The organism is Streptomyces carpinensis (assembly GCF_002154505.1).
GTDB classification, from domain to species: domain Bacteria; phylum Actinomycetota; class Actinomycetes; order Streptomycetales; family Streptomycetaceae; genus Streptomyces; species Streptomyces carpinensis.
The window spans coordinates 496-54,064 of sequence record NZ_MUBM01000099.1 but is presented as its reverse complement, the minus strand read 5'-3'; the positions used below and the strand labels follow the sequence as shown (position 1 = coordinate 54,064).

The window sequence follows — 53,569 nt, the reverse complement described above, 5'->3', positions numbered from 1 at the left end:
CCTTCCCCCGGAAGTTCCGCCCGGCGGCTCGCCAGGCGGAACTTCCGGGGGAAGGAGCGGCTGTTCCTCGCCGAGGGCCCGCAGGCCGTGCGGGAGGCCGCCGCGCACCGGACGGCCGGTGCCGGGAGCGGCGGAGCCACCCTCGTCGAGCTGTTCGCGACCCTCGACGCCGCCGAGCGGTACGCCGACATCGTGGGCGAGGCCCGCGACGCCGGCGCCCGGATCCACCTCGCCGCCGACGAGGTCATCGCCGACATCTCCACCACCGTCACCCCGCAGGGTCTCGTCGGGGTCTGCCGGTTCCTCGACACGCCGTTCGAGGAGATCCTCACCGCCCGCCCCCGCCTCGTCGCCGTCCTCGCCCACGTGCGCGACCCCGGCAACGCGGGCACCGTCCTGCGCTGCGCCGACGCCGCCGGAGCCGACGCGGTGGTCCTCACCGACGCCTCCGTGGACCTGTACAACCCCAAGGCCGTGCGAGCCTCCGTCGGCTCGCTCTTCCACCTGCCGGTCGCCGTGGGCGTCCCCGTCGAGCAGGCGGTCGCCGGGCTCAAGGACGCCGGGGTGCGCATCCTCGCCGCCGACGGCGCGGGCGAGCAGGACCTCGACGACGAGCTCGACAAGGGCACCATGGGCGGGCCCACCGCCTGGGTGTTCGGCAACGAGGCATGGGGGCTGCCGGAGGAGACCCGGGCCCTCGCCGACGCCGTCGTCCGCGTCCCGATCCACGGAAAGGCCGAGAGCCTGAACCTCGCGACCGCCGCCGCCGTCTGTCTCTACGCCTCGGCCCGTGCACAGCGCGCCCCCGGGGGATGCCGCTCCGTCACCCGGAGCCAGTAGGCTGACCAGCTCGGGGGCCCACAGTGGGAAGGGTGGGATGACGGGGATGAGTGTCGGCACGAGCGGCGCACCGGGCAGGCGCGAGGCGCCACGGCTGCCCGCGCCCCGGACCGCCGGGGATCCCACCGGACTCGGCATCGACCCCGACGACCTGCCGGACGGGCTGGTCGTCGCCGACGAACACGGCCGGGTGATCTGCTTCAACGTCGCCGCCGCCCGCATCACCGCCGTCCCCGCCGAGGAAGCCCTCGGGCAGCGCCTGGAGAAGGCCCTGCCCCTGGAGGACCTGGAAGGGCGCCGCTGGTGGCAGCTGACCGACCCCTACGGCGGTCTCGCCACCCGCGTGGGCCAGCCCGAGCGCAACCTCCTGCTGCACGGGGGCCGGGAAGTCCTCGTGTCGGCCAGGTACGTCCGGGCCCGCCCCACCGGTCCCGTCCGCCGCGTGGTCGTCTCCCTGCGGGACACCGAGGCCCGCCGCCGCACGGAGCGCAGCCACGCCGAGCTGATCGCCACCGTGGCGCACGAGCTGCGCTCCCCGCTGACCTCCGTCAAGGGCTTCACCGCCACGCTGCTCGCCAAGTGGGAGAGGTTCACCGACGACCAGAAGCGGCTGATGCTGGAGACCGTCGACGCCGACGCCGACCGCGTCACCCGGCTCATCGCCGAGCTGCTCGACATCTCCCGCATCGACTCCGGCCGTCTGGAGGTGCGCCGTCAACTCGTCGACATGGGAGCCGCGGTCGGCCGGCACGTCCAGGCCTACGTCGCCGCCGGCCAGCCCGCCGACCGCTTCCTGGTCCGTACGGAGCAGCCGCTGCCCGAGCTGTGGGCCGACCCGGACAAGATCGACCAGGTGCTGAGCAACCTCATCGAAAATGCGGTGCGGCACGGCGAGGGAACCGTCACCATCGACATCACAGCCGCGTCGTCCCCGCGCGAGGGGGACGAAGCCGAGAACATCGAGAACACCGCCACGTCGGTCACGGTGAGCGACGAGGGGCCCGGCATTCCGGAGGAGTCCATGAACCGCGTCTTCACCCGCTTCTGGCGGGGCAGCAAGCGCGGCGGCACCGGCCTCGGGCTCTACATCGTCAAGGGCATCGTCGAGGCCCACGGCGGGACCATCACGGTCGGCCGCGCCGTCGGCGGCGGCGCCCGGTTCCGATTTACCCTGCCCGTGGGCACCCCGGCACACCTGCTCTAGGCGTGCCGCCCGGCACCGGCCGAGGACCCACGGGCGCATCCGCTTTCCCCAGCCCCGTTAGACTCGGCTTTTGGCACCTTTGTGTCCCACCACTGGAGACGGAATGTCCACGAGTCGGTGACGGGGACCGTCAGCCAGCCAATCGGAAGCACGGGAAGAGATGTCGGCACCCAATAAGTCGTACGACCCTGTCGAGGTCGAGACGTTGAAACCGGAAGAGATCGAGCGCATGCGGGACGAGGCGCTCGCCGCCTTCGCAGCCGCGGACTCCCTCGACGCGCTCCACGAGGCCAAGGTCGCCCACACCGGCCCCGCCTCCCCGCTGGCCCTCGCCAACCGCGAGATCGGCGCCCTGCCCCCGCATGCCAAGGCCGACGCAGGCAAGCGCGTCGGCATGGCCCGCGGTGCGGTGAACAAGGCGCTCGCCGCCCGCCAGACCGAGCTGGAGGCCGAGCGGGACGCCCGCGTGCTCGTCGAGGAGGCCGTCGACGTCACGCTGCCCTACGACCGCGTACCGGCCGGCGCCCGGCACCCGCTGACCACCATGATGGAGCGGGTCGCGGACGTCTTCGTGTCCATGGGGTACGAGGTCGCCGAGGGCCCCGAGGTCGAGGCCGAGTGGTTCAACTTCGACGCGCTCAACATCGCGCCCGACCACCCGGCCCGCACCATGCAGGACACGTTCTTCATCGAGGCGGGCAAGGGCGAGGACAGCGGTGTCGTGCTGCGCACCCACACCTCGCCGGTGCAGATCCGCTCCCTGCTCCACCGCGAGCCGCCGGTCTACGTGGTCTGCCCCGGCCGCGTCTACCGCACGGACGAGCTCGACGCGACGCACACCCCGGTCTTCCACCAGATCGAGCTGCTCGCCGTCGACGAGGGCCTGACCATGGCGGACCTCAAGGGCACCCTGGACCACATGGTCCAGTCGCTCTTCGGCGCCGACATGAAGACCCGGCTGCGCCCGAACTACTTCCCGTTCACCGAGCCGTCCGCCGAGATGGACATGCTCTGCTACGTCTGCAAGGGCGCGTCCGTCGGCGACCCCGACCGGCCCTGCCGCACCTGCTCCAGCGAAGGCTGGATCGAGCTGGGCGGCTGCGGCATGGTCAACCCGCGGGTGCTCACCGCCTGCGGCGTCGACCCGGAGAAGTACAGCGGATTCGCCTTCGGGTTCGGCATCGAGCGGATGCTGATGTTCCGCCACAACGTCGAAGACATGCGAGACATGGTCGAGGGTGACGTCCGGTTCACCCGGCCGTTCGGGATGGAGATCTGATGCGGGTCCCGCTTTCTTGGCTGCGGGAGTACGTCGACCTGCCGGCGACGGAGACCGGGCGCGACGTCCAGGCCAAGCTCATTTCGGCCGGCCTCGAGGTCGAGACCGTCGAACAGCTCGGCGCCGACCTCAAGGGGCCGCTCGTCGTCGGCCAGGTGCTCACCATCGAGGAGCTGGAGGGCTTCAAGAAGCCGATCCGCTTCTGCACCGTCGACGTCGGCCAGGCCAACGGCACCGGCGAGCCGCAGGAGATCGTCTGCGGCGCCCGCAACTTCTCCGTCGGGGACAAGGTCGTCGTGGTCCTGCCCGGCGCCGTGCTGCCCGGCGGCTTCTCGATCTCCGCGCGCAAGACCTACGGCAAGGTCTCGCACGGCATGATCTGCTCCGCCGACGAGCTGGGCATGGGCGACGACGGCAGCCACGGCATCATCGTGCTGCCGCCCGAGCACGAGGTCGGCACCGACGCCATCGAGCTGCTCCAGCTCGTCGACGAGGTCCTCGACATCGCCGTCACGCCCGACCGCGGCTACTGCCTGTCCCTGCGCGGCGTCGCCCGCGAGGCCGCCATCGCCTACGGCCGCCCGCTGCTCGACCCGGCGCTGCTGGACGTTCCGGCGCCCAACGCCTTCGGGCACCCGGTGCAGATCTCCGACCCGTTCGGCTGCGACCGCTTCACCGCCCGCACCGTGACCGGCCTCGACCCCGAGGCCCGCTCCCCGATCTGGCTGCAACGCCGGCTGCAGAAGGCGGGCATGCGCCCGATCTCGCTCGCCGTGGACATCACCAACTACGTGATGCTGGAGCTGGGCCAGCCGCTGCACGCCTACGACCGCTCCCGGATCGAGGGCGCCATCGGCGTCCGCCGGGCCGAGCGGGGCGAGAAGATCACCACCCTCGACGGCGTCACCCGCACGCTGTCCACCGAGGACCTGGTCATCACCGACGACCGCGGCCCCGTCGGGCTGGCGGGCGTCATGGGCGGCGCCCACACGGAGATCGACGACACCGAGGGCACCACCACCGAGGTCGTCATCGAGGCCGCTCACTTCGACCCGGTCGCCGTCGCGCGCACCGCCCGCCGGCACAAGCTGTCCTCGGAGGCCTCCCGCCGCTTCGAGCGGGGCGTCGACCCGCAGGCCGCCTCCGCCGCCGCCCAGCGCACCGTCGACCTGCTGGTCCTCCTCGCCGGCGGCACCGCCGACGCGGGCGTCACCGAGATCGTCGCGCCCTCCGCACCGCGCACCATCACCATCCCGGCCGACCACCCGGACAAGGTCGCGGGCGTCACCTACGGCCGCGAGACGGTCGTACGGCGACTGCAGCAGATCGGCTGCGACGTCGTGGGAAACACCGCCGCGTGGAACACGTCGTTGCGGGGCGGTGGCCGGGAGACGGGCGGGCAGGACGAGCTGATCGTCACCGCGCCGTCCTGGCGGCCGGACCTGACCGACCCGAACGACCTGGCCGAGGAGGTCATCCGCCTGGAGGGCTACGAGAACCTGCCCTCCACGCTGCCCAGGCCCCTGCCCGGGCACGGCCTGACCGACCGGCAGCGGCTGCACAGCCGCGTCGGCCGCGCGCTGGCCGGCGCGGGATACGTCGAGGCGCTGAACTACCCGTTCATCGGCGAGGCCGCGCTGGACCAGCTCGACCTGGACGCCGACGACCCGCGCCGCACCGTGGTCACCCTCGTCAACCCGCTCTCCGACGAGGAGCCCTCGCTGCGTACGACGCTGCTGCCGGGCCTGCTCGGCGCGCTGCGCCGCAACGACGGACGGGGCAGCCACGACCTGGCGCTGTTCGAGACCGGCCTGGTCTTCCGGCCCACCGGGCAGGAGGAGATCCCGGCCCGGCTGCCCGCCGACCGCCGGCCCACCGACGAGGAGCTGGCCTCCCTCGACAGCGCGCTGCCGCACCAGCCCCGCCGGGTCGCCGTGGTGCTCGCGGGCGCCCGTGAGCAGGCCGGCTGGTGGGGCAAGGGCCGTCCGAGCGACTGGGCCGACGCCGTCGAGGCGGCGCGCCTGGTGGCCCGTGAGGCGGGCACGGAACTGACCGTGCAGGCCGACCAGCACGCCCCGTGGCACCCCGGCCGGTGCGCCGCGCTGTATGCCGAGGTGGACGGCGTGCGGACCCTCGTCGGCCATGCCGGTGAGCTGCACCCGCGCGTGGTGAAGGCGATGCACCTGCCCGAGCGCACCTGCGCCATGGAGGTCGACCTCGACCTGATCCAGCGGGCCGGGGACGGCATCGTGCGCGCGCCGCGGATCTCCTCGTTCCCCGTGGCCACGCAGGACGTCGCCCTCGTCGTCGACAAGCCGGTCCCGGCCGCCGAGGTCGAGGCCGCGCTGCGCGAGGGCGCCGGTGAACTCCTGGAGGCCATCCGCCTGTTCGACGTATACGAGAACGCCGAACAGCTCGGCGAGGGCCGCAAGTCGCTGGCGTACGCACTGCGCTTCCGCGCCCCCGACCGCACGCTGACGGTCGACGAGGCGTCGGCTGCCCGGGATGCCGCGGTGGCGCTGGCCGCCGAGCGGACCGGGGCGGTGCTGCGCAGCTGAGGCTGTTCCGCCGAGGGGCGGGTCCGGTGCGCCGGGCCCGCCCCTCGGCTGTGACCTGCATAAATGCAGAGTCGGAGAGTGCTCACTCGTTCGGGTGAGAACTCCGGGCGAGCCTGTCCCCGCGGTGCGTGCGGTCGACAGAATCGGACCGGCCTTTCGGGGCCGGTCCGCGCTGTCGGCGCCGTTTGGGGGTCATCGTCGTGATCCGCATCAGGGCTGGGGCTCCGCGCCGGATGCGGCCGGGCGCCGCGTTCCTCGCGGTGGGCACCGGCCTCGTCCTCCATGCCCGGCGCGCGCTCCTGCGCGAGCTGCGGCAGGCCCGCGCCGTCGCGGGGGCCGCGCGGAGCGTGCTGCTGCGGCCGCTGCCGCCGCGTGTCGCCGGGCTGCACCTGGCGGCGGCCCAGCTGCCCGCCGACCGGGGCGCGGCCGTCGGCGGCGACCTGTACGAGGTGATCGCCACCGAGCACGGCGTACGCGTCGTGATCGGCGACGTGCGAGGACACGGCCTCGCCGCCCGCGGGACCGTCGCCGCCGTACTCGACGACTTCCGCGAGGCCGTGCACGACGAGGCGGATCTCACGGGCGTGCTGCGCCGCCTGGACTGGGTGCTGGCCCGCCATGTGCGCGAGCGGGAGCCGGACCCCCAGGCGGCCGAGCACTTCGTCACCGTGCTGCTCCTGGAGATCGCCGCCGACGGCGCCCTGCACGCCCTCAACTGCGGCCACCCCTGGCCGTACCGGCTGAACACCCGGGGCGCCCGGCCCCTGACGGAGGCCGACCCGCTGCCTCCACTGGGCCCGTTCCCGCTGCCGTCCGACGTGCCCGGCGAACACCTCGGCCGTCTGCTGCCGGGAGAGACCCTGGTCCTCTACACGGACGGCGTGGAGGACGCCCGGGACACCGGTGGCCGCTTCTTCCCGCTGGCAGCGGTACTGACCGAGGCGACCCGAGCGGGTCCCCCCTCCCCACAGGCCGTCCTGCGCGCCGTGTTCACGCGGCTCCTGCAGCACACGGAACAGCGCCCCGCGGACGACGTTGCGGTCCTGGTGCTCCACAACGACCGGCGCGTCTCGGGCCAGGTGAGTACGGAAAGGGGCGCGGGGCTCTGCCGATAGCGGCTCCGCCGCGGACCGCGCCCAGCCCTCGGCCGGCCGGCAGCCGACCGAGAACCGAAGGCGCCGAGCCCGTAGTCGCCGGGCGAACCGGCGGAGCCCGGCGCAGCCGTCCGCTCCACCACGGAGTGTCGGGCAGGCGGCGGAGCGGACGGTGCGGATGCGGGCCGCCGCACTGTACGAGGGGGAGCCGGCGGCCCGGCCGGCCTCTTGACGAGGCATCTCAGTCAACCGGCCGCCCACGCTGCGCAACAGTGCGCGCACGGTACGAATGCGCGCACTCCGTTCGCACCCCGTGTGAACCCGAAGGCACTACGCTGTCGGCACCGAGCCACCGGGGGGCAGGACATGCAGCCCAACACTCTGCTCGACGCGATCCTGGACGAGGCGGGCATCTCCCACGCGGGCCTGGCCGCGCACGTCAACCAGGCGGGACGGGCGCGCGGTCTCGCACTCCGGTACGAACACACGGCGGTGGCCCGGTGGTTGAAGGGCCAGCGGCCACGCGGCCAGGTGCCCGACCTGATCTGCGAGGTGCTGGCCGCCCGGCTGCGCCGGCCCGTCACGCTCGACGACATCGGTCTGGGCGTGCCCGGCGAGCCGTCCGCGCCGCACGGCACCTCGCTGTCCGGCTTCGTCGAACGGGCCACCGCCCTGTGGCGCTCCGACGAGCAGCAGCGCCCGCACGTGCTGGGCGCGCCCGCCGTGACGGGGACGCCCGCGGTGATGCCGGTGTGGGAGTGGGAGAACCCGCCGGAGGATGTGGACGTCTCCCGGGGCGGCCGGCACCGGGTCACCCCGGCCGACATCGAGATGCTGCGCGCGGCCCGCACGCACTACGAGCAGATGTACCGCAAGACCGGCGGCGTCGCGACGCGCAGTCGCATCGTGGGTTTTCTCAACACTCAGGCGGCGCCGCTGCTGCGCGGCAGCTACACCGATGCAACCGGCCGACAACTGCACCGGGCGACCGGCGGGTTGGTGGCGATCGCGGGCATCTGCGCCTACGACTCGGACGCGCACGGCCTCGCCCAGCGCTACTTCCACCAGGCGCTCAGGCTCGCCAAGGCCAGCGGGGACCGCGGACTCGGGGCCTACGTCATAGCGCTGCTCGTCAACCAGTCGCTGTTCATGAGGGAGTACCGCCAGGCCGTCGCCTTCGCCGAGGCGGCACTGCGCGCCGCCGGCAAGCACATCACACCCGCGCTCGCCTCCGACCTGTACGCGATGCAGGCCAAGGCGTACGCCCACCTCGGCGACGGCACGGGCGCGCTGTCCTGCATCCGTCGTGCCGAGGCCGCCGCCGAACGCATCCGGCGCGGATACGAGCCCGACGAGACCGGCTATGTCCAGCCGGGCCTGGTCAACGTCCAGGTGGCGGAGGCGCTGCTCAGCCTCGGTGAGCTGGCCGCCGCCGAGGAGCACGCCACGGCCGCCGTGGACAACCCCGCGCACGACCGCGGCCGGGTGCACCGGCTGGCCATGCTCAGCACCATCGAGCTGCGCCGGGGCAACGCCGAGAAGGCGGTGGTCACCGCCGTGCAGATGGCCGAGCAGGCCCGCGGGATGGAGTCGCAGCGGCTGCGGGACAGACTGCGGGCGGTGCGCGAGCACCTGGTGCGCAGCGGCTGTGCCGGCACCGCCGAGGCGGCCGAACTCATCGACGGGGCACTGCGCGTGCCCCTGTGACGGTCCGTGCGCCGTAAGTGGCGCACCATGCGCCTGCTGCCCGGCCGCTCCGGCTGCGATATTGCCACTGACCCGACGGAAGGTGGCAGAACCGTGCAGTGGACGAAACAGCACGAACAAACTGTGTACGCAAACCGCTGGTTCACCGTCAACCTCGCGGATGTCGAGCTGCCGGACGGCCGGCACCTCGACCACTTCCTGATACGGCTGCGGCCCGTCGCCGTGGCCACGGTGGTCAACGAGGCCAACGAGGTCCTCCTGCTGTGGCGCCACCGCTTCATCACCGACAGCTGGGGCTGGGAACTGGCCGCCGGCGTCATCGAGGACGGCGAGGACGTCGCCCGCGCCGCGGCCAGGGAACTGGAGGAGGAGACCGGCTGGCGGCCGGGTCCCCTGCACCACCTCATGAGCGTGGAGCCGTCCAACGGCCTCACCGACGCCCGGCACCACATCTACTGGTCGGACGAGGGCGAGTACGTCGGACACCCCGTGGACGACTTCGAGTCGGACCGCCGCGAGTGGGTCCCGCTCAAGCTCGTCCCCGACATGGTCGCCCGCGGCGAGGTCCCGGCCGCCAACATGGCCGCCGCGTTACTCCTCCTGCACCACCTCAGGCTCCAGTAGCGCCGCACCGACAACGACCCGGGCCCGGCACCGCAGTACGTGGTGCCGGGCCCGGGTCGCGGCCGGAGACCGACGCGGTGCCGGTCAGCCGTAGGTGTAGAAGCCGGAGCCGCTCTTGCGGCCGAGCCGGCCGGCGTCGACCATGCGCTGCAGCAGCGGGGGAGCGGCGTACAGCGGTTCCTTGTACTCGTCGTACATGCTCTGCGCCACCGAGGCGACCGTGTCCAGACCGATCAGGTCCGACAGCTTCAGCGGGCCCATCGGGTGGGCGCAGCCGAGCTCCATGCCGTTGTCGATGTCCTCGCGGCTGGCGATGCCCGACTCGAACATCCGGATCGCGGAGAGCAGGTAGGGGATCAGCAGGGCGTTGACCACGAAGCCGGAGCGGTCCTGGGCGCGGATCGCGTGCTTGCCGAGCACCTTCTCGGTGAACAGCTGCGCCCGGCTCAGCGTGCCCTCGGAGGTGGTGAGCGCGGGGATCAGCTCGACCAGCTTCTGCACCGGGGCGGGGTTGAAGAAGTGGATGCCGATGACCTGGTCCGGCCGTGCGGTGGCGACCGCCAGCTTCACCAGCGGGATGGAGGAGGTGTTGGAGGCCAGGATCGCGTCCGGCCGGGTCACCACCTGGTCCAGGACCTGGAAGATCTCGGTCTTGACCTGCTCGTTCTCCACCACGGCCTCGATGACCAGGTCGCGGTCCGCGAACTCGCCGAGGTCCGTGGTGAAGCTCAGCCGCGCCTGCGTCGCGTCCCGCTCCTCCTCGGACATCTTGCCGCGCTCGGCCGCCTTGGCCAGGGAGTTGAACAACCGGGTACGGCCGATCTCCAGGGCCTCGCCGGTGGTCTCGGCGACCTTCACGTCCAGGCCGGCCCGGGCGCACACCTCGGCGATCCCCGCGCCCATCTGGCCGCAGCCCACCACTCCGACGCGTTCGATGTCGGTCACATCGTCCCTTTCCGTTTTGTTCGCGGCTTGCCTCCGGAGCGCTTGAGCCGGTACGGCGCGCTCGCCGGCGCTGATCTACGGCGTGGGTCAGGCGGACCATGTGTGCGGCGCCTGCTCCGATCGTGCACGTTACCCCTGTCGCAGCGATGATCGACCGGCCGGGTCGTGCATGCTGGGCCGGTACACGATCCGTGACGGCGCGGATCCACGGCGTACGGGGAACCCGGATGGGCCGAGTGACACGACGGGCGTTCACCGTTGCCGCCCTGTCGACCCTGACCATCACGCAGGCGGCCGCCGCGGCACCGGCCGCGCCCCAGCCGCCGGGCGCCCTGCGGACCGGCCGCTCGCGCAGGGCCGCCGCCGAGATGCGGGGCATGTGGCTGGCGACCGTGGACAACCGCGACTGGCCCTCGCGCACCGGGCTCGGTGCGGCCCGGCAGCGCGCGGAGCTGACCGCCCTGCTCGACGCGGCGGTGCGCCGGCGGCTCAACACGGTGTTCCTTCAGGTGCGTCCCACCGCCGACGCGCTGTGGCCCTCGCCGTACGAACCGTGGTCGCAGTGGCTGACCGGCACCCAGGGCAGGAACCCCGGCTGGGACCCGCTCGGCACGGCCGTCGGGGAGGCGCACGCGCGCGGCCTGAAGCTGCACGCCTGGTTCAACCCCTACCGGGTCGCCCTGCACGACGATCCGTCCCGGCTCGTGGCCTCCCATCCGGCCCGCAGGCACCCCGACTGGGTCGTGCGGTACGGCGGCAAGCTCTACTACAACCCGGGGCTGCCCGAGGTCCGGGCCTTCGTACGGAAGGCGATGCTCGACGCCGTGCGGAGGTATCCCGTGGACGGCGTCCACTTCGACGACTACTTCTACCCCTACCCGGTGGCCGGCCAGTCCTTCGACGACGCCGCGGCCTACGACCGCCACGGCGGGGCTTTCGCGAGCCGGGCCGCGTGGCGGCGCGACAACATCGACCGCCTCGTCCGCGAGACGGCGGAGGGCATCCGGCGGCTGCGGCCCGGCACAGAGTTCGGGATCAGCCCCTTCGGGGTGTGGCGCAACGCCTCGTCCGACCCGCGCGGCTCGGACACGCGCGCGGGCGTCGAGACGTACGACGACCTGTACGCGGACACGCGCACATGGGTCAGGAAGGGCTGGATCGACTACATCGTCCCGCAGCTGTACTGGGCGATCGGCACGGCCGCCGCCGACTACGCCACGCTGGTGCCGTGGTGGGCTCGGGTGGCGCGGGGCAGTAGGACCAGGCTGTACGTGGGGGAGGCGCTGTACAAGGCGGGCGACGCGGCACAGGGCAAGGCCTGGCGGGACCCTGACGAGCTGTCCCGCCATCTCGCCCTGGCCGAGAAGTACCCGGAGGTGCGCGGTCACGTGTTCTTCGCGGCGAAGGACGTCGCCGCGGACCCGTCCGGGGCGATGGCACGGGTGGTCGCCGACCACTACCGGCAGCCGGCGAGCCCTCCGCGCTGAGCTGCTACGACTTCCGTTCCTTCTCCTTGTGCCGGACCTGGCAGTCGGGGCCCGGTGACATCACGGCCTCGTGCCCGTCCGGGAAGCGGACGCGGTAGGGCGGGTTGCCCTCCGAGCCCATGACTTCGACGACTTCGCTGACCTGGTCGTGCTGACCGACCACTCGGCCGTGCTGGACGAGCTTGTCGCCCACGGTTGCTCGCATCTGCAGGGCCTCCTCACCATGTGCGGGAGCAGCGTCCTCGGCTTTCGAGTCTACGGCGCGGAGCGCGGCCGGAACCGGTGAAGCGGCCGGGGCCGGTGTGCGGTCGGAACCGGTGGCGTCGGTCAGCCGCGCGCCCGCTGGGTGACGGCGATGCAGACGAGCACGGCGGCGGCCGTCAGCGGGGCGGCCGGCGTCAGATGCTCGCCGAGCAGCAGCACCGACCACACCAGTGTGAGCAGGGGTTGGGCCAACTGCAACTGGCTGGCCTTGGGGATGCCCACGGCGGCCATGCCCCGGTACCAGACGACCATCCCGAGGAACTGCGATCCGGCCGCGACCCACAGCAGACCGGCCACGGCGTGCGCACCCAGGTGCACGGGCTCGTGGGCCAGCGCGAGCGCGGCACCGGGCACGGTCAGGGGCAGGCACAGCACCAGAGCCCAGCCGATCACCTGCCAGCCGGGCATGACCCGGGCCAGCCGGCCGCCCTCGGTGTAGCCGGCGGCGCACACCAGCAGGGCGCCGAAGAGGTACCCGTCGGCGGTGGTCAGGGCGCCGCCGCTCTGCTGCACGGTGAAGGCGACCACGGCCGCCGCCCCCGCCAGCGCCGCCGCCCAGAAGGTCCGCGACGGCCGGGCCCCGACCCGCAGGGCGGACAGCAGCGCCGTGGTGAGCGGGAGCAGGCCGACGACGACCGCGGCGTGCGCGGTGGTCGAGGTCTCCAGGGCCAGCGTGGTGAGCAGCGGGAAGCCGAGGACCACACCCGCGGCCACCACAGCGAGCCCGGGCCAGTGACGGCGCGCGGGCAGGGGAGCCCTCACCGCCAGCAGCGCGCCGCCCGCGACGACGGCGGCGAGCACGCAGCGCACGGCCACCAGCGACCAGGACCCGAAGCCCTCCAGACCCCAGGCGGTGGCCGGGAAGGTGAGGGAGAAGGCGACGACACCGAGGGCGGCCTGAAGGAGACCGGACCGGGTCCCGGCCGGCGAGGGCGGCGCGGCCGGGCCGCCCTCGCCGGCCGACGGTGACGCGGCGGGCGACGTGGAGGCCGCCGAGGGCGCGGCCTTCGGCGGCCGGCCGTGGACCGCTATCCGGCTTCGCTCAGTAGCGCTACTCTTTGTTCTCATGCAAGAGCGTAGCAGTGTGGGAGAACTGGCGGAACAGCTGCGGCGAGAGCTGAACCGCTACTCACCAGGGGGAAAGCTCCCCTCGAGTCGGGCCCTGGTCGAACGTTTCCGGGTGAGCCCGGTGACCGTCTCGCGGGCCCTCGCCCAACTGGCCGCCGAGGGCCTGGTGGTCACCCGGCCCGGCGCCGGTGCCTTCCGTGCCCGGCCGCACGAGGCGCCGACGCCCGCCGGGGACACCTCCTGGCAGGAGGTCGCGCTGAGCGCCGACGGCACCCCGGACCTCGTCCCGCGCACCGTGGACGCCTCCGGGGTCATGGTCTCGCTGGCCGCCCCGCCGCCCGGCGTGCTGGAGTTCAACGGCGGCTATCCGCATCCGTCCCTCCAGCCCGAGCGGGCGATGGCCGCCGCCCTGGCCCGCGCCGGGCGGCGGCCCGGTGCCTGGGGGAGACCGCCGATGGAGGGGCTGCCCGAGTTGCGGGAGTGGTTCGCCCGCGGCATCGGCGGCCCCGTCACCGCCGCGGAGGTGCTGATCGCCGCCGGCGGCCAGTCGGCGCTGGCCACCGCCCTGCGCGCGCTCGCCCCGCCCGGCGCGCCGGTGCTCGTGGAGTCGCCCACCTACCCGGGCATGCTCGCCCTCGCCCGCGCGGCCGGCCTGCGCCCCGTACCGGTGCCCGTGGACCCCGACGGCGTGAAGCCGCGGCTGCTGGCGGACGCCTTCCGGGCCAGCGGCGCCCGGGTGTTCGTCTGCCAGCCCCTGTTCCAGAACCCGACGGGCGCCGTGCTGGCCGCCCACCGGCGCGCCGAGGTGCTGCGCATCGCACGCGAGGCCGGCGCGTTCGTGATCGAGGACGACTTCGTACGCCGCCTCGCCCACGCGGACTGCGGCCCGCTGCCCCGCCCGCTGGCCGCCGAGGACCCGGACGGAGTCGTCGTGCACGTCGGCTCGCTGACCAAGGCGACCTCGCCCAGCTTCCGGGTCAGCGCGCTCGCCGCGCGCGGACCCGTGCTGGAGCGCCTGCGCGCCATCCAGGTCGTGGACAGCTTCTTCGTCCCCCGGCCGCTGCAGGAGGCCGCCCTGGAACTCGTCGGCTCCCCCGCCTGGCCCCGTCATCTGCGGGCGCTCTCGGCCGAGTTGAAGGCCCGCCGCGACGCCATGACGGCCGCGCTCGCGCTGGACCTGCCCGAACTGGCGCTGCCGTACGTCCCCTCCGGTGGGTACCACCTGTGGCTGCGTCTGCCCGACGGCACGGACGAGGCCGCCCTGACCGCCGCGGGTCTGCGCGCGGGCGTCGCCCTCACTCCCGGCCGCCCCTATTTCAGCGCCGAACCGCCGGCCCCCCACCTGCGCCTGAGTTTCGCGGCGGTCGCCGGCATCGGGGAGGTCACCGAGGGGGTCCGGCGTCTGAAGCAGGCCTGCGACGAGGTGCTGGGGCTCGACCCGGCCCGCCGCGACCTGTGATCATCACGGCATGAGCGATGCACCCGCACTCCCCGAGGGCTACGAGTTCTCCGCCGACACCGACCGCGTCGACGTCGAGCGCGTGCACGGCTGGCTCTCGGCCGACGCGTACTGGGCCATCGACCGGCCCCGCGAGAAGCACGAGCGTGCGATGGCTTCCTCGATCAACTTCGGGGTGTACGACACGGCGTCGGGAGAGCAGGTCGCGTACGCGCGCGTGGTCACCGACCGCGCGCTGTTCGCCTGGCTCGCCGATGTGTACGTCCACCCGTCCGTGCGCGGCAACGGCGTAGGCACCGCGTTCGTGGGCGCCATCCGCGAGCATCTGCGCCCCTACGGCCTGCGCCGCATCCTGCTCGCGACCGAGGACGCGCACGGGGTCTACGAGAGGCTCGGCTTCCGCCCGCTGGACCGGCCGGACCAGTGGATGGTGCACCACTTCGACTGAGCCGAATCCGGGCGCGTTCGGCGGAGCGGGGCCGGAACGCGCCTCGCAACTCACCGCCGGCTCCCCTTGACCTGCCGACGCAGAGGGGCACACCATCACCGCATGCCACTGAGGGTGACGTTCGTCGCCGCCGCGCGCAGTTCCCCGTTGCTCGCGGAGCGCTTCGAGGACGACCGGCCGCTGGATCAGGCGGGCTGGGACGAGGTGCAGCGCGTCGCCGGGGAACTGCTGCCGCTGGCGGCCGCCGAGCTGCGCTACTGCTCACCGACCCCGCGCAGCCGGGCCACCGGCGACGCCCTCGGGTACGCCCCGCTGGTCCAACTCGCCCTGCGCGACTGCGACATGGGCCGCTGGCGCGGGCTGACGCTGGGCGAGGCGATGGCCCGCGAGCCGCGGTCCGTGGACGCCTGGCTCGCCGACCCGCGCTCCACCCCGCACGGCGGAGAGTCCCTGCTGGCCTTCATCGCCCGGGTCGGCGGCTGGCTCGACACCCGGCCGGGGGAGGACGGGGGCCGGATCGTCGCCGTGGCCGAGCCCTCCGTGATCCGCGCCGCCCTGGTCTACGCCCTGAAGGCGCCCCCCGCGATCTACTGGAACATCGACGTCCGCCCGCTGTCGGCGACCACCGTCACGGGCCGCTCGGGCCGCTGGAACCTGCGCCTGGACGGCGCCTTCACCCAGCCTTCGCGCGCTTAGGGCCTCTCGTTCGGATCATGCCGGGCTCGCCACTAGGCCCGTGCCCTCGCGCGCACAGCCGGGGCCTTGGCGTCCTGACCGCTGCCCTCGCGTGCGTAGTCGGTGGTGAGCACCAGGTCCTTCGCCGGACCGCCGACCCGCCACACCGACCGCCAGTGGTCGGCGTCCCGGACGGTGAACTCACCGCGATAGAGGTCGGCCGCGCACGGGTGCTCGGCGACGTACCGCCCCGTCGTCAGGTCCAGCGGATGGAAGGGCCGCCCGTCCGCGAACCGCACGTCGGCCGTGCCCGGCACACCCCCCGGCAGGAACCGCAGCGTCCGTGTCGCGGGCCGGGCCACGCCTCGCCAGGTGAAGGTGCCCGACTCCTCGTGCAGCAGCCCGCCGCCGTCGAGGGGGCCGAAGACGGTGACCCCTTCGAATCGGCCCTCGTCCCCGCTCGTCAGATCCCGCACGCTCCGCGCCACGCGCCAGCGCCCGGCCAGATGGGCCAGCACGTCCGTCACCGGCCAGAACTCGCCCATCGTCATCCCTTCCCGGCCCCCGGCCGCACGCGGGGCCCGTCCGGCAACCCGGCGATCGGGGAGTCGAACAGGGTCGGGTGCGGCGGCGCATGCATGAGGCCGAGCTTACGGGGCGTGTGCGTCCGTGCCATTGACGTGTCCATACCCCTTCCCTATCTTGCCGTTCGAAGTGCTGACCACTGTCTGATATTTCGAACAACGAGAGCCGCGGAGTATCCATGTCACGCACCACTCGCACGAGGTTGAGACTCGGCCTCGCGACGAGCGCCCTCCTGCTGGGCGCGACCGCCCTTCCCGCCCCCGCCCACGCCGACGACGTCACCGACTACACGATCACCGTCGACCCGGCGGCCAAGGGCCCGAAGATCGACAAGACGATGTACGGCGTCTTCTTCGAGGACATCAACCGCGCCGCCGACGGAGGCCTGTACGCCGAGCTCGTGCAGAACCGGTCCTTCGAGTACTCCACCGACGACAACCGGTCCTACACCCCGCTGACGGCCTGGACGGTCGACGGCGCCGCCCAGGTGGTGAACGACTCCGGCCGCCTCGACGATCGCAACCGGAACTACCTCTCGCTGGCGGCCGGTTCGTCCGTCACCAACGCCGGCTACAACACCGGCATCGCGGTCGAGAACGGCAAGACGTACGACTTCTCCGTCTGGGCCCGAGCCGGGAGCGGCACCACCCTCACCGTGACCCTCCAGGACGCCGGCGGCTCCCTCGCCACCGCCCGCCGAGTGGCCGTGCGCAAGGGCGGCTGGGCCCGGTACAGGGCCACCTTCACCGCGACCCGCACCAGCACCACCGGCCGCCTCGGCGTCGGCTCCTCGGCCACGGCGGCGCTCGACATGGTGTCCCTCTTCCCCCGCGACACCTACAAGCACGAACCGAACGGCCTGCGCAAGGACCTCGCCGAGAAGATCACCGCCCTGCACCCCGGCTTCGTCCGCTTCCCCGGCGGCTGCCTGGTCAACACCGGGTCCATGCAGGACTACAGCGAGGCCTCCGGCTGGCAGCGCAAGCGCTCCTACCAGTGGAAGGACACCGTCGGCCCGGTCGAGACGCGGGCCACCAACGCCAACTTCTGGGGCTACAACCAGTCCTACGGCCTCGGCTACTACGAGTACTTCCGCTTCGCCGAGGACATCGGCGCCATGCCGCTGCCCGTCGTCCCCGCCCTGGTGACCGGCTGCGGCCAGAACAAGGCCGTCGACGACGGCGCGCTGCTCCAGCGGCACATCCAGGACACCCTCGACCTGATCGAGTTCGCCAACGGCCCGGCGACCTCGAAGTGGGGCAAGGTGCGTGCCGAGATGGGTCACCCGAAGCCCTTCCACCTCACCCACATCGAGGTCGGCAACGAGGAGAACCTGCCCAAGGAGTTCTTCGCCCGCTTCACGCGGTTCCGGGCCGCCGTCCAGGCCGAGTACCCGTACATGACCGTGATCTCCAACTCCGGTCCCGACGACAGCGGCACCACGTTCGACACGGCCTGGCAGCTCAACCGCGACGCCAAGGTCGACATGGTCGACGAGCACTACTACAACAGCCCGCAGTGGTTCCTGCAGAACAACGACCGCTACGACTCCTACGGCCGCGGCGGCCCCAAGGTCTTCCTCGGCGAGTACGCCTCCCAGGGCAACGCCTTCAAGAACGGCCTGGCGGAAGCCGCGTACATGACGGGACTGGAGCGCAACGCGGACGTCGTCGAGCTCGCCTCCTACGCCCCGCTGTTCGCCAACGAGGACTACGTGCAGTGGCGCCCGGACATGGTGTGGTTCAACAACCACGCCTCCTGGGGCTCGGCGAACTACCAGGTGCAGAAGCTGTTCATGAACAACGTCGGCGACCGGGTGGTGCCCAGCAGGGCCACCACGACCCCGGGGGTCAGCGGGCCCATAGCGGGTGCCGTCGGCCTGTCCACGTGGGCCACCAGCGCCGCCTACGACGACGTGAAGGTCACCGCCGCCGACGGGACGACCCTGCTCGGCGACGACTTCTCCGGCGACGCCTCCCGGTGGACCCACACCGGAACCGGCAGCTGGAGCGTCCAGGACGGGGCCTACGTCCAGAGCGACACCGCCGCCGAGAACACCATGGTCTCCGCCGGCGACCCCGCCTGGCACGACTACGACCTGCACGTGAAGGCCACCAAGAAGGCCGGCAAGGAGGGCTTCCTCGTAGCCTTCGGCGTCAAGGACACCGGCGACTACTACTGGTGGAACCTGGGTGGCTGGAACAACACCCAGACCGCCGTCGAGCAGGCCGTGGACGGCGGCAAGTCCACGCTGATCGCCAAGCCGGGCTCGATCGAGACCGGCCGCGCCTACGACATCGACATCAAGGTGCGCGGCCGTCAGGTCACCCTCTACCTCGACGGGCAGCAGTGGGGCAGCTTCACCGACGACAAGCCGGCCGAGCCGTTCCGTCAGGTCGTCACGCGCGACACGAGGACCGGTGAGCTGATCGTCAAGGTCGTCAACGCCCAGTCCGCGGCCGCCCGTACGTCGATCGACCTGGGCGGCGCGAGGGTCGCGCCCAAGGCCGAGGCGACCACGCTGACCGCCGCGCCCGACGCCGTGAACACCGAGACCGCCACCCCGGTCGCCCCGGTCACCTCCACCGTCACCGGGGTCGCCGACCGCTTCACGTACACCTTCCCGGCGAACTCCGTCACCTTCCTGCGGATCAGGCAGAGGTAGCCGGATCGGCACAGGCTCCGCGTCCGCGTCCGCGGGCCGCTGTCCCGGTGGCAGCGGCCCGCGGACGCGGACCTTTCATGTCACGAGGGCGATCCGCGCGCTCAGGCGGCCCGGGCTCGACGCGGACAGCCTTCGGGTGTGGAACTCATTAACGTCCGAATCATTTTCGGTACGGCTTCTGTTTACCTTTCGGCAATTGAAATGCGCCGGTGTTCGGTGCGCGTATTTGTCATGCATCATTCGCCCGTCGTTCATCGTTGAAGCACAACCTTGGGGAATTACTGCCCGTCTAATTGGGCGATCACGGCGAGTGGGGCCCGTCCCCCGAGAAAACGCCGTACGTACCGATTTTTCCCGGGGAGTCTGCCGAGAAATGGATCGACCAACCCTGCGGGTGCGACCGCGGCACGCCGCCGCACTGCTCGCCGCGGCGATCACCGTCACCGCGTTCTGCGCGGCCGACGCCGTCGCCCGCAGCTATCCCTTCGGCCCGCGCACCCGCGCGGTCAACGACCTGGGCAACCAGTACGTGCCGTTCCACGCGCACCTGTGGGACCTGCTGCACGGCCGGGCCGACGGCGGCCTGCTCATCAACTGGCAGTCCGGGTTCGGCTCCAGTTTCCTGCCCGACCTCGGGACGTACCTCAGCAGCCCGTTCGCCCTGCTCGTGGCGGTGTTCCCGAGGGACGAGATCGACCTCGCCGTGTACGTGGTCACGGTGCTGAAGACGGCGTGCGCCGGCGCCGCCATGGCCTGGCTGCTGCTGCGCCTGCGCCCCGGCCGCTGGTGGGTGGCGGGGCTGCTGGGCGCCGCCTACGCCCTGTGCGGCTGGTCCGTCGCCGACGCCTCCTACAACCCGATGTGGATCGACGGCCTGATCGCCCTGCCGCTGCTGTGCCTGGTCGGCGAATGGGCACTCGCCGGGCGGCGCCGACTGCTCGGCGTGCTGATCGTGGCGGCCGCCTGGATCGCCAACTTCTACACCGCCTACATGGCCACCATCGGCGCCGGCCTCATCCTGCTGCTCCGGCTGTGGCTCTCCGGCCTCCCGCGCCGGCGGGCCCTGGCGACGGCCGGCCGGGCGGCGGTCACCGTCGCCCTCGGCGTGGGCCTCGCCGCACCGCTGGTGACGGTGATCTACTTCGGCACCAAGCACGCCTACCCCGGCCGGGTCACCCACTTCGCGCCGGTGCCGACGCAGGATCTGCTGGCCCGGCTGCTGCCGACGACCTACGGCTTCGGCAGCCCGGCGCTCTTCGTCGGCACTACCGCGCTGCTGCTGGCCCTCGCCCTGCCCTTCCACCGGGCGGCCCCCGTACGGGTGCGCGCCGGGTGGAGCCTGCTGGTGGTCGCCGTCACGTTGTCGATGCAGTGGACGCCGACGCATCTGGCCTGGCACGCGTTCACCACCCCGAACGGAAGCCCCTACCGCCAGACGTTCGTGCTGTGCGCGCTGCTGGTGATCGCCGCCTGGCACGCGCTCTCCTACGGCGTGCCCGACCGGCGCGCGCTGACCGCGGCCGCCGTGCTGCTCGCCCTCATCGCCGCCGTCGCGAGCGGCAGTGCTCTGGTGCGCTCCTTCGCCTGGCCGGTGCTGTCGCTCGCCGCGGCCGGCGCACTGGGCGGCCTGGTCCTGCTCGGCCGCGCTCGCGCCGACGGGTTTGCCGAGGGCTCCCGCGCGGCGGCGGGGCGGCGCCGTCGACTGCTCGTCGGGTCCGCCGTCGTGCTTCTGGTCGGCGCCCAGCTGGGCGAGGCCACCGCGACCTCCGCCGTGGCCACCCGGCTGCGGCTGGACCACCTGGACGACTACGCGCCCTGGGGCGCCCGGCAGCAGCATCAGGCGGACGCGATAGCGAAGGCCGACGGCTGGCCCGCCTACCGCACCGACCCGGGCCGGGAGCAGACCGTCGGCAACGACCCGATGGTGGTGGGCGGCGAGGGCGCCCAGTACTACAGCAGCCTCACCGCCGACGTCCTCAGCCGTACGCTCACCGCCCTCGGTGACGGCTGGACCTCGCGCGGGCGGAACGTGCAGAGCCTGGACAACGCCGTCACGGACGCGATCTTCTCCGTCGGCGCCCGGGTGCACTCCCCGCCGGACCAGCACCAGAGGTGGAACCCCCGCGACCACAGCCCGGTGACCGTCTCCCGGCAGGACGTACCGCCCCTGGTCACCCTGCGGCCGTCCGCTCCGGCGCAGGACACCGGCGTCTCCGCCTTCGGGCCGTCGCCCTACCGCAACCAGGAACTGCTGCTGGGCACCCGTGTCTACACCGTGCCCCCGCTGACCGTGCGCACCGGCGACGGCGGGCAGCCGGAGCGCGGCGGGCGCGACCTGCCGGGACTGGTCGTCGAGGCACCCCGCGGGAAGGCCGCCGCCGCGGACAGGCCGACGGTCACGGCCGCGTGCCCGGCCGGCAGCGAGGTCTACCTCTGGGCGCCGCACTACTCCGGCACCGCCCGGCTCGGCGACGACCCCGCCCACCACCTGACCGGGCGGTTCACGTCCGACGCCGCCAAGATCGCCGCCATGCAGCACCTCGGCACGGTCCCGCGGTCCGGCCGGGTGCGGATCCAGCTGTCGCCCACCCGGACCGGCAGCGTCCCGGACGGTGCGGTCGGGTGCCTGGACACCGCACGGCTGCATGCCGCCGTCCAGCAGCTCAAGGCCACCGGCGCCACCGAGGTGACCGTCTCCGACGGCACCGTCCGGGCCCAGCTCCCGGCCGGCAGCAAGGGCACCGCCGTCCTCGCGGCCCCTCGGATCGCCGGTTGGCGGTGCGCCGCCGGCAGCGCCCCGGCCGCGCCCGCAAGGACGTACTACGGGCTGATCGCCGTCCCCCTCGACGGCTCCGCGACCAGCATCACCTGCACCTTCCACCCGCCCGGCCTGCGGCTGGGCGCGGCCGTCGGGGGCGTCTCGCTCCTGGCCCTCGTCCTGCTCGGCACCGTCACCGCCGTCCGCAGACGGCGCGCCGCGGACCGCCCAGCGGTCCGCACCCTCACACGCCCGCGCGAGCGCACCACCAGCGCTCTCTGATCGCGCCCCCCGGGGAGAACCATGCTCATCTCGATCATCGCCCCCTGCTACAACGAGGAAGACGTCATCGAACGCTTCCACACCGAGGTGCAGAAGATCGCCGACGACCTGCTGCCGCTCGGCCACGACATGGAGTTCGTCTACGTCGACGACGGCAGTCGCGACCGGACGCTCACCCTCCTGGAAGGGCTGGCCGACCGCGATCCGCGCGTCCGTTACGTCTCCTTCAGCCGCAACTTCGGCAAGGAGGCCGCCCTGCTCGCCGGTCTGCGGCACGCCTCCGGCGACTCCGTGGTGATCATGGACGCCGACCTCCAGCACCCGCCGCACCTGATCAGGCGCATGGTCGAGCTGCGCGGCGAGGGCTACGACCAGGTCCTCGCCCGGCGCAGCAGGCGCGGCGACCGGTTCACCCGCACCCTCACCGCCCGTCTGTACTACCGGCTGGTCAACCGGCTCGTCGACGTCGAGCTGGTCGACGGCGTAGGCGACTTCAGGCTGCTGTCGCGGCGCGTGGTGGACGCGGTGCTGGCCCTGACCGAGTACAACCGCTTCTCCAAGGGCCTGTTCGCATGGGTGGGCTTCCCCAGCACCACCTTCGAGTACGAGAACGCCGTACGCGAGCACGGCCGCAGCTCCTGGACCCTGAAGTCCCTGCTCAACTACGGGCTCGACGGGCTGCTGTCGTTCAACAACAGGCCGCTGCGCGCCGCCCTCCACCTCGGCATGGGCCTGCTGACGTGCGCCGGGCTCTACACGGCGTGGATCGTGGGCGCCGCGCTCGTCAACGGCGTGCAGACACCCGGGTATGTCACCATCATCACCGCCGTCACCGCGCTCGCGGGGGTGCAGATGGTGATGCTGGGCGTCATCGGGGAGTACACCGGCCGGATCTACTACGAGGTCAAGGGACGCCCGCACTTCCTGGTGAAGGCGACCAACGTGGAACGGACGAAAGACCTCATTCGCTGATGACCACCGTCATGACCCGCACGATGCCGAGACAGATCGTCACCTTCGCCGCGGTCGGCGTCGTGAACACCGGCACGTACTACTGTCTTTACCTTCTGTTCCTCACGCGTTTGCCGTATCTCCTCGCGCACGTTCTCGCGTTTTTGCTCAGCATGGTCGGGTCCTTTTTCCTGAACGCGCGCTTCACCTACCGGACCCGGCCGACCTGGCGGAAATTCCTGCTGTTCCCGCTGACGAACGCCGCGAATTTCCTCATCACCACGGCCGGTGTGTACGTGATCGTCGACGTGCTGCACGCCGGGAGCCGGTTCGCCCCCCTGCTCGCCTCCGCGGCGGCGATCCCGGTCACCTTCGTGGTGTCCCGCTGGATCATGCTGCCCAAGGTCGACCCCGTGGAGGAGATTGCATAAACGTGCAGGGATACGTATAGTCATGCCATCGATAGGAGGGCCCATGGCTGTATGTGTCGCGGTCGCCGGAGCGAGTGGGTACGCGGGCGGAGAAGTACTGCGTCTGCTGCTGGCGCACCCCGAGGTCGAGATCGGCGCCCTGACCGGCAACTCCAACGTCGGCCAGCGGCTCGGCGCGCTCCAGCCGCACCTGCTGCCGCTGGCCGACCGGGTGCTCGCCGAGACCACCCCGGACGTGCTCGCCGGACAGGGCCGGCGGCATGACGTGGTCTTCCTCGCCCTGCCGCACGGCCAGTCCGCGGCCGTCGCCGAGCAGCTCGGCCCCGACGTCCTGGTCATCGACATGGGCGCCGACTTCCGCCTGAGGAACCCGGCCGACTGGGAGCGGTTCTACGGCTCCCCGCACGCGGGCACCTGGCCCTACGGTCTTCCCGAACTTCCGGGTGGCCGCGCTGCGCTGGAGGGGTCCAAGCGCATCGCGGTGCCCGGTTGCTACCCCACCGCCGCCTCCCTCGCGCTGGTCCCGGCCTACGCCGCCGCCCTCGTCGAGAACGAGGCCGTGATCGTCGCCGCCTCCGGCACCTCCGGCGCGGGCAAGGCGCCCAAGCCGCACCTGCTCGGCTCGGAGGTCATGGGATCCATGTCCCCCTACGGCGTCGGCGGCGGCCACCGGCACACCCCCGAGATGATCCAGAACCTCAGCGCGGCGGCGGGGGAGCCGGTCACCGTGTCCTTCACACCCACCCTCGCCCCGATGCCCCGCGGCATCCTCGCCACCTGCAGCGCCAGGGCCCGCGACGGCGTCACCGCCGAGTCCGTGCGCGCCGCGTACGAGAAGGCCTACGCCGACGAGCCCTTCGTCCACCTGCTGCCCGAGGGGCAGTGGCCCGCCACGGCGGCCGTGTACGGCTCCAACGCCGCGCACATCCAGGTGGCCTACGACCCCGCCGCGCACCGCGTCATCGCGATCAGCGCCATCGACAACCTGACCAAGGGCACCGCGGGCGGTGCCGTGCAGAGCATGAACATCGCCCTCGGGCTCGACGAGACCACCGGGCTTTCGACGATCGGAGTCGCACCGTGAGCGTCACGGCCGCCAAGGGATTCCAGGCGGCGGGCATCGCCGCCGGGATCAAGCAGAACGGCAACCCGGACCTGGCCCTCGTGGTCAACACCGGGCCCCGCCGCGCCGCCGCGGGCGTCTTCACCTCCAACCGCGTCAAGGCCGCGCCGGTGCTCTGGTCCGAGCAGGTACTCAAGGGCGGCCAGGTGTCGGCCGTGGTCCTCAACTCCGGCGGCGCCAACGCCTGCACCGGCCCCAAGGGCTTCCAGGACACCCACGCCACCGCCGAGAAGGTCGCGGAGGTCCTCGGCCGGGGGGCCATCGAGGTCGCCGTCTGCTCCACCGGCCTCATCGGCGTCCTGCTCCCGATGGACAAGCTGCTGCCGGGTGTCGAGACGGCCGCCGCCCAGCTCTCCGAGCACGGCGGCGAGAAGGCCGCCATCGCCATCAAGACCACCGACACCGTCCACAAGACCTCCGTCGTCACCAAGGACGGCTGGACCGTCGGCGGCATGGCCAAGGGCGCCGGGATGCTCGCCCCGGGCCTGGCCACCATGCTCGTCGTCCTCACCACCGACGCCGACCTCGACGGCGAGACCCTGGACCGGGCCCTGCGCGCGGCCACCAAGGTCACCTTCGACCGGGTCGACTCCGACGGCTGCATGTCCACCAACGACACCGTGCTGCTGCTCTCCTCCGGCTCCTCCGGCACCACCCCCGGCTACGAGGAGTTCGCCGAGGCCGTACGGCAGGTCTGCGACGACCTCGGCCGGCAGCTGATCGGCGACGCCGAGGGCGCCAGCAAGGACATCAAGGTCGAGGTGGTCGGCGCCGCGACCGAGGAGGACGCCGTCGAGGTGGGCCGCTCCATCGCGCGCAACAACCTCCTCAAGTGCGCGATCCACGGCGAGGACCCCAACTGGGGCCGCGTCCTCTCCGCCATCGGCACCACCCGGGCCGCCTTCGAACCCGACCGGCTGGGCGTCGCCATCAACGGTGTCTGGGTGTGCAAGAACGGCTCGGTCGGCGAGGACCGCGAGAAGGTCGACATGCGCTACCGCGAGGTGCACATCGTCGCCGATCTCGCGGCCGGCACGGAGACCGCCACCATCTGGACCAACGACCTGACCGCCGACTACGTCCACGAGAACAGCGCCTACTCGTCATGAGCACCGGACCTACGCGCAAGCACACCGCGCTGCCGAAAGCCCAGATCCTCATCGAGGCGCTGCCCTGGCTGACCCGCCACCACGGCAAGACGGTCGTCATCAAGTTCGGCGGCAACGCCATGGTGAACGAGGAGCTGAAGGCCGCCTTCGCCCAGGACGTCGTCTTCCTGCGGCACGCCGGACTCAAGCCGGTCGTCGTGCACGGCGGCGGCCCGCAGATCAGCGCCGCCCTGGACAGGTACGGCATCGTCAGCGAGTTCAAGGCGGGCCTGCGCGTCACCACCGAGGACGCCATGGACGTCGTACGGATGGTGCTGGCCGGGCAGGTGCAGCGCGAGCTGGTCGGGCTGCTCAACCGGCACGGCCCGTTCGCCGTCGGCCTCACCGGCGAGGACGCGCACACCATCACCGCCACCAGGCACCGCCCCGAGATCGACGGCGAGCTGGTCGACATCGGGCGGGTGGGAGAGATCACCGAGATCGACACCGGCGCCATCGAGGCACTGCTCGCCGACGGCCGCATCCCGGTCGTCTCCTCCATCGCCCGGAGTCAGGACGACGGACATGTCTACAACGTCAATGCTGATACGGCGGCTGCGGCACTCGCTGCGGCACTGGGCGCCGAGACCCTCATGGTCCTCACCGACGTCGAGGGACTCTACGAGGACTGGCCGAACTCCGACGAGGTGATCAGCCGCCTCACCGCGAGCGAGCTGGAGAAGCTGCTGCCGGAACTGTCCTCGGGCATGGTGCCCAAGATGGAGGGCTGCCTGCACGCCGTCCGCAACGGCGTGACCACCGCCCGCGTCATCGACGGACGGGTCCAGCACTCGATCCTGCTGGAGATCTTCACCGACGAGGGCATCGGCACGATGGTCGTGCCGGACGAGAAGCCGGACGTACAGCCGGAACAGGGGGAGTCGTGAGCAACCAGGACATGGGCAACCGGGAACCGGGCAACGAGCACCTGACCGCGCGGTGGCAGGGCGCGCTCATGAACAACTACGGCACCCCGCGGCTGCCGCTGGTGCGCGGCGCGGGCAGCCGGGTCTGGGACGCCGACGGCCGGGAGTACCTGGACTTCGTCGGCGGCATCGCGACCAACGCGCTCGGCCACGCCCATCCGGCGGTCGTGGAGGCCGTCAGCCGGCAGATCGGGTCCCTCGGCCACATCTCCAACTTCTTCATGGCCGAGCCGACCGTGGCCCTCGCCGAGCGGCTGCTGCAGCTCTTCGGCCGGGACGGCAGGGTCTTCTTCTGCAACTCCGGCGCCGAGGCCAACGAGGCCGCCTTCAAGATCGGCCGGTTGACCGGGCGCACCCACATGGTCGCCACCGAGGGCGGGTTCCACGGCCGAACCATGGGCGCGCTCGCGCTCACCGGCCAGTCCGGCAAGCGGGAGCCGTTCCAGCCGCTGCCCGGTGACGTCACCCACGTGCCCTTCGGTGACGCGCAGGCGCTGGCCGCCGCGGTCACCGAGGAGACGGCCCTGGTCGTCATCGAGCCCATCCAGGGCGAGATCGGCGTCGTGGTGCCGCCGGCCGGCTATCTGAAGGCGGCCCGGGCGATCACGGCCGCGACCGGTGCCCTGCTGGTCCTGGACGAGGTGCAGACCGGCATCGGCCGCACCGGGCACTGGTTCGAGTACCAGGCCCACGAGGGCGTCCTGCCCGACATCGTCACCCTGGCCAAGCAACTCGGCGGCGGGCTGCCGCTCGGTGCCACCGTCGCCTTCGGGCGTGCCGCCGAACTGCTCCAGCCCGGCCACCACGGCACCACCTTCGGCGGCAACCCGGTGGCCTGCGCCGCCGGGCTCGCCGTCCTCGACACCATCGCGGCCGAGGGGCTGCTGGAGAACGTCAAGCGGCAGAGCGAGCAGCTGCGCGACGGCATCGAGTCCCTGGGCCACCCGCTGGTCTCCCACGTCCGGGGCGCGGGCCTGCTCCTGGGTATCGTGCTCACCGGGCCGCACGCGCAGCAGGCGCAGCAGGCGGCCCAGGAGGCCGGTTTCCTGGTGAACGCGCCCGCCGCCGACGTGATCCGGCTCATGCCGCCGCTGAACCTCGGCGACGACGACGTGGACGCGTTGCTCCGGGCGCTGCCCGGCATCCTGGACGTGGCCCACGGGGACGGATGATCCGGAGAATGAGACGACGATGAGCCAGGCACAGGACAACGGGTACACCGATGCCGGGGCCGCCGGGCCCGCCGTGCCGCAGACCCGCACCGCACGCCACCGCCGCATCGTGGACATCCTCAACCGGCAACCCGTGCGCTCCCAGAGCCAGTTGGCGAAGCTCCTCGCCGACGACGGGCTGAGCGTCACCCAGGCGACGCTCTCCCGGGACCTGGACGAGCTGAACGCGGTGAAGATCCGCAACACAGACGGCGACCTCATCTACGCGGTGCCGAGCGAGGGCGGCTTCCGCACGCCACGCGCGCCGCTGGGGGAGTCGGCCAAGGAGGAGCGGATGCGGCGGCTCTCCCAGGAGCTGCTGATCTCCGCGGAGGCCTCGGCCAACCTCGTGGTCCTGCGCACCCCTCCGGGGGCGGCGCAGTTCCTGGCCTCGGCGATCGACCAGGCCGAACTGCAGGACATCCTGGGGACGATCGCCGGCGACGACACGCTGCTGCTGATCAGCCGTGACCCGAGCGGGGGACAGGCCCTGGCGGACCACCTGCTGCGGCTGGCGCAGAACGGGCACTGAGACGCGTGGGTGGGGGCGTACCGACCTCGATACGCCCCCACCCACGCGTCCTCATCCGAGCCGGGCGGCCAGCCCGTCCGTGCACCGCACCTCGTCGCCCGCCGTGATCAGCAGCGCCTCCACGTCCGGCAGCGACTGCAGCCACGCCAGGCCCTCCCGCGAGCCCATCGCGAAGGCGGCCGTCGCCCAGCAGTCCGCCCAGGTCAGCGTGGGCGCGACCACCGTGACCGACACCAGGTCGGTCACCGCCGACCTGCCGGTGCGCGGGTCGACGATGTGGGCGCCGCGCTCGGCGGTGCCGGAGGTGGCCACGGCCAGTTCCTCCGTGCCGGCCGCCGAGATCACCGCGGCCAGCCCGCCGGTGCGCAGCGGATCCGAGACCCCGACCCGCCATGGCCGGTGCGCCTCGGGGGACCCCAGCAACTGCACGTCTCCGCCGCCGTTCACGCTCACCCCGCTCGCCCCGGCCGCCGCGATCCGCCGGGCCGCGCGCTCGGCCGCCCAGCCCTTGACGATCCCGGTCGGATCCAGCAGCCCCTGGTAGCGAAGGCTGAACCAGCCCTCGCTCACCCGCTCCGCCTCGGCGCCCAGCTTCAGCACCTCGGCGACCTCCGGATCGCAGTCCTCCACGGTGAGTTCGCCGCGCGCCAGCCGGGAGACCTGGCTGTCGTCGCGATAGGTGCTGAACTGCTCGTCGGCCCGGTGCAGCCCGGCGACCGCCTCGCGCAGCGCCGCAGCGACCGCCTCGGGCCGCCCGCCGCGGACGTCGTAGGAGAAGACGGTCCCCATGACCTCCTCCGCGTGACGCACCGCGGCGGGAGAGTTCGCCGGCTTCGCCACGGCCTCACCCACGGGCCCGGTCCAGCGCCGACTGGAGAGACTCGCGGTAGCCGCCGCTGGTGTAGGTGGCTCCGGACACCGTGTCGATGTTCGCGCCGCTCGCCGCCACCGCCTCCTGGTTCAGCCTGGGCACGGCCATCGCGGTCTTCTGGCTGCTCAGCCCGCCCGAGGGCGCCTGCACCGCCGCAGCCTCGGTGATCTTCCCGCCGCTGACCGTGATCCGGACCTGCACCGGCCCGTACTGGGTCTGGACGCCCTTGCCGGTGACGGTGACGGTATGGGCCTGGGTGGATCCGGCTCCGGACGAAGAACCCGATCCGGAGCCGGACGCGGACCCGGAGTGCGTCGGGGAGGCGGATTGGGACGGCGACGCCGAGTGGGACGGGGACGCCGCACCGGATGACTTGCCGCCGCTCTGCTCGGAGCCGCCCGCCGCGCTGCCTGCCTTCACCTTGTCCAGCGCCGACTGCAACGACTGCTTGTACCCGTTACTCGTGTACGTCGCCCCCGACACCGCGTCGATGCGCGCGCTCTGCGCGGCGACCGCCTCCTGGTCGAGCCTGGGGACGGCCATGGCGGTCTTCTGGTCGCTGAGGCCGCCCTTGGGCGCCTGCACCGCCTCCGCCTTGACGATCCTTCCGTCGCTGACGGTCAGCCGGACCTGGACGGCCCCGTACTGTGTGGGGGCCGCGTCCCCGGTGACCGTCCGGGTGCCCGTCCTCGGGACGCCGCTGCCGCCCTGCGGCGACTGCTGTGCCGCCGCGGTGTGCTCAGGCGCCGTGCCGGCGGCCGCGGCGGAGGCCGGGCCGGAGGCCGGCTTCAGCGACAGCAGCAGCACGATCCCGGACACGGTGGCGGCGCCGGCGAGCACCGCGCGCCGAAGGGGGTGGCTCTTCCTCATCGCGTATGAGCTCCTGATGTCCCGTCGCTCACATCTCGAACGACTCGTGATGGATGCGGCGGGCGGGGACCCCCGCACCGCGCAGTGCCTCGTACACCGACTGCGCGAATCCGGGCGGGCCGCACAGGAAGACGTCGTGGCGGTCGATGTCGGCGATCTTCCGGCGCAGGGACTCGGCGGAGATGTCCGGGCGTTCGCCGTCGGGGCTGTTGACCGCGTACATCAGCCGGGCGCCGCGCTCGTCGGCGATCTTCGCCAGCTCGTCCCACAGGGCCAGGTCCTGGGTGCTGTTGGCCCGGTACAGGAGGGTGATGTCACCGGCCGCGCCGGGCAGCGTCTCGAACAGCGCCCGCATCGGGGTGATGCCGACACCGCCCGCGACCAGCAGCACCTTGCCGCGGCTGCGCCGCGCGGCGGTCAGCGCGCCGTACGGGCCCTCCGCCCACACCCGCGTGCCCGGCCGGAGTTCGCGCAGCCGGGCGCTGTGGTCGCCGATCGCCTTGACGGTGATGCGCAGCAGCCCCGGGCGGGGCGCCGCCGACAGCGAGTACGGGTGCGAGCTGAACCGCATGCCCGGCGCCAGGAACCGCCACCGGAGGAACTGGCCGGCCTCCGCGCCCATCCGGTGCAGCTTCCGGCCGCCGATCAGCACCGACACGATCCCCGGTGTCTCCTCGACGACCGCCTCGACCCGCATCCGGTGCTTCAGGTTCAGCCGGATCGGGGTGAGGATCCGGTACCAGACCACCAGCAGGGTCACGGCAGCGTACAGCCCGTACCAGAAGGTCTTGGCGGCCGGTTCGACGGCGAAGTCGTTGCCGGTGGTGATCTGGTGCCAGAACGCCAGGAACACCGCCGCGTACGTGAACAGGTGCACGTGGTACCAGGTGTCGTACGGCATCCGGCGGCGGACCGGGCCGATGGAGACCAGTCCGACGACAAGAAGCAGGCCCGCGCCGACGGCGGCCTTGCCCATGTCGGGCAGCTGGTCGACGGAGTCGATCGTCTGCCGGACGATGTCGCCCAGCGACCTGCCCGCCTGCAGTGCGTAACCCCACATGACGAGGAAGATGTGCGCGAGCACCAGGCACAGGGTGTACCGGCCGCTCGTCGCGTGCCAGCGGGCGACCCGGTCGGAGCCCACCCGCCGCTCCAGGGCCGGCACGCGCGCCATCTGAAGTACGACCAGTGCCATCAGGTAGCCGGCGAGCAGACCGGTGATGCGGCCCGCGTTCAGGATTCTCCCGTCGGTGCCGGCGATGGACGGGGTGTTCGTCCACCACAGCCAGAGGACGCCCGCCGCGCCCGCCCAGACGGCGAGCAGCAGCGGGACTGCGGGGGAGCGGCGCGGCCGGATGCGGCGCATCGTCTGGCGCCGGGCGGCGCGGCCTCCTGCGAGCGTGGTGGTCACGGTTCCTCCGTGGGCTTGGACCCTTGGCCGCCCACAGATACGTGACGCGTGAGCCGAGCGTTCACAGACCCGCGGAGTCCAGCGCGGACTGGAGCGAGCGGCGGTAACCGTCACTGGTGTACGTGGCTCCGGAGACCGAGTCGATGTCAGCGCTCTGGGCCGCCAGCGCCTCCCTCCTCAGCTCGGGGAGGGCGTAGCTGTTGATCTCCTGGTCCCGCGGGTTGTCCGTGGGGTAGGAGACGGCGGTGACGTCGGTGATCCGGCCGTTCTTCAGCGTGATCCGCACCTGGACCGGACCCCACCGGGTCTGCTCGGTCTCGCCGGTGACGGTTTTGGTCCCGCTGGTGCCACCGGACTTTCCGGAACCCCCGGAGGCGCTGGAACCCCCGGAGGCGCCGGAACCGCCGGAACCGCTGGAACCCCCGGAGGCGCCGGATCCCGTGGAGCCGCCGGAGGTGCTCGCGCCGCCGGAGGCGACCGGGGCGGGCGCCGCGGCGACCTGCGGCGGGGTGTGCGGCTTCAGCGACAGCAGCATCACGAGACCGGAGACGGTGGCGGCGCTCGCCAGGACGACACGGCGCAGCGGTCGGTTCTTCTTCAACGGGTGCACGTCTTGGACCTCACAGCTCTCACAGTTCGAACGACTCGTGGTGGATCCGGCGGTCCGGCACCCCGGCCGTGCGCAGCACCTCGTACAGCTCCTGGGCGAAGGCGTGCGGACCGCACAGGTACACGTCGTGCCCGGAGAGGTCGGAGACGGTCGCACGCAGCGACTCGACGGTGATGCGGGGGCGTTCCCCGTTCGGGCCGTTCAGCGCGTACACCACCCGGGCCCCGCGCCACCGTGCGATGGCCTCCAGCTCGCCGCCCAGCGCCAGGTCCTGGGCCGTGCGCGCCCGGTACAGCAGGGTGACCTCGCCGGGCAGCGTCTCGAACAGCGCCCGCAGCGGGGTGACGCCGACCCCGGCCGCGATCAGCAGCGACCTGTGAGCGGTGCGCCGGTCGGCGGTCATCGACCCGTAGGGCCCCTCCGCCCAGACCCGGGTGCCCGGCCGCAGCAGCGGGACGGTCGCGCTGTGGTCGCCGAGCGCCTTCACCGTGATGCGCAGCAGGTCCGGGCGGGGCGGCGCCGAAAGGGAGTACGGCGTCGACGTCCAGCCCATGCCCTCGGCGAGGAACCGCCAGCGGAAGAACTGGCCCGGCAGGGCGCCGAGTTCGTCCAGCCGGTGGCCGCGCACGACGACCGAGTACACCCCGGGAGACTCCTGGTGCACCGCCTCGACCCGCATCCGGTGCCGCAGGTTGAGCCGCACCGGAACCAGGATCCGGAACCACAGCACCAGCGCGGCGACGCCGAGGTACAGCACGTACCAGGCGGCCGTGGCCACGGTGTGGCCGTTGAACTGGTCACCCAGGGCCAGCTGGTGCCCGAAGGTGAGGAAGACGGCGGCGTAGGTGAGCAGGTGCACGTAGTACCAGAACTCGTGGCTGGTCCGGCGGCGCACCGCACGCGCCGAGGTGATGCCGACCGCGAACAGGATCACCGTGCCGGCGGTGGCCTTCAGCATCTCCGGGTAGTCCAGGACCACCGTGACCGCCTCGTGCACGATCGAGGCGCGGTCCTGGGCGGCGTACCCGGTGAGTATCAGCGTGATGTGCGCGACCAGCAGGCACACGGTGTACCGGCCGGCCATCGCGTGCCAGCGGGCCACCCGGTCCGAGCCGACCCGCCGCTCGAGGACCGGCACCCGGGCCATCAGAGCGACGAGCACCGCGCACGAGTAGCCGCACAGCAGCCCCGTGATCCGCCCGGCGCCGGTCAGCACGCCCGCCGTGCCCACGACGGAGGCCGTGTCGTACCACCACAGGGCGACCACCGCGGCGGCCCCGCCCCACAGCAGCGCCAGCACGGCACCCGCCGGGGAGCGCCGGGGCGCGAGAGGCACGGGCGGTGCCACCCGCCGCTCGTACACCGTGGTCATGTGTTCCACGTCCTTTCACCGGTCCAGGACGCCACTGTGCAGGCCGAACCTCTGAGGGAGCTCTGAGATCCGGGGTCGCGCGGCCCACTCACAGAAAACTCAGATGCATCTCACGCACCGGACCCCCGGGCGACCCGCGATGCTGGAAGGGCTATGGACACATTCCGCCCGGCCGCTTCCGGCCTCCCCGTACTCATCCGCCCCGACGGCACGCCCGTCCGGGTCCTCGTCGTCGACGACGACCCGGACCTCGCCGAGGTGCTCTGCGGCGCCCTGCGCTACCAGGGCTGGGAGGTCCGTACCGCCGGCGACGGCGCCACCGCGGTCGCCCGTGCCCGTGAGCTGCAGCCCGACGCCGTCGTCCTGGACGTGATGCTCCCGGACACCGACGGCTTCGCCGTGCTGCGCGAACTGCACGCAGTGCAGCCGGACGTCTGTGTGCTCTTCCTCACCGCGCGGGACGCGGTGGAGGACCGCATCGCCGGGATCACCGCGGGCGGGGACGACTACGTGACCAAGCCGTTCAGTCTGGAGGAGGTGGTCGCCCGGCTGCGCGGACTGCTGCGCCGCGCCGGGATGGCCCGGCAGCCGGCCGACGGCCCGAGGCTGACCGTGGGCGACCTGGTCATGGACGAGGACGCGCGCGAGGTCACCCGGGCCGGGGAGCTGATCGAACTGTCCCCGACCGAGTACGAGCTGCTGCGCTTCCTGATGCACAACCCGCGCCGGGTGCTCAGCAAGACTCAGATCCTGGACCGCGTGTGGTCCTACGACTTCGGCGGCCAGGCGCACGTGGTGGAGCTGTACATCTCCTACCTGCGCAAGAAGGTGGACGCGGGCCGCGAGCCCATGATCCACACCGTGCGCGGGGCGGGGTACGTGCTGAGGCCGGCGGTCCGGTGAGCGGGGCAGGGCAGGCGGGTACGCCGGCGGCAGGGACGTCCGGGCCGGGGACGGGGGTGCGGGTGCGGGCCGGGTGGATACGCCGGCTGCTGTGGCCGCGTACGCTGCGGGCCCGGCTGACCGCCGGGCTGGTCGTGCTGCTCGCCGTGAGCTGCGCGGCCGTCGGGGTGGCCGCGGTGGTCGAACTGAACGGCTTCCTCACCGGCCGGCTCGACCAGCAGTTGCAGCAGACCGGGACGGGTTTCGCACAGAGCCTGGAGCACGGCGCGGCGGGAGCCACGACGGCCGACGGGAGCGCCGGGGCCGTCAAGCCCTCGGACCACGACGGCGACGAGCACGGCGACACCCGTCGCCAGGCCGCCGAGACACTGGGCGCCCGCCTCGTGGACGGCCGGGTCACCAACCTGGCGGTGGTGCCCTCCCGTTCCCATCCGGACTTCGGCGTCGCCCTCACCGCGGGCGACCGCACGGCGCTGGCCGCGCTCCCGGCGGACCGCGCCGGCCACACCGTGCGCCTGTCGCAGCTGGGCGACTACCGGCTGGCGGCGTGGCCGGGCCGGGACGGCGACGTGCTGGTCACCGGGCTGCCGATGGAGCAGGTACGGGCCACGGTCCACCGGCTGGAACTGGTCGCCGGGTGCGTCTTCGGCCTGGCCCTGGCCGTCGCCGGAGTGGCCGGAGCCGTGTGGGTGCGCTGGTCGCTGCGGCCGCTGAGCCGGGTCGCGGCGACCGCCACGCGGGTGAGCGAGCTGCCGCTGGCCAGCGGAGAGGTGGCGCTGCCGCCCCGGACGTCCGAGACCGACCCGGGCAGCGAGGTGGGCCGGGTGGCCGCGGCCTTCGACCGCATGCTCCACCACGTCGAGGACGCACTCACCAAGCGGCACGCCAGCGAGGAACGGCTGCGCAGCTTCGCCGCCGACGCCAGCCACGAGCTTCGCACGCCGGTGGCCTCGGTGCGCGGCCACGCCGAACTCGCCCTGCTGCACCCGGGTCCGGTGCCGCCGGAGATCTCGCGCGCCCTGGAGCGCATCGCCGCCGAGTCCGCCCGTATGGGCGAGATGGTCGACGAGATGCTGCTTCTGGCCCGGCTGGACGCGGGCCGCCCCCTGGAGCGACGCCCGGTCGATCTCACCCGCCTGGTGCTGGACGCGGTGACGGACGCGCGGGCCGTGGGCCCCGGGCACCGCTGGACGATGGAGCTGCCCGAGGAACCGGTGACGGTGACCGGTGACGCCCACCGGCTCCAGCAGGTGCTGGCCAACCTGATGGCCAACGCGCGGCTGCACACGCCCGTGGGCACGAAGGTGACGGTCGCCCTGGAGGCCGACGACTCGACCGTGGCCCTGTCCGTCCACGACGACGGCCCCGGTGTCCCGGAGGAGGTCCAGCCGGGCGTCTTCGAACGGTTCACCCGCGCCGACCGCCGCCGCACCGATCCCTCGGGCGGCGCCGGAACGGGTCTCGGCCTGTCGATCGTGGCGGCGGTGGCCGAGGCGCACGGCGGGAGCGTGGACCTGGAGAGCCGTACGGGGTCGACGACGTTCACGGTGCGCCTGCCCGCCGGCGGGGCGGGCACCGGCGGGTCCGGCAGCGGCACCGCCGTATCGGCACGGCCGGCAGGTGCCGAGCGCGGCGGGCACCGGCAGGCCGGCCGGGGCTGACTCCGACGGGCACCGGCACGGTCGGCAGGCCTGAGCAGGGGCGTGGGCTCAGGCCGGGGAGGGCGGCAGGGGCAGGGGCAGCCCCGGCAGGCCGTCCAGGCTGGTGGCGATGTGCTCCTTCCTGGCGAAGTACTCGCTCAGCGAGGCGTCGTCCTCGCGGGCGAACCGCCTGCCGTGCAGGTCGCGGTCCTCCTCGTACGCCATGAAGGGGACCGCGTAGCCGCAGGTGTCCCGGATCAGTTCGGCGTGCACGACGACGACGGCGCGCAGCCCGTGCGTGGCCGGGTCGATGTCCGTGAAGTGGGTGAGGAGCTCCTTGAAGCGCGGGTCGTCGCGGAAGACCGGCTCGCCCCGGCCGTGGACGCGCACGATGTTGGGCGGTCCCTGGAAGGCGCACCACATGAGGGTGATCCTGCCGTTCTCCCGCAGGTGGGCGATGGTCTCCGCGTTGGACCCGGCGAAGTCCAGATAGGCCACGGTGTGCTCGTCGAGCACCGCGAGGCAGCCCTTGAGGCCCTTGGGCGAGAGGTTGACCGTGCCGTCACCCGACAGCGGAGCGGTCGCGGTGAAGAAGAGGGGCTGCTCCTCGATGAACGTGCGCAGCCTGCCGTCTATGCGCTCATAGGTCTTTCCCATGTCTAACGATTATCGGGGAAAGCCTTTCGGCTGTCTAAGGAATTTCGAGGTCCGCTTCCCGGTGCGGCGCCGTCGGCACCCCCCGGCCGCCCGGGCATCACGGCCCTGACGAGCTCGATTGACGAATCATGCAGTGTTCTGCATAATCATGCATAACAGCGAAAGCAGTGTGAGGAGAAACCCGTGACCGAGCGCGTCGTACTCGCCTACTCGGGCGGTCTGGACACCTCCGTCGCCATCGGCTGGATCGCCGAGGAGACGGGCGCCGAGGTCATCGCCGTCGCGGTGGACGTCGGCCAGGGCGGAGAGGACCTGGACGTCATCCGCAAGCGCGCCCTCGCCTGCGGTGCCGTCGAGGCCGAGGTCGCCGACGCCAAGGACGAGTTCGCCGACGGGTACTGCCTCCCGGCGATCAAGGCCAACGCCCTCTACATGGACCGCTATCCGCTGGTCTCCGCGCTCTCCCGGCCGGCGATCGTCAAGCACCTGGTCGCCGCCGCCGAGAAGCACGGCGCCACCACGGTCGCGCACGGCTGCACCGGCAAGGGCAACGACCAGGTCCGCTTCGAGGCCGGCATCGTCGCCCTCGCCCCCGACCTGAGGTGCATCGCCCCGGTCCGCGACTACGCGATGACCCGCGACAAGGCCATCGCGTTCTGCGAGGAGAAGAACCTCCCGATCGCGACCACCAAGAAGTCCCCGTACTCCATCGACCAGAACGTCTTCGGCCGCGCCGTCGAGACCGGCTTCCTCGAGGACATCTGGAACGCGCCGATCGAGGACATCTACGAGTACACGCAGAACCCGGCCGTCCCACGCGAGCCCGACGAGGTGGTCATCACCTTCAAGGAGGGCGTCCCGGTGGCCGTCGACGGCAGGCCCGTCACCGTCCTGCAGGCCGTTCAGCAGCTCAACGAGCGCGCCGGCGTCCAGGGCATCGGCCGGATCGACATGGTGGAGGACCGCCTCGTCGGCATCAAGTCCCGCGAGGTCTACGAGGCCCCCGGCGCGATCGCCCTGATCACCGCCCACCAGGAGCTGGAGAACGTCACCGTCGAGCGCGAACTCGCCCGCTACAAGCGGCAGGTCGAGCAGCGCTGGGGCGAGCTCGTCTACGACGGCCAGTGGTTCTCCCCGCTCAAGCGCGCCCTGGACGGCTTCATCGACGAGGCCAACCAGCACGTGACCGGCGACATCCGCATGACCCTGCACGGCGGCCGCGCCGTCGTCACCGGCCGGCGCTCCCAGGAGTCGCTGTACGACTTCGACCTCGCCACCTACGACACCGGCGACACCTTCGACCAGTCCGCGGCCAAGGGCTTCATCGACATCTACAGCCTGTCGTCGAAGATCGCCGCGCGGCGTGATCTCGCAGGCGGAGCCTGACGCGGACCTCGCGCAGGCCCGCCCGGACACCTCCCACGCACTAGCCTGACAGCCGCCTCCCCGCTTGCCGAGAGTGGGGAGGCGGTTGCACATCGCCACACTGAGGAGCAACGCAAGTGAGCAGCAACAGCGGTGACGTACGGCTCTGGGGCGGCCGTTTCGCCGACGGTCCCGCCGAGGCCCTGGCGAAGCTGTCCGCATCCGTCCACTTCGACTGGCGACTCGCGCCCTACGACATCGCCGGCTCCCGTGCCCACGCGCGCGTGCTGCACGGGGCCGGCCTGCTCACGCAGGACGAGCTGACCCGGATGATCGCCGGGCTCGACCAGCTGGAAGCGGACGTGGCGGACGGCTCCTTCGTCGGCACCATCGCCGACGAGGACGTCCACACCGCGCTCGAACGCGGCCTGCTGGAGCGCCTGGGCCCCGACCTGGGCGGCAAGCTGCGGGCCGGCCGCTCGCGCAACGACCAGGTCGCGACCCTCTTCCGCATGTACCTGCGCGACCACGCCCGGATCATCGGCGGCCTGATCGCCGACCTCCAGGACGCGCTGATCGGCCTGGCCGAGGCCCATCCCGACGTGGCGATGCCCGGCCGCACCCACCTCCAGCACGCCCAGCCGGTGCTCTTCGCGCACCACGTCCTCGCACACGTGCAGTCGCTGTCCCGGGACGCCGAGCGGCTGCGCCAGTGGGACGAGCGCACGGCCGTGTCGCCGTACGGCTCGGGCGCCCTGGCGGGCTCCTCCCTGGGCCTGGACCCGGAGGCGGTGGCGCGGGACCTCGGTTTCGAGCGGGGCAGCGTCGGCAACTCCATCGACGGCACGGCCTCGCGCGACTTCGTCGCCGAGTTCGCCTTCGTCACCGCGATGATCGGCGTGAACCTCTCCCGGATCGCCGAGGAGGTCATCATCTGGAACACGAAGGAGTTCTCCTTCGTGACCCTGCACGACGCGTTCTCCACCGGCTCGTCGATCATGCCGCAGAAGAAGAACCCGGACATCGCCGAGCTGGCGCGCGGCAAGTCGGGCCGTCTGATCGGCAACCTCACCGGCCTCATGGCGACCCTGAAGGCACTGCCCCTGGCCTACAACCGCGACCTGCAGGAGGACAAGGAGCCGGTCTTCGACTCCTGCGACCAGCTCGAGGTCCTGCTGCCCGCCTTCACCGGCATGATGGCCACCCTCACCGTGCACCGCGAGCGCATGGAGGAACTGGCCCCGGCCGGTTTCTCGCTTGCCACCGACATCGCCGAGTGGCTGGTCCGCCAGGGAGTGCCGTTCCGGGTGGCGCACGAGGTCGCCGGCGAGTGCGTGAAGGTCGCCGAGGCCGAGGGCAAGGAGCTGGACGAGCTGACCGACGAGCAGTTCGCGAAGATCTCCGCCCACCTGACCCCCGAGGTGCGCACCGTCCTCGACGTCCCCGGCGCCCTCGCCTCCCGCAGCGGGCGCGGCGGCACCGCCCCGAGCGCGGTCGCCGTCCAGCTCGCCGAGGTGAAGGCGGACGTCGCCGCGCAGCACGAGTGGGCGAACGCCGGGAAGTAGCGCCTCGGGTGCCGCCGGGGCATCGCGGGTACGTTGGTCCTGAGCCGTCAGGAGCCGACCGAACGGAGCCCGCGATGCCCTTCGCCCGACTGGCCGCAGCCACGACTCCCACCTGCCACTTCGGCCTGGGCCTCGCCGCCGTCGGGCGCCCCGGATACATCAACCTCGGCCGCGAGCGGGACCTTCCGGCCGACCGCACCGTCGACGCCCTGCGCACCCGCACCCACGAACTGCTGGAGGCGGCCTACGCGCAGGGCGTCCGCTACTTCGACGCCGCCCGCTCCTACGGGCGCTCCGAGGAGTTCCTCGCCGACTGGCTGCGGGCCCGCCCCGAGATCGGCGACGTCGTGATCGGCAGCAAGTGGGGCTACACCTACACCGCCGACTGGACCACCGACGCCGAACGGCACGAGGTCAAGGACCACAGCCTGGCCGCCTACGAGCGGCAGCGCGCCGAGACCGCGCAGCTGATCGGCGACCGGCTCGACCTCTACCAGATCCACTCGCTGACCCCCGACAGCCCGGCCCTCACCGACAAGGAACTCCACGCCCGGCTCGCCGAGGCCGCCGCCTCCGGTCTGACCGTCGGCTTCTCCACCAGCGGCCCCGCCCAGGCCGACGCGATCCGTGCCGCGCTCGAGGTGACGGTCGACGGCGAGCCCCTCTTCCGCACCGTCCAGTCGACGTACAACGCCCTGGAGACCTCGGCGGCGCCCGCCCTCGCCGAGGCGCACGACGCCGGGCTGACGGTGATCGTCAAGGAGGGCATGGCCAACGGCAGGCTCGCCGAGCCGCACGCCCCGGACGCGCTGAAGGCCGTGGCAGCCGAGACGGGGCTCGGCTGCGACGCCGTGGCCCTCGCGGTGGTCCTGCGCCAACCCTGGGCCGGGGTCGTCCTCTCCGGCGCCGCGAGCGTCACCCAACTCGCCTCCAACCTCCACGCGGCCGTCGTCGACCTCGACGCGGACCAGCTGACCCGCCTCGCCACGCTGGTGGAGGACCCGCGCGCGTACTGGGAACACCGCGGACAGCTTCCCTGGCACTGACGGATCACCTCTGCGGCGGGTAGCCGTAAGCCACTCGCGAGTCACACGTGCCCATATGAGACATCAGTGTCTCATATGGTCTATGCTCGTCTCATGGCCGTCGATCGTGAGCACGTACTGCGCAGCGCAGCCGCCCTGCTGACCCGCAGATCCACCGCGACCATGGACGAGGTCGCCAGGGCCGCCGGGATCAGCCGGGCCACGCTGCACCGCCACTTCGCGGGTCGCGACGCACTCGTCCGGGCGCTGGAGGCACTCTGCATCGCCGAGTGCGAGGCCGCCCTGGATGCGGCCCGCCCGGACGAGGGCCCGGCGGCCGAGGCGGTCCACCGCCTGGTCCGCGCCATCGAACCCTCGGCGGCCCTGCTGGCCTTCCTCTACAGCGAGAACCAGCTGTTCGAGGGCGAGCAGCAGAACCAGGGCTGGACCCGCCTCGACGAACGCCTCACCGCCCTGTTCCGGCGCGGCCAGGAGAGCGGCGAGTTCCGCATCGACCTCACCCCGGCCTGGCTCACCGAGGCGCTGTACGGCCTGCTGACATCCGGCGCCTGGGCGGTCGCGGAGGGGCGGGTGGCCGCCAAGGACTTCACCTACATGATCGTCGAGCTGCTGCTCGGCGGCGCACGACGTACCCGGACACCCCGAAGAGAGGAATCATGACCAGCACCTTGCAGCCGGCCGTCGCGGCGGAGGCGGGGAAGCGGCCCGGTCGCTGGCTCGCGCTCTGCGTCCTCGTCCTGGCCGTGCTGCTGGTGGCCGTCGACGCGACCGTCCTCGGTCTCGCGACCCCCTACATCAGCGAGGACCTCGATCCCTCCGGCACCCAGCTGCTGTGGATAGGCGACGTCTACTCGTTCGTCATCGCCGGTCTGCTCGTCTCCATGGGCAGCCTCGGCGACCGCATCGGCCGCAAGCGCATCCTGCTCGGCGGCGCCACGGCGTTCGGGGCGGTCTCCGTGCTCAACGCCTACGCGACCACACCCGAGCTGCTGATCCTCGCCCGGGCGCTGCTCGGTGTCGCGGGCGCCACGCTGATGCCCGCCACGCTCGCCCTGATCCGCAACCTCTTCCACGACGCGCGCGAGCGCAGCCTCGCCGTGGGCGTCTGGGGCGCGACCGCCTCCGCGGGCACGGCCGTCGGCCCGATCGTGGGCGGATTCCTCCTGGAACACTTCTGGTGGGGCTCGGTCTTCCTCATCAACCTGCCCGTGATGGCGGTCCTCGTCCTCGTCGGCATCCGGCTGCTGCCCGAGTCCCGCAACCCCGATCCGGGCCCCTGGGACCTGGTCGGCGTCCTGCTGTCCCTGGCCGGCATGATCGCCACCGTGTACGCCGTGAAGGAGGCCGCCGCGCACGGGTTCACCCGGACGGTCCTCGGCGCCGGGCTGGTGGGCGTGGCCGCGCTGTACTGGTTCGTCCGCCGTCAGCTGACCCTGCCCACGCCGCTGCTGGACATCCGGCTCTTTCGCAGCCGCGGCTTCAGCGGCGCGGTCCTCGCCGACCTGCTGACCGTCCTCGGCATGTCCGGCCTCATCTTCTTCCTCTCCCAGTACCTGCAACTGGTACAGGGCAGGCGGCCGTTCGAGGCGGGCCTGGCGGAACTGCCCGCCGCCGTGGGCGCGGTGGCGGCCGGGCTCGTGGCCGGCCGTGCCGCCCGGCGCTTCTCGGTACGGGCCGTGGTCTCCGGCGGTCTGGCCGCCGTCGGCCTGGCCCTGGCCGCGCTGACGACGCTCGGCGGTGCGACCGGCTACCCGGTGCTGGGTGCGGCCCTGCTGGTGGTCGGCGTGGGCGCCGGCTTCTCCTTCACGGTCACCGCCGACGTGATCCTCTCCAGCGTGCCCAAGGAACAGGCGGGCGCCGCCTCGGCGGTCTCCGAGACGGCGTACGAACTCGGCGCGGCCCTGGGCATCGCCCTGCTCGGGTCCATCGTGACCGCCGCCTACCGGGACTTCACGGGCCCGGTGGGCACGCCGCCCCAGGCCCACGAGTCGCTGGGCGGCGCGGTGGAGGCGGCGGCGGGTCTGCCCGCGCACACCGCACAGGAACTGCTCGACGCGGCCCGCGAGTCCTTCGTCCACGGCCTGCACCTGGCCTCGGGCGCGGGCGCGGCGGTCCTGCTGGGCACGGCGGTGGCGGCGTGGGTTCTGCTGAAGGGGCAGAAACTGTAGGCGCCCCGAAAGGGGCTCGGGGAACTGCGCGAGCAACCGAAACGGACCCGCACCCGGGGAAGAAGCCGAACCCCTCCGGCGCACAAACCGCCCGACCGCCGGAGGCCTACGCCGCCTTCGCCTTGGTGGCGTACATGTCGACGTACTCCTGGCCCGACAGGCGCATGACCTCGGCCATCACCGAGTCGGTCACAGCCCGCAGCACGTAGCGGTCGCGGTCCATGCCCTCGTACCGGGAGAACTCCAGGGGCTCGCCGAAGCGGACGGTGACCCGGCTCGGCCGGGGCATGCCCGAGCCGCCGGGCTGGATCTTGTCCGTGCCGATCATGGCGAAGGGGACCACCGGCGCGCCGGTCATCAGCGTCAGCCGCGCGATGCCGGTGCGCCCTCGGTACAGGCGGCCGTCGGGGGACCGGGTGCCCTCGGGGTAGATGCCGAAGATCTTGCCCTCTTCCAGGATCCGGCGGCCGGTCATCAGCGCCGCGACACCGCCCTTGCCGCCGTCGCGGTCGACCGGGATCATGCCGACGCCGGTGAAGAACCAGGCCATCAGCCGGCCCTTGACGCCCTTGCCGGTGACGTACTCGTCCTTGCCGATGAAGAAGACCTGACGGTCGCAGACCAGCGGCAGGATCATCGAGTCGATGAACGTCAGGTGGTTCCCGGCCAGGATGACCGGGCCGTCGCCGGGAATGCGCTCCGCGCCTTCCACCTGTGGGCGGAACATCAGGCGCATGATCGGACCGAGCACTGCCTTGATGAGCGCGAAGCGGGACAACGGACCCTCCGGTGTCAAGGGAAGCTGTATGAGTCTGTGCAGGTGAGGACGATACTCGCGGCGTAGTCCCGATTGCACATCGGGCTCACCAGGTCTTACGTAGTGTTGACGTACGTTCACCTGCGGAGGGGATCTGTTGCCCCCTGGTAACCGGCGCCGGCGATGTGACCAAGTTCGCGCGCCGTACGAAATCCGGCTTCCCCCTTCACGTCCCGTCATGCCCGTTCCCGCCGACGGGGCCTCACCCCTCCGTGGTCACACGACATCCGGCGTCACCGCGGTGTTCGGCACGCGGTCTCCCGCGGGTCATCCACCCGAACCTACGATCGGCGCGCACACAGGACACGACAGGCAGGAGGCGGTCATGGGGACGCAGGTGCCGAACGAGGGGGCGGGGACGCCGAAGTCGGACCGACAGGCGGGTGGGACCGGGCGCCGGGCGCTGCTCGGAGCCGCGGTGCTCGGCGCCGGGGGAGCGGTTTTCGGTCTGCCCGGCGCGGCCGGAGCCGCCGAGGGCGGAGCCGGGGCCCGAACGGGCGGTGGGCTCGGGAGCCTGCCCGTGCCCACGGTCATCGGCCACCGGGGCGCCAGCGGCTACCGGCCCGAGCACACCTTCGGCTCCTACGACCTGGCCCTCGACCTCGGCGCCCACGTCGTCGAGGCCGGTGACCTGGTGCCCACCAAGGACGGTCACCTCGTCTGCCGGCACGAGCCGGAGATAGGCGGCACCACGGACGTCGCCGACCACCCCGAGTTCGCCGACCGCAAGACCACCAAGACCCTCGACGGCGTGCCCACCACCGGCTGGTTCACCGAGGACTTCACCCTCTCCGAGCTGAAGACGCTGCGCGCGATCGAGCGCATCCCGGCCAACCGCCCGCACAACACCCTCTTCAACGGCCGCTGGGAGATCCCCACCTTCGAAGAGGTCCTGAAGTGGCAGGACGAGCAGACCCGCAAGCGCGGCCGGCAGGTCTGGATCTACCCCGAGACCAAGCACCCGACGTACTTCCGGGGGCTCGGTCTCGGCCTGGAGGAGCGGGTCGCCAAGCTGCTGCGCAAGTACGGCAAGGACAAGCGGGACTCGCCGGTCATCCTCCAGTCCTTCGAGCCGAGCAGCATCCAGCGGCTGAACAAGCTGGTGGACAACCCGCTCGTCGTGCTGCTGTCCAATGCGAACACCCGGCCCTGGGACTTCGTCGAGGCGGGCGACCCGCGCACGGTCGCCGACCTCATCACCAGGAAGGGCCTGCGGGAGATCGCCTCCTACGCCCAGGGCATCGGCCCGACCTTCGACCTGGTCATCCCCAAGGACGCGAACGGCGACTTCACCACGCCGAGCAGCCTGGTGCGCGACGCGCACGCCGTCGGCCTGATCCTGCACCCCTACACCGTCCGCCCCGAGAACCCGTTCCTGCCGCCGAAGTTCCGCAAGGGCAGCGCCGCGGACGCTTACGGCGACGTCTTCGGCGTGTTCCAGGCGTACTTCGCGACCGGCATCGACGGCCTCTTCACCGACAACGCCGACATGGGCCTGCTCGCCCGCGAGGACTTCCTCGCCCGTCGGACCGTCAACGGCTGAGCCGCCTCGCCCTCGTCGGGGTGATTCGACGGCCGCCCGGGCAACCCGTGCCGGGGCGGTCTCGTCGTGCCGCATATGACGCACGACATGCTCACCGCCCTGCGCCCCCTGCTCGTCGCCGAGGCATCCGCCGAGGCACATGCCGCCGGAACCGAGCCGGGCGACCTGGAGCAGGCGGTCTGGCTGCGGCTGCTGGAGCGCCTGGAGGTGGACGGACCGCCGCACGATCCGCAGGGCTGGCTGCGCCGGGCGGTGCGCTCCGAGGCGCGCCGGACCCGACGCACGATCAGCATCGAGCGGCCGTACGGCCTGGAGCCCGCCGACGACAGTGAGCGCGGTCCCGAACACCTCGCCCTGGCCGCCGCCCGCCGGCGCGCCCTGCGCGACGCGGTGCGCCGGCTGCCCGGCCGCTGCCCCCGGCTGCTGGAGGCGCTGCTGTCGCCGAGGGACCTCACCTACCGGGAGATCGCGGGGGAGTTGGGTATCTCACAGGGCAGTCTCGGCCCGGAACGTTCCAGATGCCTGGGATGTCTTCGTCGTTTGCTGTCTCCGGAGGTTGCGGCCCGCGAACCGCGGGGATAGGAGTGGGGGACGACCGGTGATCAGGTGAGCGGGAGGCGTGCGCACATGGGCATGAGCGTGACCATCTCTGCGGCGACCGAGCAGGACGCGGAGCAGATCTTCAAGCTGCAGTACCTGTGCTTCCAGAGCGAGGCGGCGCTGTACGGCAACTACCGCATCGACCCGCTGGTCCAGAGCCTGGACTCGGTCCGCAGTGAAGTCGCCGGGGACTGTGTCTTCGTGGCCCGGCTCGGTGACGAGGTGGTCGGCTCGGTGCGCGGCCACATCACCGAGGACGGTGCCGCCTCGATCGCCAGGCTGTGCGTCCATCCCCGGCTGCAGGGCCACGGCATCGGCGCCCGGCTGCTGCGCGCGGCCGAGGCGGCGCTGGCCGAGGAGCGCGGCGCCACCAGGTTCCGCCTGCACACCGGCCACCGCAGCGAGGGCAACCTGCGCCTGTACCGGCGCGTGGGCTACCAGCCGGTGGGCACCTCCGAGGGTGCCGACGGCGTACCGATGATCGTCCTGGAGAAGCCGGCCGGGACGTACGCCGCTACCGCGTGACGGCGCGGGACCTGCGCAGCCAGTACATGGCGGACAGCGGCAGCAGCACCGGAATGAAGACGTAGCCCATGCCGTAGTCGGACCAGACGGTCGCGTCGGGGAACGCGGACGGCTCGACGAGCGTCCAGGTGCCGACCGTCAGCACACCCACGAGCTCGGCGGCGCAGCACACCAGCGCCGCCCTGCGGGCCGTCTCCCCGCCGCGCACCAGCGAGTACGTGATGAAGCCGTAGACGACGCCCGCCGCGGCGGACAGCGAGTAGGCGAGCGGCGCCCGGTCGAAGTCGGTCGCGATCTGGTAGACGGAGCGGGACACCGCGCCGACGACCATCACGCCGTAGAACCAGACGAGCAGCATGCCCGGCCCGCTGATGAGCCGCTCGGGCTTCTGTTCCGCGGTGGCCATCTCACCCTCCCCAGATGTCGTAGAGCCGCACTTCGAGGACGGCGAGCACGACACCGCCGGCCGCGACCGTCACCGAGCCCCAGCGCGTGCGCTCGGCCAGCGACATGACCCCCGCCGCGGGGACGCAGGCGAAGGCGCCCAGCAGATACGCCACGAAGATCGTCGTCCCCTGGTCCGGCTTCTCGCCCCGCGCCAGTGCCACGATCCCGATCACCAGCTGGATCAGGGCCAGCAGCGAGACCACGGCCATCCCGATGAAGTGCCAGTCCTTCGTCGGCTGGTCACGATGGGCCGCCCAGCCGCACCAGGCGGCGAGCAGCAACGCGGCGACGCCGGTCACCAGCGTCAGGGCATCAAGCATGCAGTGACCTTATTACGGAGCAAACACCCCTCCGCGCCCGCCCCGGCGGCAGCCTCCTGCCCGGCCCGGGCGCAGCGGCCCGCCTGTCCCGAGAGCGGCCCGGCGCCGTGGCATCGGCCACAACTGGGCGGGCCCATGACCTCCCCGGCTCCCCGGCGGCGAACGGCCCGCCGGGGCCCGGCCGTACCGATCGCCGACAGCGTGGACGAGGCCGCAGCCGGGGACGGCGAGGCCGCCGACCGGTGCGACGGGGCCGCCGAGCGCGACGGGAGGGCCGTCCACGAGCGTCCAGCATGCGGACAGCGATGCCGTGTCAGCACCGTCGGTCTGGTTTACTGGCCGCATGACCACGACGAGCGACCGCATCCCTGCGACCGGAGCGACCATGACGCCCGGTGCTCGTTGTATGTGTCCCGAGCGTCGAATGTGCGCCTTCTAGAGGGCCCCCGCACCATCTGAGCCTCGCGCCCCGAAGCGAGTGCCCGCTCATGTCCGCCCGTACGTCCGGCGTGCCCGGCGCACGCGGCTGAGCACCGCCCCGCGCACATGTTCTCCCCGGTTCCCTCGCGACCGCGAGAACGCTGCCGCGTTCCCGACCGCATGCACCCGTGTCCGGGCACACCCACGCCCGCGCACTCGACAGTGACGGAAACCCACGTGATCACCACATCGGGCCTCACCAAGGTCTACCGCTCGCGCGGCCGCGAGGTCACCGCCCTCGACGGCGTCGACCTGCACGTCCGCGAAGGCGAGGTGTACGGCGTCATCGGCCAGTCCGGCGCCGGCAAGTCCTCGCTCATCCGCTGCATCAACCTGCTGGAGCGCCCCACCTCCGGCACGGTCACCGTCGCCGGACAGGACCTCACCGCCCTCGCCGGCCGCGGGCCGCGCGCCGGCCGGGAGCTGCGCCAGGCGCGCAGCCGGATCGGCATGGTCTTCCAGCACTTCAACCTGCTGTCCTCGCGCACCGTGCGGGACAACGTCGAGCTGCCCCTGGAGATCCTCGGCAAGTCGGGGAAGGAACGTTCCCGCAGGGCGCTCGAACTGCTCGACCTCGTCGGCCTCGCCGACAAGGCGGGCGCCTACCCCGCCCAGCTCTCCGGCGGCCAGAAGCAGCGTGTCGGCATCGCCCGCGCCCTGGCCGGCGACCCCAAGGTGCTGCTCTCCGACGAGGCCACCAGCGCCCTCGACCCGGAGACCACCCGCTCCATCCTCCAGCTGCTGCGCGACCTCAACCGGCAGCTCGGCCTGACCGTCCTGCTCATCACGCACGAGATGGACGTCGTGAAGTCGATCTGCGACTCGGCGGCACTCATGGAGCAGGGCCGCGTCGTGGAGTCCGGCACGGTGAGCGAGCTGCTCGCGACCCCCGGCTCCCAGCTGGCCGCCGCGCTCTTCCCGGTCGACGGCGCCGCCTCCGGCGAGGACCGGACGGTCGTGGACGTCACCTTCCACGGCGAGGCCGCCACGCAGCCCGTCATCTCGCAGCTGGCCCGTACCTACAACATCGACATATCGATCCTCGGCGCCGCCATCGACACCGTCGGCGGCCTCCAGGTCGGCCGGATGCGCATCGAACTGCCCGGCCGCTACGAGGACAACGTCGTGCCGATCGGCTTCCTGCGCGAGCAGGGCCTTCAGATCGACGTCGTGGACCACACGGCGCCGGAGACCCTGCTGGTGAAGGAAGGTGCCCAGTGACCTGGTCCGAGATGCAGCCCCTGCTGTCCCAGGCGTGTTGGGACACCCTCTACATGGTCGGCTGGTCCACGCTCATCGCCGTCGTCGGCGGCCTCCCGCTCGGCGTCCTGCTGGTCCTCACCGACCGGGGCGGCCTGCTGCAGAACGTCGTCGCCAACAAGGTGCTCGGGCAGGTGGTGAACATCGCCCGCTCGATGCCGTTCATCATCCTCATGGTCGCCCTGATGAGCTTCACCCGCTGGGTCACGGGCACCACCATCGGCCGCGAGGCCGCCATCGTGCCGCTGGCCGTCGGCGCCATCCCGTTCTTCGCGCGCCTGGTCGAGACGGCCGTCCGCGAAGTGGACGGTGGGCTCGTCGAGGCCGTCCAGGCGATGGGCGGCAACACCTGGACGGTCGTGCGCAAGGTCCTCGTCCCGGAGTCCCTGCCCTCGCTGATCTCCTCCACCACGACCACGGTCGTCGCCCTCATCGGCTACTCCGCGATGGCCGGCACGGTCGGCGCGGGCGGACTCGGCGACATCGCCATCCGCTACGGCTACCAGCGCTTCGAGACCCAGCTGATGTGGATCACCGTGGCGATCCTCGCCGTGGTCATCTCCCTCATCCAGTTCGCCGGCGACCTGGCCGCCCGCTCCCTGCACCGGCGCGGCGGCCGCTCCGGCCCGGCGCCCAGGCTGCGACTGCTGAAGAGCAAGGAGCCCGCGGCGGCCGAAGTCGGCAAGGTCGCCTGAGACCCCGCTGCCCTCCGATGCGCGTCCGACGCCGCTTGTGACGCGTCCGAGGCCCCCCTTCGAGACTCCCCGTTCACCCAAGACGGGGTCGCACCACCCTAGGAAAGGCACTTTTCGTGCGTAACACCGCCAAGATCACCACCGCCGTCCTGGCCGCCGGAGCCCTCACCTTCGGGCTCTCCGCCTGCGGCTCCGGCTCGGACTCCGGCAAGGCCGACCCGAACGCCGCGCTGACGGTCGCCGCCACCCCCACCCCGCAGGGCGAGATCCTCACCTACGTGAAGGACCACCTGGCGCAGAAGGCCGGCCTCAAGCTGGAGGTCAAGGAGTTCACCGACTACGTGACCCCGAACACGGCCGTCCAGCAGGGCCAGGTCGACGCCAACTACTTCCAGCACAAGCCGTACCTGGACGACTTCAACAAGAAGAACGGCACCGACATCGTGCCGGTCCCCGGCGGCACCGTGCACCTGGAGCCGCTCGGCGTCTACTCCCAGAGCGTCAAGAAGCTCGCGGACCTCAAGAAGGGCGCCACCGTCGCCCTCCCCAACGACACCACCAACGAGGCCCGCGCCCTGAAGCTGCTGGAGGCCAACGGCGTCATCAAGCTGAAGGCGGGCGCCGGATACGACGCGACCCCCAAGGACGTCACCGACAACCCCAAGGGTCTCAAGTTCAAGGAGCTGGAGGCGGCCCAGCTGCCGCGCTCCCTCGGTGACGTCGACGCCGCGGTGATCAACGGCAACTACGCCCTGGAGGCCAAGCTCAGCCCGGCCAAGGACGCGCTCGCCGCCGAGTCGGCCAAGAACAACCCGTACGCCAACTTCCTCGCCGTGAAGAAGGGCAACGAGAACGACCCGCGCGTGAAGAAGCTCGCCAAGCTGCTCACCTCGCCCGAGGTGAAGAAGTTCATCGAGGACAAGTACGACGGCGCGGTCGTCCCGGCGTTCTGACCGGCACACCGCCACCGCCCGGCGCCCGGCACGGGGTCCACTCCCTCACCGGGGGTGGACCCCCAGTGGTGCGGTTCAGTGCTTCCATGCTGCATGCTGGGCAGTTCAGCAGGCCCTGAAGGTACACCGAAGGTTACGGAGCGGCGCATGACGAGCACCTTCCCCAACGTCTCCATCAGCACGGAGCGGTTGGTACTGCGCCCCTTCGAGGAGTCGGACATCGAGGCCTTCGCCGAGATGATGAACGACGAGCTGGTCACCGCCTGGACCTCCGTACCCCACCCCTACACCGAGGCCGACGCCCGTGCCTGGATCACCGAGCTCGCCCCCGCCGAACGCGCGGAGGGCCGCGGCATAGTCTTCGCCGTCGACGAGTTCCTCACCCAGCGTCTGGTCGGCACGGTCCACCTGCGCAACACCGACTGGCGCGTGCGCTCCAGCGAGATCGCCTACGTCGTCGCCCCCTGGGCCCGCGGCGAGGGCTACGCCTCCGAGGCCGCGCTGGCCACCGCCCAGTGGGTCTTCCAGGACCGCGGGTTCGAGCGCCTGGAACTGCGCACCGCCGCCGACAACACCGCCTCCCAGCAGGTCGCCCAGAAGATCGGCTGCATCAGCGAGGGAGTGCTGCGCGGCGCGTGGATGGCCCGTACCAGGGACGGGAACGGCGAGTGGACCGACGTACGCACCGACCTCATCGTCTGGAGCCTGCTGCCCGAGGACCTGGAGGGCGTGGGCGAGCACCTGGCCGACACCGACGGATTCACGTCGTTCGCCGACTGGAACTGACCGCATTCCGGCGGGCACCGCAGCGACGCGCCCCGCCCCGCGCTCCGGCGCACGGCCGAACCGGGGTACTCTCACGGGGCCGCCTTGCGGGCCGCTCCCTGACGACCTGCGCACACAACACCCTGAGAAGACCCCCAGGAGACTGACGACGATGGCCGACCGGGTCACGGTGATCGGCTGGGACGGTTCGCCACTGACCGAGGCGGCGCGCGGCGCTCTCGGCGCCGCCACCCTGGTGGCGGGCGCGGCCCACCACCTGGCGCTGCCCGAGGTCCCTCCCACAGCCGAACGCATCCGCCTCGGCAGTGTCGCCCTCGCCGCCCGCCGCATCGCAGCCCACCGGGGCACCGCCGTGGTGCTCGCCGACGGCGACCCGGCCTTCTTCGGGGTGGTGCGCACCTTGCGCGCACCGGAGTTCGGCCTGGAGGTCGAGGTCGTCCCCGCCGTCTCCTCCGTGGCCGCCGCCTTCGCGCGCGCGGGCATGCCCTGGGACGACGCGCAGGTGGTCGTCGCACACAAGCGCACCCTGCGACGCGCGGTGAATGTATGCCGAGCCCACACCAAGGTTGCCGTACTGACCGCGCCCGGTGCCGGACCGGCGGAACTGGGCCTGCTGCTCGACGGTGTTCACCGCACCTTCGTCATCTGCGAGGAACTCGGCACCGATCGCGAACAGGTCACCGTCGTCACCTCCGACAAGGCCGCCGACCACACCTGGCGCGACCCGAACGTCGTCATCGTCATCGGCGGCCGGGCCGGGGCCGGAGAGGGCAGCGGGTGGATCGCCGGCCGCGACCCGGCCGTGGGACCCCGCGGCTGGACCCAGCCCGCCGCGTCCTACGACGGCCGGCTCGGCGAAGGAGAAACGGATCTGCTGAGGGCCGCCCAACTCGCCCGTCTGGGACCGCGCGTCGGCGACCTCGTCTGGGACATCGGCTGCGGCAGCGGGGCCTTCGCCACCGAGGCCGCCCGCGGCGGCGCCGCCGTCATCGCCGTCGACCGCGACCTGGAGGCCTGCGCCCGCACCGAGGCCGCCGCACGCCGCTTCGGCGTCCAGCTCCAAGTGGTGCACGGCACCGCGCCGCACATCCTGGAGAACCTGCCCGAACCGGACGTCGTCCGTGTCGGCGGTGGGGGGCCCGCGGTGGTCTCCGCGGTCGCCGACCGGCGCCCGCAGCGCATCGTCACGTACGCCTCGAACCGCGACGCCGCCGAACTCGTCGGCCGTGACCTCACCGAGCACGGCTACCAGGTCGAGTGCGCCCTGCTGCAGTCCGTCCAACTCGACACCCGCGCCTGGACGGAGACGGAACGGAGCGTTGCGTTCCTGCTCAGCGGGGAGTTGCCGCGGCGCGAAGCGCCCCGTTGAGGGGCGGCGGCCGGGCGACGGGCCGGCCTGCCGGACCGCGCCCCGTGATCGGGTTGTCGTACCGCGCGGGGTAGGCTGGCCGATCGTTGTACCGCACTGGGTGGCCCGGAGCTTCGTTCGTCAATGTCCGGAAAGCCCGCCCGTTTTGTGGTGGGTGTGGTACGGCAGAACCAGGAAACGCGCAACGTGGCGCAGTCCACAGCGGACCGTGGCGGATCACGCTGTCGCCGCGGCCGAACGACCGCGACAATGCCACTCAATGGCTTTGTCGCCTTTTACGGGCGGGTCGTTCGTGCCGCTGGGCAGGGACGCTCGTTCTTCACTGGGGGGCGGTCGGTGCGCCGTTCCCGGTGAGCTGGTCGTAGAAGCACTAACCGATGGGCGAGGGGTACGCATGACCGACACCGGCCAAGTCCCGGGCGAGGGGCTGCCGGAGAGCGCAGGCATGGTGGAGCAGCCGGGCGTCCCCGCGCACGGCGCGTACACCTACCTCTCCGAGTCTCCCGCCGAGGACGAAGACCTGCTGCTGCCGGGCTCCCAGGGCGCGTGGGGCAACGAAGTCCCCCCGCCCGCCCCGGAGCCGGTCGTCGAGGCCATCCACGAGCCGGGCCCGCACGAGAGGTCCGGCCGGGACAGCGGCTCCGTCGACCTCGGCGGCGTCCTGCACCCCGACCCCACGGCCACGCCGCCCGTCATGCCCGCCGCGGTGACGCCCCCGCGGCGGCCGCTGCACCTCGGTCCGCCGATCCCCGACGTCTCCGCGAGCCCGGTGCGCTCCCTCGCCGATCGCGGCCCCGCGGGCGCCCCGGTCCGGCAGCCCGGTCCGCCCACCATCGGGCCCGAGTATCTCGACGTCCAGCAGTCACCGGAGTCGGTCCCGCAGGGCGCGGCTCCCTGGACCGCGCAGACGGCGCAGGCCGCGCCCGCCCCTGCGGTGCTTCCGGTGGGCGCGCAGGTGACGGCTGAGGAAACGGTTGTTCCCGCAAGTGGTGAGCCGGTCGGTGCGGCCCAGGCCGCCGTGGCCCGGCTCGC

The 53,569-nt window shown here is 72.2% G+C and carries 48 protein-coding genes and 1 pseudogene; 36 read left to right on the top strand and 13 right to left on the bottom strand.

Annotation, left to right across the window (positions count from 1 at the left end):
- The 7 genes from BZY54_RS15130 to BZY54_RS15100 form a co-directional block, all read left to right on the top strand.
- The coding region (locus BZY54_RS15130) for a TrmH family RNA methyltransferase (protein ID WP_244217173.1) at positions 1-840 on the top strand (840 nt) is incomplete at its 5' end.
- A 46-nt stretch (positions 841-886) separates the two neighbouring features.
- On the top strand, positions 887-2,044 hold the full coding sequence (locus BZY54_RS15125) for a sensor histidine kinase (protein ID WP_086725713.1): 1,158 nt from the start codon (positions 887-889) through the stop codon (positions 2,042-2,044).
- A 160-nt stretch (positions 2,045-2,204) separates the two neighbouring features.
- Complete coding sequence (gene pheS / locus BZY54_RS15120; RefSeq protein ID WP_086725707.1) at positions 2,205-3,323, top strand: phenylalanine--tRNA ligase subunit alpha; 1,119 nt, start codon at positions 2,205-2,207, stop codon at positions 3,321-3,323.
- The gene (gene pheT, locus BZY54_RS15115) at positions 3,323-5,881 is read left to right on the top strand and encodes a phenylalanine--tRNA ligase subunit beta (RefSeq protein WP_086725706.1); all 2,559 of its coding nucleotides are present in this window, start codon (positions 3,323-3,325) and stop codon (positions 5,879-5,881) included. The genes pheS and pheT overlap by 1 nt, the downstream gene beginning before the upstream one ends.
- A gap of 200 nt (positions 5,882-6,081) precedes the next feature.
- Positions 6,082-6,996, top strand: coding sequence for a PP2C family protein-serine/threonine phosphatase (locus tag BZY54_RS15110; protein WP_425276281.1), 915 nt, complete (start codon positions 6,082-6,084; stop codon positions 6,994-6,996).
- A gap of 345 nt (positions 6,997-7,341) precedes the next feature.
- Complete coding sequence (locus BZY54_RS15105; RefSeq protein ID WP_086725704.1) at positions 7,342-8,682, top strand: NsdA family TPR-like regulatory protein; 1,341 nt, start codon at positions 7,342-7,344, stop codon at positions 8,680-8,682.
- A gap of 93 nt (positions 8,683-8,775) precedes the next feature.
- Complete coding sequence (locus BZY54_RS15100; protein ID WP_086725703.1) at positions 8,776-9,306, top strand: NUDIX hydrolase; 531 nt, start codon at positions 8,776-8,778, stop codon at positions 9,304-9,306.
- An 84-nt stretch (positions 9,307-9,390) separates the two neighbouring features.
- Here BZY54_RS15100 and BZY54_RS15095 read toward each other — a convergent pair whose 3' ends face one another.
- Entirely contained in the window at positions 9,391-10,251 is an 861-nt protein-coding gene (locus BZY54_RS15095) for a 3-hydroxybutyryl-CoA dehydrogenase (protein ID WP_086725702.1), read from the bottom strand.
- A gap of 227 nt (positions 10,252-10,478) precedes the next feature.
- Between BZY54_RS15095 and BZY54_RS15090 the strand changes: the two genes are divergently transcribed.
- Positions 10,479-11,738 (top strand): glycoside hydrolase family 10-like protein, encoded by a 1,260-nt coding sequence (locus tag BZY54_RS15090; protein ID WP_086725701.1) that lies wholly within the window; start codon positions 10,479-10,481, stop codon positions 11,736-11,738.
- 4 nt (positions 11,739-11,742) lie between these two features.
- Here the strand turns inward: BZY54_RS15090 and BZY54_RS15085 are convergent, their stop codons facing one another.
- On the bottom strand, positions 11,743-11,943 hold the full coding sequence (locus tag BZY54_RS15085) for a DUF1918 domain-containing protein (protein ID WP_086725700.1): 201 nt from the start codon (positions 11,941-11,943) through the stop codon (positions 11,743-11,745).
- Between the two features lie 122 nt (positions 11,944-12,065).
- A complete protein-coding gene (locus BZY54_RS15080; RefSeq protein WP_086725699.1) occupies positions 12,066-13,070 on the bottom strand; it encodes a DMT family transporter in 1,005 nt (334 codons plus the stop codon).
- Here BZY54_RS15080 and BZY54_RS15075 point away from each other — a divergent pair.
- The 3 genes from BZY54_RS15075 to BZY54_RS15065 all read left to right on the top strand — a co-directional run bounded on the left by BZY54_RS15075 (position 13,069) and on the right by BZY54_RS15065 (position 15,673).
- Positions 13,069-14,529 (top strand): aminotransferase-like domain-containing protein, encoded by a 1,461-nt coding sequence (locus tag BZY54_RS15075; protein ID WP_208640658.1) that lies wholly within the window; start codon positions 13,069-13,071, stop codon positions 14,527-14,529. The two genes, BZY54_RS15080 and BZY54_RS15075, sit on opposite strands and share 2 nt — an antisense overlap.
- 10 nt (positions 14,530-14,539) lie before the next feature.
- Positions 14,540-14,977, top strand: coding sequence for a GNAT family N-acetyltransferase (locus tag BZY54_RS15070; protein ID WP_086725697.1), 438 nt, complete (start codon positions 14,540-14,542; stop codon positions 14,975-14,977).
- Positions 14,978-15,079: 102 nt separating this feature from the next.
- Positions 15,080-15,673 (top strand): histidine phosphatase family protein, encoded by a 594-nt coding sequence (locus tag BZY54_RS15065; protein ID WP_086725696.1) that lies wholly within the window; start codon positions 15,080-15,082, stop codon positions 15,671-15,673.
- 32 nt (positions 15,674-15,705) lie between these two features.
- On the opposite strand, the gene BZY54_RS15060 is transcribed toward BZY54_RS15065, so the two are convergent.
- Positions 15,706-16,197: a DUF6314 family protein gene (locus tag BZY54_RS15060; protein ID WP_086725695.1), complete on the bottom strand. Its 492-nt coding sequence runs from the start codon at positions 16,195-16,197 to the stop codon at positions 15,706-15,708.
- Between the two features lie 218 nt (positions 16,198-16,415).
- On the opposite strand from BZY54_RS15060, the gene BZY54_RS15055 reads away from it, so the two are divergent.
- The 9 genes from BZY54_RS15055 to BZY54_RS15015 all read left to right on the top strand — a co-directional run bounded on the left by BZY54_RS15055 (position 16,416) and on the right by BZY54_RS15015 (position 28,264).
- A complete protein-coding gene (locus tag BZY54_RS15055; protein ID WP_086725694.1) occupies positions 16,416-18,902 on the top strand; it encodes an alpha-L-arabinofuranosidase C-terminal domain-containing protein in 2,487 nt (828 codons plus the stop codon).
- A 373-nt stretch (positions 18,903-19,275) separates the two neighbouring features.
- Positions 19,276-21,942, top strand: a complete 2,667-nt coding sequence (locus BZY54_RS15050; protein WP_086725693.1) for a YfhO family protein — start codon at positions 19,276-19,278, stop codon at positions 21,940-21,942.
- 21 nt (positions 21,943-21,963) lie between these two features.
- Complete coding sequence (locus BZY54_RS15045; protein ID WP_086725692.1) at positions 21,964-22,914, top strand: glycosyltransferase family 2 protein; 951 nt, start codon at positions 21,964-21,966, stop codon at positions 22,912-22,914.
- Positions 22,914-23,324, top strand: coding sequence for a GtrA family protein (locus BZY54_RS15040; protein ID WP_086725691.1), 411 nt, complete (start codon positions 22,914-22,916; stop codon positions 23,322-23,324). The genes BZY54_RS15045 and BZY54_RS15040 overlap by 1 nt, the downstream gene beginning before the upstream one ends.
- A 43-nt stretch (positions 23,325-23,367) precedes the next feature.
- Positions 23,368-24,408, top strand: coding sequence for an N-acetyl-gamma-glutamyl-phosphate reductase (argC, locus tag BZY54_RS15035; protein WP_086725690.1), 1,041 nt, complete (start codon positions 23,368-23,370; stop codon positions 24,406-24,408).
- Complete coding sequence (gene argJ, locus BZY54_RS15030; RefSeq protein ID WP_086725689.1) at positions 24,405-25,556, top strand: bifunctional glutamate N-acetyltransferase/amino-acid acetyltransferase ArgJ; 1,152 nt, start codon at positions 24,405-24,407, stop codon at positions 25,554-25,556. Before argC ends, argJ begins: the two co-directional genes overlap by 4 nt.
- Positions 25,553-26,482 (top strand): acetylglutamate kinase, encoded by a 930-nt coding sequence (argB, locus tag BZY54_RS15025; protein WP_086725688.1) that lies wholly within the window; start codon positions 25,553-25,555, stop codon positions 26,480-26,482. The genes argJ and argB overlap by 4 nt, the downstream gene beginning before the upstream one ends.
- 11 nt (positions 26,483-26,493) lie before the next feature.
- Positions 26,494-27,693, top strand: coding sequence for an acetylornithine transaminase (locus BZY54_RS15020; RefSeq protein ID WP_086725712.1), 1,200 nt, complete (start codon positions 26,494-26,496; stop codon positions 27,691-27,693).
- A 19-nt stretch (positions 27,694-27,712) separates the two neighbouring features.
- On the top strand, positions 27,713-28,264 hold the full coding sequence (locus tag BZY54_RS15015) for an arginine repressor (protein ID WP_086725687.1): 552 nt from the start codon (positions 27,713-27,715) through the stop codon (positions 28,262-28,264).
- Positions 28,265-28,315: 51 nt separating this feature from the next.
- Here the strand turns inward: BZY54_RS15015 and BZY54_RS15010 are convergent, their stop codons facing one another.
- The 5 genes from BZY54_RS15010 to BZY54_RS14990 form a co-directional block, all read right to left on the bottom strand.
- A complete protein-coding gene (locus tag BZY54_RS15010) occupies positions 28,316-29,053 on the bottom strand; it encodes an FAD:protein FMN transferase (RefSeq protein WP_208640657.1) in 738 nt (245 codons plus the stop codon).
- A gap of 55 nt (positions 29,054-29,108) precedes the next feature.
- Positions 29,109-30,005, bottom strand: a complete 897-nt coding sequence (locus tag BZY54_RS15005) for an FMN-binding protein (protein ID WP_086725686.1) — start codon at positions 30,003-30,005, stop codon at positions 29,109-29,111.
- A gap of 28 nt (positions 30,006-30,033) precedes the next feature.
- Positions 30,034-31,416, bottom strand: a complete 1,383-nt coding sequence (locus tag BZY54_RS15000) for a ferredoxin reductase family protein (RefSeq protein ID WP_167413997.1) — start codon at positions 31,414-31,416, stop codon at positions 30,034-30,036.
- Positions 31,417-31,477: 61 nt separating this feature from the next.
- A complete protein-coding gene (locus tag BZY54_RS14995; protein WP_086725685.1) occupies positions 31,478-32,026 on the bottom strand; it encodes an FMN-binding protein in 549 nt (182 codons plus the stop codon).
- A 19-nt stretch (positions 32,027-32,045) separates the two neighbouring features.
- Positions 32,046-33,398 carry a ferredoxin reductase family protein gene (locus tag BZY54_RS14990; protein ID WP_086725684.1) on the bottom strand — a complete coding sequence of 451 codons (1,353 nt, stop codon included), beginning with the start codon at positions 33,396-33,398 and terminating at the stop codon, positions 32,046-32,048.
- Between the two features lie 153 nt (positions 33,399-33,551).
- On the opposite strand from BZY54_RS14990, the gene BZY54_RS14985 reads away from it, so the two are divergent.
- Entirely contained in the window at positions 33,552-34,301 is a 750-nt protein-coding gene (locus BZY54_RS14985) for a response regulator transcription factor (RefSeq protein WP_086725683.1), read from the top strand.
- A 62-nt stretch (positions 34,302-34,363) separates the two neighbouring features.
- Positions 34,364-35,962 carry a HAMP domain-containing sensor histidine kinase gene (locus BZY54_RS14980; RefSeq protein WP_086725709.1) on the top strand — a complete coding sequence of 533 codons (1,599 nt, stop codon included), beginning with the start codon at positions 34,364-34,366 and terminating at the stop codon, positions 35,960-35,962.
- A 48-nt stretch (positions 35,963-36,010) separates the two neighbouring features.
- Here BZY54_RS14980 and BZY54_RS14975 read toward each other — a convergent pair whose 3' ends face one another.
- The gene (locus tag BZY54_RS14975; protein ID WP_086725682.1) at positions 36,011-36,598 is read right to left on the bottom strand and encodes a pyridoxamine 5'-phosphate oxidase family protein; all 588 of its coding nucleotides are present in this window, start codon (positions 36,596-36,598) and stop codon (positions 36,011-36,013) included.
- Between the two features lie 183 nt (positions 36,599-36,781).
- Between BZY54_RS14975 and BZY54_RS14970 the strand changes: the two genes are divergently transcribed.
- From BZY54_RS14970 to BZY54_RS14950, 5 genes are all read left to right on the top strand, one after another.
- Entirely contained in the window at positions 36,782-37,984 is a 1,203-nt protein-coding gene (locus BZY54_RS14970; protein ID WP_086725681.1) for an argininosuccinate synthase, read from the top strand.
- A gap of 116 nt (positions 37,985-38,100) precedes the next feature.
- A complete protein-coding gene (argH, locus tag BZY54_RS14965) occupies positions 38,101-39,528 on the top strand; it encodes an argininosuccinate lyase (protein WP_086725680.1) in 1,428 nt (475 codons plus the stop codon).
- Between the two features lie 74 nt (positions 39,529-39,602).
- Positions 39,603-40,574, top strand: coding sequence for an aldo/keto reductase (locus BZY54_RS14960; protein ID WP_086725679.1), 972 nt, complete (start codon positions 39,603-39,605; stop codon positions 40,572-40,574).
- Positions 40,575-40,667: 93 nt separating this feature from the next.
- A complete protein-coding gene (locus tag BZY54_RS14955) occupies positions 40,668-41,234 on the top strand; it encodes a TetR/AcrR family transcriptional regulator (protein WP_167413996.1) in 567 nt (188 codons plus the stop codon).
- Positions 41,231-42,742, top strand: coding sequence for an MFS transporter (locus BZY54_RS14950; RefSeq protein WP_086725677.1), 1,512 nt, complete (start codon positions 41,231-41,233; stop codon positions 42,740-42,742). The genes BZY54_RS14955 and BZY54_RS14950 overlap by 4 nt, the downstream gene beginning before the upstream one ends.
- Positions 42,743-42,848: 106 nt before the next feature.
- On the opposite strand, the gene BZY54_RS14945 is transcribed toward BZY54_RS14950, so the two are convergent.
- Entirely contained in the window at positions 42,849-43,520 is a 672-nt protein-coding gene (locus tag BZY54_RS14945) for a lysophospholipid acyltransferase family protein (RefSeq protein WP_086725676.1), read from the bottom strand.
- 364 nt (positions 43,521-43,884) lie between these two features.
- On the opposite strand from BZY54_RS14945, the gene BZY54_RS14940 reads away from it, so the two are divergent.
- The 3 genes from BZY54_RS14940 to BZY54_RS14930 all read left to right on the top strand — a co-directional run bounded on the left by BZY54_RS14940 (position 43,885) and on the right by BZY54_RS14930 (position 46,227).
- Positions 43,885-45,102 (top strand): glycerophosphodiester phosphodiesterase, encoded by a 1,218-nt coding sequence (locus BZY54_RS14940; protein ID WP_086725675.1) that lies wholly within the window; start codon positions 43,885-43,887, stop codon positions 45,100-45,102.
- A 75-nt stretch (positions 45,103-45,177) separates the two neighbouring features.
- The gene (locus BZY54_RS14935) at positions 45,178-45,684 is read left to right on the top strand and encodes an RNA polymerase sigma factor (protein ID WP_086725674.1); all 507 of its coding nucleotides are present in this window, start codon (positions 45,178-45,180) and stop codon (positions 45,682-45,684) included.
- 45 nt (positions 45,685-45,729) lie between these two features.
- Complete coding sequence (locus tag BZY54_RS14930) at positions 45,730-46,227, top strand: GNAT family N-acetyltransferase (RefSeq protein WP_086725673.1); 498 nt, start codon at positions 45,730-45,732, stop codon at positions 46,225-46,227.
- Here the strand turns inward: BZY54_RS14930 and BZY54_RS14925 are convergent.
- Together BZY54_RS14925 and BZY54_RS14920 are read right to left on the bottom strand one after the other, a co-directional pair.
- A complete protein-coding gene (locus BZY54_RS14925) occupies positions 46,217-46,633 on the bottom strand; it encodes a hypothetical protein (protein WP_086725672.1) in 417 nt (138 codons plus the stop codon). The two genes, BZY54_RS14930 and BZY54_RS14925, sit on opposite strands and share 11 nt — an antisense overlap.
- A 1-nt stretch (position 46,634) precedes the next feature.
- Positions 46,635-46,994 (bottom strand): hypothetical protein, encoded by a 360-nt coding sequence (locus BZY54_RS14920; RefSeq protein WP_086725671.1) that lies wholly within the window; start codon positions 46,992-46,994, stop codon positions 46,635-46,637.
- Positions 46,995-47,651: 657 nt separating this feature from the next.
- Here BZY54_RS14920 and BZY54_RS14915 point away from each other — a divergent pair.
- From BZY54_RS14915 to BZY54_RS52240, 6 genes and pseudogenes are all read left to right on the top strand, one after another.
- The gene (locus BZY54_RS14915) at positions 47,652-48,695 is read left to right on the top strand and encodes a methionine ABC transporter ATP-binding protein (RefSeq protein ID WP_167413995.1); all 1,044 of its coding nucleotides are present in this window, start codon (positions 47,652-47,654) and stop codon (positions 48,693-48,695) included.
- Positions 48,692-49,429, top strand: a complete 738-nt coding sequence (locus BZY54_RS14910) for a methionine ABC transporter permease (protein WP_086725669.1) — start codon at positions 48,692-48,694, stop codon at positions 49,427-49,429. The genes BZY54_RS14915 and BZY54_RS14910 overlap by 4 nt, the downstream gene beginning before the upstream one ends.
- A gap of 116 nt (positions 49,430-49,545) precedes the next feature.
- Complete coding sequence (locus BZY54_RS14905; RefSeq protein WP_086725668.1) at positions 49,546-50,382, top strand: MetQ/NlpA family ABC transporter substrate-binding protein; 837 nt, start codon at positions 49,546-49,548, stop codon at positions 50,380-50,382.
- A gap of 147 nt (positions 50,383-50,529) precedes the next feature.
- The gene (locus tag BZY54_RS14900; protein WP_086725667.1) at positions 50,530-51,168 is read left to right on the top strand and encodes a GNAT family N-acetyltransferase; all 639 of its coding nucleotides are present in this window, start codon (positions 50,530-50,532) and stop codon (positions 51,166-51,168) included.
- Between the two features lie 151 nt (positions 51,169-51,319).
- Positions 51,320-52,537: a precorrin-6y C5,15-methyltransferase (decarboxylating) subunit CbiE gene (gene cbiE / locus BZY54_RS14895; protein ID WP_086725666.1), complete on the top strand. Its 1,218-nt coding sequence runs from the start codon at positions 51,320-51,322 to the stop codon at positions 52,535-52,537.
- A 394-nt stretch (positions 52,538-52,931) separates the two neighbouring features.
- Positions 52,932-53,569: pseudogene (locus tag BZY54_RS52240) on the top strand (nicotinate-nucleotide--dimethylbenzimidazole phosphoribosyltransferase); the annotation flags it as partial.

Bases quoted from the DNA above. Each gene is read 5' to 3' on its own strand.
- argB (WP_086725688.1), top strand. From the start codon at position 25,553: ATGAGCACCGGACCTACGCGCAAGCACACCGCGCTGCCGAAAGCCCAG.
- BZY54_RS15105 (WP_086725704.1), top strand. From the start codon at position 7,342: ATGCAGCCCAACACTCTGCTCGACGCGATCCTGGACGAGGCGGGCATC.
- BZY54_RS14900 (WP_086725667.1), top strand. From the start codon at position 50,530: ATGACGAGCACCTTCCCCAACGTCTCCATCAGCACGGAGCGGTTGGTA.
- pheS (WP_086725707.1), top strand. From the start codon at position 2,205: ATGTCGGCACCCAATAAGTCGTACGACCCTGTCGAGGTCGAGACGTTG.
- BZY54_RS15075 (WP_208640658.1), top strand. From the start codon at position 13,069: ATGCAAGAGCGTAGCAGTGTGGGAGAACTGGCGGAACAGCTGCGGCGA.
- BZY54_RS14985 (WP_086725683.1), top strand. From the start codon at position 33,552: ATGGACACATTCCGCCCGGCCGCTTCCGGCCTCCCCGTACTCATCCGC.
- BZY54_RS14960 (WP_086725679.1), top strand. From the start codon at position 39,603: ATGCCCTTCGCCCGACTGGCCGCAGCCACGACTCCCACCTGCCACTTC.
- BZY54_RS15085 (WP_086725700.1), bottom strand. From the start codon at position 11,943: ATGCGAGCAACCGTGGGCGACAAGCTCGTCCAGCACGGCCGAGTGGTC.
- BZY54_RS15015 (WP_086725687.1), top strand. From the start codon at position 27,713: ATGAGCCAGGCACAGGACAACGGGTACACCGATGCCGGGGCCGCCGGG.
- pheT (WP_086725706.1), top strand. From the start codon at position 3,323: ATGCGGGTCCCGCTTTCTTGGCTGCGGGAGTACGTCGACCTGCCGGCG.
- BZY54_RS14990 (WP_086725684.1), bottom strand. From the start codon at position 33,398: ATGACCACGGTGTACGAGCGGCGGGTGGCACCGCCCGTGCCTCTCGCG.
- BZY54_RS15125 (WP_086725713.1), top strand. From the start codon at position 887: ATGAGTGTCGGCACGAGCGGCGCACCGGGCAGGCGCGAGGCGCCACGG.
- BZY54_RS15060 (WP_086725695.1), bottom strand. From the start codon at position 16,197: ATGGGCGAGTTCTGGCCGGTGACGGACGTGCTGGCCCATCTGGCCGGG.
- BZY54_RS15090 (WP_086725701.1), top strand. From the start codon at position 10,479: ATGGGCCGAGTGACACGACGGGCGTTCACCGTTGCCGCCCTGTCGACC.
- BZY54_RS15005 (WP_086725686.1), bottom strand. From the start codon at position 30,005: ATGAGGAAGAGCCACCCCCTTCGGCGCGCGGTGCTCGCCGGCGCCGCC.
- BZY54_RS14950 (WP_086725677.1), top strand. From the start codon at position 41,231: ATGACCAGCACCTTGCAGCCGGCCGTCGCGGCGGAGGCGGGGAAGCGG.
- BZY54_RS15020 (WP_086725712.1), top strand. From the start codon at position 26,494: ATGGGCAACCGGGAACCGGGCAACGAGCACCTGACCGCGCGGTGGCAG.
- BZY54_RS15010 (WP_208640657.1), bottom strand. From the start codon at position 29,053: ATGGGGACCGTCTTCTCCTACGACGTCCGCGGCGGGCGGCCCGAGGCG.
- cbiE (WP_086725666.1), top strand. From the start codon at position 51,320: ATGGCCGACCGGGTCACGGTGATCGGCTGGGACGGTTCGCCACTGACC.
- BZY54_RS14935 (WP_086725674.1), top strand. From the start codon at position 45,178: ATGACGCACGACATGCTCACCGCCCTGCGCCCCCTGCTCGTCGCCGAG.
- BZY54_RS14925 (WP_086725672.1), bottom strand. From the start codon at position 46,633: ATGGCCACCGCGGAACAGAAGCCCGAGCGGCTCATCAGCGGGCCGGGC.
- argC (WP_086725690.1), top strand. From the start codon at position 23,368: ATGGCTGTATGTGTCGCGGTCGCCGGAGCGAGTGGGTACGCGGGCGGA.
- BZY54_RS14920 (WP_086725671.1), bottom strand. From the start codon at position 46,994: ATGCTTGATGCCCTGACGCTGGTGACCGGCGTCGCCGCGTTGCTGCTC.
- BZY54_RS14940 (WP_086725675.1), top strand. From the start codon at position 43,885: ATGGGGACGCAGGTGCCGAACGAGGGGGCGGGGACGCCGAAGTCGGAC.
- BZY54_RS15080 (WP_086725699.1), bottom strand. From the start codon at position 13,070: ATGAGAACAAAGAGTAGCGCTACTGAGCGAAGCCGGATAGCGGTCCAC.
- BZY54_RS15045 (WP_086725692.1), top strand. From the start codon at position 21,964: ATGCTCATCTCGATCATCGCCCCCTGCTACAACGAGGAAGACGTCATC.
- BZY54_RS15065 (WP_086725696.1), top strand. From the start codon at position 15,080: ATGCCACTGAGGGTGACGTTCGTCGCCGCCGCGCGCAGTTCCCCGTTG.
- BZY54_RS15050 (WP_086725693.1), top strand. From the start codon at position 19,276: ATGGATCGACCAACCCTGCGGGTGCGACCGCGGCACGCCGCCGCACTG.
- BZY54_RS14975 (WP_086725682.1), bottom strand. From the start codon at position 36,598: ATGGGAAAGACCTATGAGCGCATAGACGGCAGGCTGCGCACGTTCATC.
- BZY54_RS15070 (WP_086725697.1), top strand. From the start codon at position 14,540: ATGAGCGATGCACCCGCACTCCCCGAGGGCTACGAGTTCTCCGCCGAC.
- BZY54_RS15055 (WP_086725694.1), top strand. From the start codon at position 16,416: ATGTCACGCACCACTCGCACGAGGTTGAGACTCGGCCTCGCGACGAGC.
- BZY54_RS15040 (WP_086725691.1), top strand. From the start codon at position 22,914: ATGACCACCGTCATGACCCGCACGATGCCGAGACAGATCGTCACCTTC.
- BZY54_RS14955 (WP_167413996.1), top strand. From the start codon at position 40,668: ATGGCCGTCGATCGTGAGCACGTACTGCGCAGCGCAGCCGCCCTGCTG.
- BZY54_RS14930 (WP_086725673.1), top strand. From the start codon at position 45,730: ATGGGCATGAGCGTGACCATCTCTGCGGCGACCGAGCAGGACGCGGAG.